48 protein-coding genes (2 of these 48 running past the window's edge) are annotated in these 57,671 nt (G+C 51.1%); 34 read left to right on the top strand and 14 right to left on the bottom strand.

Annotated features, from left to right (window positions below; all coding sequences use genetic code 11):
• The 14 genes from mnmG to ACF8OF_RS02210 all read left to right on the top strand — a co-directional run.
• On the top strand, nt 1–1,335 hold the 3' portion of the coding sequence (mnmG, locus tag ACF8OF_RS02275) for a tRNA uridine-5-carboxymethylaminomethyl(34) synthesis enzyme MnmG (RefSeq protein WP_262861254.1). It extends 555 nt beyond the left edge of the window; the window shows 1,335 of its 1,890 coding nt (coding positions 556–1,890); the start codon falls outside the window, past its left edge; the stop codon is at nt 1,333–1,335.
• A gap of 3 nt (nt 1,336–1,338) precedes the next feature.
• On the top strand, nt 1,339–1,965 hold the full coding sequence (gene rsmG, locus ACF8OF_RS02270) for a 16S rRNA (guanine(527)-N(7))-methyltransferase RsmG (protein WP_392495590.1): 627 nt from the start codon (nt 1,339–1,341) through the stop codon (nt 1,963–1,965).
• Between the two features lie 603 nt (nt 1,966–2,568).
• Nucleotides 2,569–2,946: a F0F1 ATP synthase subunit I gene (gene atpI, locus ACF8OF_RS02265; protein WP_004236739.1), complete on the top strand. Its 378-nt coding sequence runs from the start codon at nt 2,569–2,571 to the stop codon at nt 2,944–2,946.
• A 30-nt stretch (nt 2,947–2,976) separates the two neighbouring features.
• Nucleotides 2,977–3,801 carry a F0F1 ATP synthase subunit A gene (atpB, locus tag ACF8OF_RS02260; protein WP_025153704.1) on the top strand — a complete coding sequence of 275 codons (825 nt, stop codon included), beginning with the start codon at nt 2,977–2,979 and terminating at the stop codon, nt 3,799–3,801.
• Between the two features lie 48 nt (nt 3,802–3,849).
• Nucleotides 3,850–4,089 carry a F0F1 ATP synthase subunit C gene (gene atpE, locus ACF8OF_RS02255; protein WP_000429386.1) on the top strand — a complete coding sequence of 80 codons (240 nt, stop codon included), beginning with the start codon at nt 3,850–3,852 and terminating at the stop codon, nt 4,087–4,089.
• A gap of 58 nt (nt 4,090–4,147) precedes the next feature.
• Entirely contained in the window at nt 4,148–4,618 is a 471-nt protein-coding gene (gene atpF / locus ACF8OF_RS02250; RefSeq protein ID WP_024473723.1) for a F0F1 ATP synthase subunit B, read from the top strand.
• A 12-nt stretch (nt 4,619–4,630) separates the two neighbouring features.
• Entirely contained in the window at nt 4,631–5,164 is a 534-nt protein-coding gene (gene atpH, locus ACF8OF_RS02245) for a F0F1 ATP synthase subunit delta (protein ID WP_004236736.1), read from the top strand.
• A 14-nt stretch (nt 5,165–5,178) separates the two neighbouring features.
• Nucleotides 5,179–6,720, top strand: a complete 1,542-nt coding sequence (gene atpA / locus ACF8OF_RS02240; protein ID WP_025153702.1) for a F0F1 ATP synthase subunit alpha — start codon at nt 5,179–5,181, stop codon at nt 6,718–6,720.
• Between the two features lie 53 nt (nt 6,721–6,773).
• Nucleotides 6,774–7,637, top strand: coding sequence for a F0F1 ATP synthase subunit gamma (gene atpG / locus ACF8OF_RS02235; RefSeq protein WP_025153701.1), 864 nt, complete (start codon nt 6,774–6,776; stop codon nt 7,635–7,637).
• 35 nt (nt 7,638–7,672) lie between these two features.
• Nucleotides 7,673–9,055, top strand: a complete 1,383-nt coding sequence (atpD, locus tag ACF8OF_RS02230; protein WP_024473722.1) for a F0F1 ATP synthase subunit beta — start codon at nt 7,673–7,675, stop codon at nt 9,053–9,055.
• 21 nt (nt 9,056–9,076) lie between these two features.
• Nucleotides 9,077–9,502 carry a F0F1 ATP synthase subunit epsilon gene (locus ACF8OF_RS02225; protein WP_004236731.1) on the top strand — a complete coding sequence of 142 codons (426 nt, stop codon included), beginning with the start codon at nt 9,077–9,079 and terminating at the stop codon, nt 9,500–9,502.
• 129 nt (nt 9,503–9,631) lie between these two features.
• Entirely contained in the window at nt 9,632–11,005 is a 1,374-nt protein-coding gene (glmU, locus tag ACF8OF_RS02220; RefSeq protein ID WP_392495586.1) for a bifunctional UDP-N-acetylglucosamine diphosphorylase/glucosamine-1-phosphate N-acetyltransferase GlmU, read from the top strand.
• 94 nt (nt 11,006–11,099) lie between these two features.
• Complete coding sequence (gene glmS / locus ACF8OF_RS02215; protein WP_392495585.1) at nt 11,100–12,929, top strand: glutamine--fructose-6-phosphate transaminase (isomerizing); 1,830 nt, start codon at nt 11,100–11,102, stop codon at nt 12,927–12,929.
• Between the two features lie 287 nt (nt 12,930–13,216).
• Entirely contained in the window at nt 13,217–14,377 is a 1,161-nt protein-coding gene (locus tag ACF8OF_RS02210; RefSeq protein ID WP_392495584.1) for a methyl-accepting chemotaxis protein, read from the top strand.
• Here ACF8OF_RS02210 and ACF8OF_RS02205 read toward each other — a convergent pair.
• The 3 genes from ACF8OF_RS02205 to nagK all read right to left on the bottom strand — a co-directional run bounded on the left by ACF8OF_RS02205 (nt 14,368) and on the right by nagK (nt 18,459).
• Nucleotides 14,368–15,909: a methyl-accepting chemotaxis protein gene (locus ACF8OF_RS02205; protein ID WP_392495583.1), complete on the bottom strand. Its 1,542-nt coding sequence runs from the start codon at nt 15,907–15,909 to the stop codon at nt 14,368–14,370. The two genes, ACF8OF_RS02210 and ACF8OF_RS02205, sit on opposite strands and share 10 nt — an antisense overlap.
• A 365-nt stretch (nt 15,910–16,274) precedes the next feature.
• Nucleotides 16,275–17,315, bottom strand: coding sequence for a DUF2169 domain-containing protein (locus ACF8OF_RS02200; protein ID WP_392495582.1), 1,041 nt, complete (start codon nt 17,313–17,315; stop codon nt 16,275–16,277).
• A gap of 232 nt (nt 17,316–17,547) precedes the next feature.
• Nucleotides 17,548–18,459 carry an N-acetylglucosamine kinase gene (nagK, locus tag ACF8OF_RS02195; protein ID WP_392495581.1) on the bottom strand — a complete coding sequence of 304 codons (912 nt, stop codon included), beginning with the start codon at nt 18,457–18,459 and terminating at the stop codon, nt 17,548–17,550.
• A 203-nt stretch (nt 18,460–18,662) separates the two neighbouring features.
• Between nagK and asd the strand changes: the two genes are divergently transcribed.
• The 6 genes from asd to ACF8OF_RS02165 all read left to right on the top strand — a co-directional run bounded on the left by asd (nt 18,663) and on the right by ACF8OF_RS02165 (nt 26,539).
• A complete protein-coding gene (gene asd / locus ACF8OF_RS02190; protein WP_392495579.1) occupies nt 18,663–19,772 on the top strand; it encodes an aspartate-semialdehyde dehydrogenase in 1,110 nt (369 codons plus the stop codon).
• Nucleotides 19,773–20,662: 890 nt separating this feature from the next.
• Complete coding sequence (locus ACF8OF_RS02185; RefSeq protein WP_262864183.1) at nt 20,663–22,045, top strand: glutamate decarboxylase; 1,383 nt, start codon at nt 20,663–20,665, stop codon at nt 22,043–22,045.
• A 67-nt stretch (nt 22,046–22,112) separates the two neighbouring features.
• The gene (gadC, locus tag ACF8OF_RS02180; protein WP_025153690.1) at nt 22,113–23,594 is read left to right on the top strand and encodes a putative glutamine/gamma-aminobutyrate antiporter GadC; all 1,482 of its coding nucleotides are present in this window, start codon (nt 22,113–22,115) and stop codon (nt 23,592–23,594) included.
• On the top strand, nt 23,591–24,520 hold the full coding sequence (gene glsA / locus ACF8OF_RS02175) for a glutaminase A (protein WP_025153689.1): 930 nt from the start codon (nt 23,591–23,593) through the stop codon (nt 24,518–24,520). The genes gadC and glsA overlap by 4 nt, the downstream gene beginning before the upstream one ends.
• Before the next feature lie 92 nt (nt 24,521–24,612).
• Nucleotides 24,613–25,893, top strand: coding sequence for an APC family permease (locus ACF8OF_RS02170; RefSeq protein WP_274370014.1), 1,281 nt, complete (start codon nt 24,613–24,615; stop codon nt 25,891–25,893).
• Nucleotides 25,886–26,539: a MarC family protein gene (locus ACF8OF_RS02165; RefSeq protein WP_262859857.1), complete on the top strand. Its 654-nt coding sequence runs from the start codon at nt 25,886–25,888 to the stop codon at nt 26,537–26,539. Before ACF8OF_RS02170 ends, ACF8OF_RS02165 begins: the two co-directional genes overlap by 8 nt.
• 59 nt (nt 26,540–26,598) lie before the next feature.
• On the opposite strand, the gene gyrB is transcribed toward ACF8OF_RS02165, so the two are convergent.
• The 4 genes from gyrB to dnaA are packed head-to-tail and all read right to left on the bottom strand — an operon-like array spanning nt 26,599 to nt 32,630.
• On the bottom strand, nt 26,599–29,013 hold the full coding sequence (gyrB, locus tag ACF8OF_RS02160; protein WP_392495577.1) for a DNA topoisomerase (ATP-hydrolyzing) subunit B: 2,415 nt from the start codon (nt 29,011–29,013) through the stop codon (nt 26,599–26,601).
• 27 nt (nt 29,014–29,040) lie between these two features.
• A complete protein-coding gene (gene recF, locus ACF8OF_RS02155; protein WP_262859855.1) occupies nt 29,041–30,123 on the bottom strand; it encodes a DNA replication/repair protein RecF in 1,083 nt (360 codons plus the stop codon).
• Nucleotides 30,124–30,127: 4 nt separating this feature from the next.
• Nucleotides 30,128–31,228: a DNA polymerase III subunit beta gene (gene dnaN, locus ACF8OF_RS02150; protein ID WP_004236713.1), complete on the bottom strand. Its 1,101-nt coding sequence runs from the start codon at nt 31,226–31,228 to the stop codon at nt 30,128–30,130.
• A 4-nt stretch (nt 31,229–31,232) separates the two neighbouring features.
• Entirely contained in the window at nt 31,233–32,630 is a 1,398-nt protein-coding gene (gene dnaA, locus ACF8OF_RS02145) for a chromosomal replication initiator protein DnaA (RefSeq protein ID WP_025153682.1), read from the bottom strand.
• 752 nt (nt 32,631–33,382) lie between these two features.
• Between dnaA and rpmH the strand changes: the two genes are divergently transcribed.
• The 6 genes from rpmH (at nt 33,383) to ACF8OF_RS02115 (ending at nt 38,409) form a co-directional block, all read left to right on the top strand.
• The gene (gene rpmH / locus ACF8OF_RS02140) at nt 33,383–33,523 is read left to right on the top strand and encodes a 50S ribosomal protein L34 (protein ID WP_000831330.1); all 141 of its coding nucleotides are present in this window, start codon (nt 33,383–33,385) and stop codon (nt 33,521–33,523) included.
• A gap of 15 nt (nt 33,524–33,538) precedes the next feature.
• A complete protein-coding gene (gene rnpA / locus ACF8OF_RS02135) occupies nt 33,539–33,898 on the top strand; it encodes a ribonuclease P protein component (RefSeq protein WP_071592722.1) in 360 nt (119 codons plus the stop codon).
• Nucleotides 33,862–34,119 carry a membrane protein insertion efficiency factor YidD gene (gene yidD, locus ACF8OF_RS02130; protein WP_015422368.1) on the top strand — a complete coding sequence of 86 codons (258 nt, stop codon included), beginning with the start codon at nt 33,862–33,864 and terminating at the stop codon, nt 34,117–34,119. Before rnpA ends, yidD begins: the two co-directional genes overlap by 37 nt.
• A gap of 2 nt (nt 34,120–34,121) precedes the next feature.
• Complete coding sequence (yidC, locus tag ACF8OF_RS02125; RefSeq protein WP_392495576.1) at nt 34,122–35,744, top strand: membrane protein insertase YidC; 1,623 nt, start codon at nt 34,122–34,124, stop codon at nt 35,742–35,744.
• Nucleotides 35,745–35,865: 121 nt separating this feature from the next.
• Nucleotides 35,866–37,230 carry a tRNA uridine-5-carboxymethylaminomethyl(34) synthesis GTPase MnmE gene (gene mnmE / locus ACF8OF_RS02120; protein ID WP_392495602.1) on the top strand — a complete coding sequence of 455 codons (1,365 nt, stop codon included), beginning with the start codon at nt 35,866–35,868 and terminating at the stop codon, nt 37,228–37,230.
• A gap of 39 nt (nt 37,231–37,269) precedes the next feature.
• Nucleotides 37,270–38,409, top strand: coding sequence for a hypothetical protein (locus tag ACF8OF_RS02115; RefSeq protein WP_392495575.1), 1,140 nt, complete (start codon nt 37,270–37,272; stop codon nt 38,407–38,409).
• Nucleotides 38,410–38,425: 16 nt separating this feature from the next.
• Here the strand turns inward: ACF8OF_RS02115 and ACF8OF_RS02110 are convergent, their stop codons facing one another.
• The 6 genes from ACF8OF_RS02110 to ACF8OF_RS02085 all read right to left on the bottom strand — a co-directional run bounded on the left by ACF8OF_RS02110 (nt 38,426) and on the right by ACF8OF_RS02085 (nt 46,039).
• Nucleotides 38,426–39,379, bottom strand: coding sequence for a DMT family transporter (locus ACF8OF_RS02110; protein WP_392495574.1), 954 nt, complete (start codon nt 39,377–39,379; stop codon nt 38,426–38,428).
• Nucleotides 39,376–39,969 carry a TetR/AcrR family transcriptional regulator gene (locus ACF8OF_RS02105; RefSeq protein ID WP_349467247.1) on the bottom strand — a complete coding sequence of 198 codons (594 nt, stop codon included), beginning with the start codon at nt 39,967–39,969 and terminating at the stop codon, nt 39,376–39,378. Before ACF8OF_RS02105 ends, ACF8OF_RS02110 begins: the two co-directional genes overlap by 4 nt.
• Before the next feature lie 96 nt (nt 39,970–40,065).
• The gene (locus tag ACF8OF_RS02100) at nt 40,066–40,863 is read right to left on the bottom strand and encodes a TonB family protein (protein WP_392495573.1); all 798 of its coding nucleotides are present in this window, start codon (nt 40,861–40,863) and stop codon (nt 40,066–40,068) included.
• A 3-nt stretch (nt 40,864–40,866) separates the two neighbouring features.
• Nucleotides 40,867–43,809: a TonB-dependent receptor domain-containing protein gene (locus ACF8OF_RS02095; RefSeq protein ID WP_392495571.1), complete on the bottom strand. Its 2,943-nt coding sequence runs from the start codon at nt 43,807–43,809 to the stop codon at nt 40,867–40,869.
• Nucleotides 43,810–43,849: 40 nt separating this feature from the next.
• Nucleotides 43,850–45,199, bottom strand: a complete 1,350-nt coding sequence (locus ACF8OF_RS02090) for a surface lipoprotein assembly modifier (RefSeq protein WP_392495569.1) — start codon at nt 45,197–45,199, stop codon at nt 43,850–43,852.
• Nucleotides 45,200–45,262: 63 nt separating this feature from the next.
• Nucleotides 45,263–46,039 carry a Slam-dependent surface lipoprotein gene (locus ACF8OF_RS02085; protein ID WP_392495568.1) on the bottom strand — a complete coding sequence of 259 codons (777 nt, stop codon included), beginning with the start codon at nt 46,037–46,039 and terminating at the stop codon, nt 45,263–45,265.
• Between the two features lie 443 nt (nt 46,040–46,482).
• Between ACF8OF_RS02085 and umoA the strand changes: the two genes are divergently transcribed.
• Complete coding sequence (umoA, locus tag ACF8OF_RS02080) at nt 46,483–46,917, top strand: UmoA family flagellar biogenesis regulator (RefSeq protein ID WP_392495567.1); 435 nt, start codon at nt 46,483–46,485, stop codon at nt 46,915–46,917.
• Nucleotides 46,918–47,019: 102 nt separating this feature from the next.
• Entirely contained in the window at nt 47,020–47,784 is a 765-nt protein-coding gene (locus ACF8OF_RS02075; protein WP_354621786.1) for a transferase, read from the top strand.
• On the opposite strand, the gene fdhD is transcribed toward ACF8OF_RS02075, so the two are convergent.
• Nucleotides 47,785–48,615 (bottom strand): formate dehydrogenase accessory sulfurtransferase FdhD, encoded by an 831-nt coding sequence (fdhD, locus tag ACF8OF_RS02070; protein WP_392495566.1) that lies wholly within the window; start codon nt 48,613–48,615, stop codon nt 47,785–47,787.
• A 166-nt stretch (nt 48,616–48,781) separates the two neighbouring features.
• On the opposite strand from fdhD, the gene fdnG reads away from it, so the two are divergent.
• The 6 genes from fdnG to selB all read left to right on the top strand — a co-directional run.
• On the top strand, nt 48,782–51,829 hold the full coding sequence (fdnG, locus tag ACF8OF_RS02065) for a formate dehydrogenase-N subunit alpha (protein ID WP_392495564.1): 3,048 nt from the start codon (nt 48,782–48,784) through the stop codon (nt 51,827–51,829).
• Nucleotides 51,830–51,840: 11 nt separating this feature from the next.
• Nucleotides 51,841–52,782, top strand: a complete 942-nt coding sequence (fdxH, locus tag ACF8OF_RS02060; RefSeq protein WP_025153666.1) for a formate dehydrogenase subunit beta — start codon at nt 51,841–51,843, stop codon at nt 52,780–52,782.
• Nucleotides 52,782–53,432 (top strand): formate dehydrogenase cytochrome b556 subunit, encoded by a 651-nt coding sequence (gene fdoI, locus ACF8OF_RS02055; protein ID WP_004236693.1) that lies wholly within the window; start codon nt 52,782–52,784, stop codon nt 53,430–53,432. Before fdxH ends, fdoI begins: the two co-directional genes overlap by 1 nt.
• Nucleotides 53,433–53,571: 139 nt before the next feature.
• Complete coding sequence (gene fdhE, locus ACF8OF_RS02050; RefSeq protein ID WP_004240168.1) at nt 53,572–54,498, top strand: formate dehydrogenase accessory protein FdhE; 927 nt, start codon at nt 53,572–53,574, stop codon at nt 54,496–54,498.
• Nucleotides 54,499–54,518: 20 nt separating this feature from the next.
• The gene (gene selA, locus ACF8OF_RS02045; RefSeq protein ID WP_392495562.1) at nt 54,519–55,901 is read left to right on the top strand and encodes an L-seryl-tRNA(Sec) selenium transferase; all 1,383 of its coding nucleotides are present in this window, start codon (nt 54,519–54,521) and stop codon (nt 55,899–55,901) included.
• Nucleotides 55,898–57,671 carry the 5' portion of a selenocysteine-specific translation elongation factor gene (gene selB, locus ACF8OF_RS02040; RefSeq protein ID WP_262859843.1) on the top strand. Its footprint extends 89 nt past the window's final position, so the window shows 1,774 of its 1,863 coding nt (coding positions 1–1,774); its start codon is at nt 55,898–55,900; the stop codon falls past the right edge of the window. The genes selA and selB overlap by 4 nt, the downstream gene beginning before the upstream one ends.

Genomic DNA, 57,671 nt, shown 5'->3' with positions numbered 1-57,671 from the left:
CGTCTGCGGGAACTGCCGCTGCGTGTCGGTCGTCTGAAAACAGGGACACCGCCGCGTATTGACGCCCGGACTATCGACTTTGCTCAGCTGACGCCACAATTTGGTGACAACCCTATGCCGGTATTCTCCTTCATGGGCAGTGCGGATGAGCATCCTGAACAGATGCCGTGCCATATCACCTACACCAATGAAAAAACCCATGAAGTGATCCGCAATAACCTCGATCGCAGCCCGATGTACGCCGGTGTGATCGAAGGGATCGGCCCGCGTTACTGCCCGTCCATCGAAGACAAAGTGATGCGCTTTGCGGATCGTAACCAGCATCAGATCTTCCTGGAGCCGGAAGGCCTGACAAGCAATGAAATTTACCCGAACGGTATCTCCACCAGCTTACCGTTTGATGTACAGATGCAGATTGTTCACTCGATGAAAGGTATGGAAAACGCACGGATTATGCGTCCGGGTTATGCCATCGAGTATGATTTCTTTGACCCCCGCGACCTGAAACAGACGCTGGAAAGCAAATACCTGCACGGCCTGTTCTTTGCCGGACAAATCAACGGCACCACCGGTTACGAAGAAGCGGCTGCCCAGGGGCTGCTGGCCGGTCTGAACGCCGCCCGCTATTCTGCCGATCAGGAAGGCTGGTTCCCGCGCCGTGATCAGGCGTATATCGGTGTGCTGGTGGACGACCTCTGTACACTCGGTACCAAAGAGCCGTACCGGATGTTTACCTCACGGGCGGAATACCGTCTGATGCTGCGTGAAGACAACGCAGATGCCCGTCTGACCGAAACCGGTCGTGAACTGGGTCTGGTGGATGACGCACGCTGGGCACACTTCAGTGAAAAAATGGAGCTGATCGAGAAAGAACGTCAGCGCCTGAGAGATATCCGCGTTCACCCGCAGTCCGGAAGCGTGAAAGAGATCAACGCGATCCTGAACACGCCTCTCTCCAAAGAAGCGACCGGGGAAGATCTTCTGCGCCGTCCGGAGATGGACTATAACCGGCTGATGACCCTGAGTGATTTCGCACCGGGGGTTGATTCACCGGCAGCAGCACAGCAGGTGGAAATCCAGGTGAAATACGAAGGGTATATCTCCCGTCAGCAGGATGAAATTCAGCGCCAGCTGCGTAATGAGAACGCCACACTGCCTGTTGATCTCGATTACAAACAGGTGAGCGGGCTGTCTAACGAAGTGGTGGCAAAACTCAACGACCACAAACCGACCTCGATCGGCCAGGCATCGCGGATCTCCGGTATTACACCGGCGGCTATCTCTATCCTGCTGGTCTGGCTGAAAAAGCAGGGTCTTCTGCGGCGGAGTGCGTAACGGATGCGTGATTTACAGCAACAACTTACCGCACTGCTGCGCAGTGCGGATATCCGGCTGACTGATCAGCAGAAACAGCAGCTGACCGGTTATGTGGAGATGCTCCACAAGTGGAACAAAGCTTATAACCTGACCTCTGTCCGCCAGCCGGAACAGATGCTGGTGCGTCATATCATGGACAGTATCGTGGTGGAACCACATCTGACCGGCAGCCGGTTTATTGATGTCGGCACCGGTCCCGGGCTTCCCGGTGTGCCGCTGGCGATTGTCCGTCCTGAGTCTCATTTTGTCCTGCTCGACAGCCTGGGCAAGCGTGTGCGCTTCCTGAAACAGGTTCAGCATGAACTGGGGCTGATCAACATCGAACCGGTTCAGAGCCGCGTGGAAGAGTATCAGGGTGAACCATTTGACGGAGTTATCAGTCGTGCATTTGCATCACTGGACGATATGCTCAGCTGGTGTCATCAACTGCCGGTACCGGAAACCGGGCGCTTTTTTGCACTGAAAGGCAGTGTCCCGGAAGAGGAACTGACCCGGTTACCGGAAGGCATTTCTCTCGTCAGTGTCGAAAAACTGGTTGTGCCAAAACTGGATGAACAGCGTCACTTGGTCATTCTTAAAGCAAACTGAGTTTGCGGTACGTCAAAAAACAGAAATATTTTTAAGGGGACGGAGTCAGCGCATTTTCTGCACCGTCCCTTTGTTTTTCCGGGAATGAAAATAAAATGCGTAACGGGGCCTTTACAAAATGACAACGGCGGATTGATTACTTCCCGGTAAGTTTATCTGCGAAAAATTTCATGCCGGATCATTTTTACTGACAACGTATTATTTCAAAAATATTTATTTTATTTAAAATTAATCTGTAAATATCAGTTAAATATTTATTTTTTCAATTAACTGGTTGATTGATATTGCTATTTTTACAGCGGTTGATCGCTATAAAATGTTAATTCAACTAATGTATTTTATGTTATGTGATTTTTGTCACGTTTCAGAAATGAGTTGTACGTCGTATTCTGAGGTAGGGTAAACTCTATTTTTTGTACGATTTGTGGTGGCGACAAAGAAATTAAATTTTTATTCACTTTTTCGCTACTTATTGATTGAAAACAATCTGGCTGCCCGTATAATTTGCTCGTTTTTGTCTCTTGACACTCTCGCTCAAAGGCAGTTTTATACATCACTCAGTAAGCCTGACCCCGGAAGGTGCACACGGAGAAACTAAATGTCATGTCTGTCTCCCTTTTCAACGGAAAATTGACCAAAAAACTGTTGTTTTTGCAGTTTATGACGTTTGTTGTTCTTAGTGCGCTTTTTTGCATAAAAAGTATCGAATGGGGTGCTTCCGCGCTGGCCGGGGGAGTTGCCGCATGGATACCGAATGCGATTTTTTTGCTGATCAGTAACCGGCAGAAAGCGCATGAGGAACCGCAGTCGTACCGGATTGCATGGTTTTTTGTGGTAGGGGAAGGGTTTAAAGTTATCTTCGCGATAGCGATACTGATGATTGCTTTAGGAGTGTTTAAAGCGGCAGTTGCACCACTGGTCTTGACCTATTTAGCGGTGCTTTTCGTGCAGATTATCGCACCGGCCGTGCTAAGCGGTTAGCGGTTTTAACAACAAAGGGTAAGAGGCATCATGTCTGCATCAGGAGAAAGTTTAACCACAAAAGAGTATATCAGTGGCCACCTGAATAACCTTCAGCTGGACCTGAATACTTTCGAGCTGGTCAATCCCCATGCGAACGCGACTCCATCTTTTTGGACGCTGAACATTGACTCCCTTTTCTTCTCAGTCGTATTAGGTATTTTCTTTTTATGGCTTTTCAGAAGGGTGGCAAAGAAAGCGACGAGTGGCGTTCCCGGGAAATTTCAGACTGCGGTAGAAATGCTTATCGGCTTCGTTGACAGCAACGTCCGTGATATGTATCACGGCAAGAGCAAGGTTATTGCACCTCTCGCATTAACAGTGTTCGTGTGGGTGCTGCTGATGAACGCACTGGACTTATTACCAATCGACTTCATTCCGTATATCGGTGAACACATCCTCGGTTTACCTGCGCTGCGTATCGTTCCGACCGCAGACGTAAGTATCACACTGTCGATGGCGATTGGTGTATTCGTTCTTATCCTCTTTTACAGCTTCAAGATGAAAGGCGTGAAAGGATTTGCAAAAGAGCTGACATTACAGCCTTTTAACCATCCGTTATTCATTCCTGTCAACCTGATTCTGGAAGGGGTAAGCCTGCTGTCAAAACCTGTTTCCCTCGGTCTGCGACTGTTTGGGAACATGTATGCAGGTGAGCTGATCTTCATTCTTATTGCAGGTCTGCTACCGTGGTGGTCACAATGGTTACTGAGCCTTCCGTGGGCGATTTTCCACATACTGATTATTACGTTACAAGCCTTTATTTTCATGGTTCTGACGATCGTCTATCTGTCGATGGCGTCTGAAGAGCATTAATTTTATTACCAATAACTGTGATTTAACTGAAACAAACTGGAGACTGTCATGGAAAACCTGAATATGGATCTGCTGTACATGGCTGCCGCTGTAATGATGGGCCTGGCGGCTATCGGTGCTGCGATCGGTATCGGCATCCTCGGTGGGAAATTTTTAGAAGGCGCTGCACGCCAGCCGGATTTAATCCCTCTGCTGCGTACTCAGTTCTTCATCGTAATGGGTCTGGTTGACGCCATCCCGATGATTGCTGTGGGTCTGGGCTTGTATGTAATGTTTGCGGTTGCGTAGTGATACGGCCACTCCCGGATATTTACATCAACTCAATTAGATAAAGAGGTATTGTGCTGTGAATCTTAACGCAACAATCCTCGGCCAGGCCATCGCGTTTGTCCTGTTTGTTTTGTTCTGTATGAAGTATGTATGGCCACCGATCATGGCGGCCATTGAAAAACGTCAGAAAGAAATTGCTGACGGTTTATCTTCCGCAGAACGTGCTAAAAAGGACCTGGACTTAGCGCAAGCCAATGCGACCGACCAAATGAAAAAAGCGAAAGCGGAAGCATCTGCCCTGATCGATCAAGCGAATAAACAACGCGCTCAGATCATCGATGAGGCAAAAGCAGAAGCGGAAGTTGAACGTAGCAAAATCGTAGCACAGGCGCAGGCGGAAATTGACGCCGAACGCAAACGTGCCCGTGAAGAGTTACGTAAACAGGTCGCCATTTTAGCTGTCGCGGGTGCCGAGAAAATTATTGAACGTTCCGTGGATGAAGCTGCTAACAGCGACATCGTTGATAAACTTGTCGCTGAACTGTAAGGAGGGTGGGGCATGTCAGAAATCGTTACTGTAGCTCGCCCCTACGCCAAAGCAGCTTTTGACTTTGCTGTGGAAAACCGGGCCGTTGAAAAATGGCAGGATATGCTGGCATTTGCCGCGGAAGTGACACGCAATGAGCAGATCGACGATCTGATTTCCGGTTCTTTTGCTCCGGAAACCCTGGCTCAGGCGTTTATCACTGTTTGCGGTGAGCAGATTGACGAGCATGTTCAGAACCTGGTTCGTATCATGGCTGAGAATGGTCGCTTAGTGACCCTGCCGGAAGTTAGCCGTCAGTTCGCAACACTGCGGGCTGCGCTGGAGTCAACCGTTGAGGTTGAAGTCACTTCAGCCGGCGAACTCAATGAACAGCAGCTGGCGAAAATTTCTGCAGCGATGGAAAAACGTCTGTCACGCAAAGTTAAGCTGAATTGCAAAATTGATAAGTCAGTTATCGCGGGGTTTGTATTGCGCGCCGGTGACCTTGTCATCGACAACAGCATTCGCAATCGACTCGAGCGTTTAACCGACGTCTTGCAGTCTTAAGGGGACTGGAGCATATGCAACTGAATTCCACCGAAATCAGCGAACTGATCAAGCAGCGCATTGCTCAGTTCAATGTCGTGAGTGAAGCTCACAACGAAGGTACGATTGTCTCCGTCAACGACGGTATCATTCGTATCCACGGTTTAGCCGAAGTTATGCAGGGTGAGATGATCTCTCTGCCGGGCAACCGTTATGCTATCGCACTGAACCTGGAGCGCGACTCTGTTGGTGCGGTTGTAATGGGTCCTTATGCCGACCTGGCAGAAGGCATGAAAGTCAAATGTACCGGTCGTATTCTGGAAGTGCCGGTTGGCCGTGGCCTGTTAGGCCGTGTGGTCAACACCCTGGGTGAGCCTATCGATGGTAAAGGCCAGGTTGAGCACGATGGTTTCTCACCTGTCGAAGTTATCGCACCGGGTGTTATCGACCGTCAGTCCGTTGATCAGCCTGTACAGACCGGTTATAAGTCTGTCGATGCGATGATTCCAATCGGCCGTGGTCAGCGTGAGCTGGTCATCGGTGACCGTCAGACCGGTAAAACCGCACTGGCAATCGATGCCATCATCAACCAGCGCGATTCCGGCATCAAATGTATTTACGTCGCAATTGGTCAGAAAGCGTCCACTATTGCTAACGTTGTCCGTAAATTAGAAGAGCACAATGCGCTGGCCAACACGATTGTTGTGGTCGCGAGTGCGTCTGAATCTGCGGCACTGCAATACCTGGCGCCGTATTCCGGTTGTGCAATGGGTGAATACTTCCGTGACCGCGGTGAAGACGCGTTAATCATTTATGATGACCTGTCAAAACAAGCGGTTGCTTACCGTCAGATCTCCCTGCTGCTCCGTCGTCCGCCCGGACGTGAAGCCTATCCTGGTGACGTTTTCTATCTGCACTCCCGTCTGCTGGAACGTGCTGCGCGTGTTAACGCGGAATATGTGGAAGCGTTTACCAAGGGTGAAGTGAAAGGCAAAACCGGTTCTCTGACCGCGCTGCCAATCATCGAAACGCAGGCAGGGGACGTATCAGCGTTCGTTCCGACTAACGTTATCTCCATCACTGATGGTCAGATCTTCCTGGAATCCGCGCTGTTCAACGCCGGTATCCGTCCTGCGGTTAACCCGGGGATCTCCGTATCCCGTGTGGGTGGTGCAGCACAGACCAAGATCATGAAAAAACTGTCCGGTGGTATCCGTACCGCTCTGGCACAGTATCGTGAACTGGCGGCGTTCTCACAGTTCGCATCTGACCTTGATGATGCAACCCGTAAACAGCTTGACCACGGTCAGAAAGTTACCGAGTTGCTGAAGCAGAAACAGTATGCACCAATGTCAGTGGCACAACAGTCTCTGTCACTGTATGCAGCTGAGCGTGGTTACCTGGAAGATATCGAAATTTCGAAAGTCGTGCCGTTTGAAGCTGCTCTGATTGGCTACGCCACTCGTGAACATGCTGATCTTCTGAAAGAAATCGACCAGACGGGTAGCTATAACGATGATATCGAAGCGAAGTTGAAAAACGTGCTCGATACCTTCAAGGCGACTCAGTCCTGGTAATACTAAACGGCCTGTGTGAACAGTACAGGCCGTCTGGTTCATGAGGAGAGCAAATGGCCGGCGCAAAAGAGATACGTTCTAAGATCGCCAGCGTACAAAATACGCAGAAGATCACTAAAGCGATGGAAATGGTCGCGGCGTCCAAAATGCGTAAAACGCAGGACCGCATGGCGGCCAGCCGTCCTTATGCAGAGACCATCCGCAGTGTGATTGGTCACATTGCATTGGGTAATCTGGAATATAAACATCCATACCTCGAAGAACGCGAGGTTAAGCGTGTCGGGTACCTGGTTGTTTCTACCGACCGTGGTTTGTGTGGTGGTTTGAACATTAACCTGTTCAAGAAGCTGATTGTCGAAATGAAAGACTGGTCTGACAAAGGTGTTCAGACTGATCTGGCTCTGATCGGGTCCAAAGCAGCGTCATTCTTTGCCTCTGTGGGCGGGAATGTGGTTGCTCAGGTTAACGGCATGGGTGATGAACCTTCGCTGGCTGACCTTATCGGTTCGGTAAAAGTCATGCTTCAGGCCTACGACGAAGGTCGTCTTGACAAGCTGTACATTGTAACTAACCGGTTTGTGAATACCATGTCTCAGGTTCCGACCATTGTTCAGGTTTTGCCGTTACCGCCAAGCGATGACGAAAACCTGAAGAAGAAAACCTGGGATTATTTATACGAACCTGATCCTAAAGCGTTACTGGATTCCCTTTTACGGCGCTACATCGAAGCGCTGGTATACCAGGGCGTTGTGGAAAACCTGGCCAGTGAGCAGGCCGCCCGTATGGTTGCAATGAAAGCTGCAACGGATAACGGCGGTAACATGATCAAAGAGCTGAATTTAGTTTACAACAAAGCGCGTCAGGCAAGCATTACACAAGAACTCACCGAGATTGTGTCCGGTGCTGCCGCGGTTTAACACCCAGGTTTTACGAATTACGTAGAGGATTCAAGATGGCTACTGGAAAAATCATCCAGGTTATCGGCGCCGTTGTGGACGTCGAATTTCCTCAGGATGCAGTACCGAAAGTGTACGATGCGCTTGAGGTAAAAAATGGTAATGAAAAACTGGTGCTGGAAGTTCAGCAGCAGTTAGGCGGCGGGGTTGTCCGTTGTATCGCTATGGGTACATCTGACGGTCTGAGCCGTAATCTGGAAGTAACCGATTTAGGCCACCCGATCGAAGTCCCTGTCGGCGTGAAAACCTTAGGACGTATCATGAACGTTCTGGGTGATCCGATCGATATGAAAGGTGACATCGGCGCAGAAGAAAAATGGTCTATTCACCGTGCTGCACCAACATACGAAGAACTGTCTAACTCCCAGGAACTGCTGGAAACAGGTATCAAAGTAATGGACCTGATCTGCCCGTTCGCGAAGGGGGGTAAAGTCGGTCTGTTCGGTGGTGCGGGTGTGGGTAAAACCGTAAACATGATGGAACTGATCCGTAACATCGCGATCGAGCACTCCGGTTACTCTGTATTCGCAGGGGTGGGTGAGCGTACCCGTGAAGGTAACGACTTCTATCATGAAATGACAGACTCCAACGTTCTGGACAAAGTATCACTCGTGTACGGCCAGATGAACGAGCCACCGGGAAACCGTCTGCGCGTTGCGCTGACCGGTCTGACCATGGCGGAAAAATTCCGTGATGAAGGCCGCGACGTACTGCTGTTCGTTGATAACATCTACCGTTATACCCTGGCCGGTACGGAAGTATCCGCGCTGTTAGGCCGTATGCCTTCAGCGGTAGGTTACCAGCCGACACTGGCGGAAGAAATGGGTGTGCTTCAGGAACGTATCACATCGACCAAAACAGGCTCTATCACGTCTGTACAGGCCGTTTACGTCCCTGCCGATGACTTAACTGACCCATCTCCTGCAACGACGTTCGCCCACCTTGATGCGACCGTCGTTCTGAGCCGTCAGATTGCGTCTCTGGGTATTTACCCTGCGGTTGACCCGCTGGATTCCACCAGCCGTCAGCTTGACCCGCTCGTTGTTGGTCAGGAGCACTACGATGTTGCCCGTGGCGTACAGTCAATCCTCCAGCGTTATCAGGAACTGAAAGATATCATCGCAATCCTCGGGATGGATGAGCTGTCAGAAGAAGATAAACTGGTTGTTGCCCGTGCCCGTAAAATCCAGCGCTTCCTGTCTCAGCCGTTCTTCGTGGCAGAAGTCTTCACCGGTTCACCGGGTAAGTTCGTTTCCCTGAAAGACACAATCCGTGGCTTTAAAGGCATCCTGGAAGGTGATTACGATCATCTGCCGGAGCAGGCGTTCTACATGGTGGGTACCATCGAAGAAGCTGTGGAAAAAGCGAAGAAGATTTAATCCGGTTGACAGGAGGCTGATATGTCTGCAATGACGTTTCACCTGACGGTAGTAAGTGCCGAAAAACAACTGTTTAAGGGCTTAGTCCAGAAGATTCAGGTGACAGGCAGTGAAGGTGAGCTGGGTATTTACCCGATGCATACCCCGCTGCTGACTGCCATAAAACCGGGCATGGTACGGATTGTTAAGCAATTTGGTGAAGAAGAGCTGATCTACCTTTCAGGCGGAATGCTCGAAGTACAGCCAAACGGCGTTATCGTACTTGCGGACACGGCTATCCGTGCAAACGATCTGGATGCTGCACTGGCGATGGAATCAAAACGCCGCGCAGAAGAAAACATCCGGAAAGCACATGGTGACGTGGATTATGCTCAGGCATCAGCCGAATTGGCAAAAGCAATTGCAAAATTACGTGTAATTGACGAATTAGCCAAGAAGATGATGTAACCGAGGCAGTTAAAATATAAAAGCCAGTCAGTATCCGCTGACTGGCTTTTTTGCGTTGCGAAATATGTGGTATTTTCGTGTGTAAACAGGTTTACTTGGCACTCTAAAAGAGGAGCGATCAGATTTCTTATGTCTACGAATGCTAAAAGTGTGGTAATTCTCGCTGCGGGTAAAGGTACCCGGATGTACTCCGCGCTGCCGAAGGTATTGCATCACCTGGCGGGCAAACCGATGGTTCAGCATGTGATTGATACTGCCCTTTCGCTGGGCGCACAGAACGTGCATCTGGTTTACGGACACGGCGGTGATTTATTACAGAATACGCTGTCGGATCAGAATCTGAACTGGGTTTTACAGGCAGAACAACTGGGAACCGGGCATGCGATGCAGCAGGCTGCACCTCACTTTGCCGATGACGAAGATATTCTGATGCTGTACGGCGATGTTCCGCTAATCGCGGCTGAAACCCTGGAACGCCTGATGGCGGTCAAACCGGAAGGTGGTATTGGTCTGCTGACGGTGATTCTGGATAACCCGGCGGGCTACGGCCGTATTATCCGTGAAAATGGTCAGGTGACCGGGATAATCGAACAGAAAGATGCCTCTGAAGAGCAGCAGAAAATCAACGAAATCAACACCGGTATTCTGGTGGCCAACGGCGGCGATCTCAAACGCTGGTTAGCAAAACTGAACAACAATAATGCGCAGGGTGAATTTTATATCACCGATATTATTGCCATTGCGCATCAGGAAGGGCGTCGTATTGAGACTGCTCATCCGGAAAAACTGAGTGAAATGGAAGGGGTGAATAACCGCCTTCAGCTCGCGGCGCTGGAGCGTATTTATCAGCGTGAACAGGCTGACCGCTTGTTACTCGAAGGTGTGATGATTCTGGATCCGGCCCGTTTTGATCTGCGCGGTACCCTGACACACGGTAAAGATGTCATTATCGACGTGAATGTCATTATCGAAGGCAATGTGACTCTCGGTAATAATGTGGTGATTGGTGCCGGTTGTGTGCTGAAAGATTGCGTTATCGGTGATGGCTCTGTGCTCAGCCCGTATACCGTGGTGGAATCATCTGAAATGGCACGCGACTGTACTGTCGGGCCGTTTGCCCGTCTGCGTCCGGGCTCTGTGCTGGCGGATAAAGCCCATGTCGGCAACTTTGTTGAAATGAAGAAAGCGACACTGGGGATCGGTTCCAAAGCCGGGCACCTCAGCTATCTGGGGGATGCGGAAATCGGTAACGACGTGAATATCGGTGCCGGAACCATCACCTGTAACTATGATGGCGCAAACAAATTTAAAACCGTGATCGGTGATGATGTTTTTGTCGGCTCTGATACCCAGCTGGTGGCGCCGGTCACTATCGGGAAAGGTGCGACTGTCGGTGCCGGTACAACCGTAACCAAAGATGTGGGTGATAATGAACTGGTGATAAGCCGGGTCAGACAAACCCAGATTACCGGCTGGAAACGCCCGGTAAAAATGAAAAAGTAAATACAATAATAACCCCATATCTACACAGCCCGGGGACACGGCAACGCCGTAAAAACAATCAGGCAGGACATCGTTAAATCAGGAATGTACAACTATGTGTGGAATTGTTGGTGCAGTAGCACAACGTGATATCGCTGAAATTCTGTTAGAAGGGCTTCGTCGTCTGGAATACCGCGGATATGACTCTGCCGGTATGGCGGTTGTGGACAGCGAAGGGCATCTGACCCGTCTGCGTGAAGTCGGCAAAGTGAAAATGCTGGCGGAAGAAGCAGAAAAAACGCCGGTTTCCGGCGGCACCGGTATCGCGCACACACGCTGGGCAACGCATGGCGAACCGCTGGAACGTAACGCACACCCGCATGTTTCCGGGACTATCGCCGTTGTTCATAACGGTATTATTGAAAACTACAGTGAGTTACGGGAATTACTGAAAGGCCGCGGCTATCAGTTCACTTCCGATACGGACACCGAAGTTATCGCTCATCTGGTAAATCATGAGCTTTCTCAGGGTGGTACACTGCGTGAAGCGGTACAGCGTGCTATTCCGCAGCTGCGCGGTGCTTACGGTACGGTAATTATGGATTCCCGTACCCCGGAACTGCTGGTTGCTGCCCGCTCAGGCAGCCCGCTGGTGGTCGGTCTGGGTGTCGGTGAAAACTTCCTCGCCTCTGATCAGCTGGCGCTGCTGCCGGTTACCCGCCGCTTTATCTACCTGGAAGAAGGGGATATCGTCGAAATCACCCGCCGTCATGTGCATATTTTTGACTGCAATGGTGATGAAACTGAGCGTGATGTGATTGAATCCAACGTTCAGTATGATGCCGGTGATAAAGGTATTTACCGTCATTACATGCAGAAAGAGATCTATGAGCAGCCGCTGGCCATCAAAAACACGATGGAAGGGCGTCTGCGTAATGAAACGGTTGAGTTCAGCGAGCTGGGTGAAAAAGCCCGTGATGTGCTGTCCGGTATCGAACATATCCAGATTGTTGCCTGTGGTACGTCATTCAACGCCGGGATGGTATCCCGTTACTGGTTTGAAGCACTGGCGGGGATTCCGTGTGATGTGGAAATTGCGTCTGAATTCCGTTACCGCAAACCGGCCTGCCGCAAGAACAGCCTGCTGATCACCATTTCACAATCCGGTGAAACTGCAGATACCCTGGCGGCACTGCGTTTGGGTAAAGAGCTGGGCTATCTGACTTCACTGGCTATCTGTAATGTTGCCGGTTCATCACTGGTGCGTGAATCTGATTTTGCCGTGATGACCAAAGCCGGAACCGAAATCGGTGTCGCTTCCACCAAGGCATTTACCACTCAGCTGACTGTTCTGCTGATGCTGGTGGCCTACCTCGGTCGCCTGAAAGGCAAGGGTGAAGCGCTGGAGCACCGTATTGTGATGGCACTGCATGCACTGCCGAGCCGTATCGAAAGTATGCTGTCTCAGGATAAAGTCATCGAGCAGCTGGCGGAAGATTTCTCTGACAAGAGCCACGCTCTGTTCCTGGGACGCGGGGATCAGTTCCCGATCGCCGTGGAAGGCGCGCTGAAACTCAAAGAGATTTCGTATATCCATGCGGAAGCGTATGCCGCCGGTGAATTAAAACACGGCCCGCTGGCACTGATTGATGCGGATATGCCGGTGATTATCGTGGCACCGAATAACGAACTGCTGGAAAAACTGAAATCCAACATTGAAGAGGTTCGCGCCCGTGGTGGTCTGCTGTATGTCTTCGCCGATAAAGACGCCGGTTTCAGCGACAGCGAAAATATGAAAATTATTCCGCTGCCGTATGTGGAAGAGCTTATTGCCCCAATCTTCTACACCATCCCGTTACAACTGCTCTCTTATCACGTCGCTTTAATTAAAGGCACTGATGTGGATCAGCCGCGTAACCTGGCGAAATCAGTGACGGTTGAATAAGCTGAACCTGATTTAGTTTCAGATAATTAATGAGTAAAGCCCGGCGAGTATCATTGTGATGCACGCCGGGCTTTTTCTATCCCGCCATTTTCATCCTTAAGAAAAACAACATCATTATTTGACTAATAATCATATTTATAAATTAAATGTGATTAGGTTCACTTACTTATCAGTAATAGAATTTGAATTTATTTCTTTAATAACCAATTATATAGAAAGCCAAAATAAAAAATAAATTAAGATTCAGGCACTAAAAATATCGCAAAATACTAATACTGGAGTAAGTTATGCTTAAAGATATCAGTATAAGAACCGTCATCATCGTATTTCTCATCTGTAATTTCACTACAATTAATATTATCTTTCTCTTGTCTCTGCCCGCACTGATTAAATTAGTCATGCTTAATATTGTGTGTGTTTTTACGTTCATCTGCTCATGGTTTTACATTACGACGTATCTGGTGAAGCCGATCAATGCCGTGAAAAACAGTATTGATGAGGTCAATGCCGGTAACTTATCGGTGCGGATCCCGGTTTTTGGTAATAACTGTGCCGGACGCCTGATCCCCGGAGTGAATCAGCTGGCGGAAAGCCTTTCTCTGCTGGTCAGTGAGATCCGCAGTTCATCAGATTCCGCATCGGTGTTATCTGAACAGCTGGCAATGCGCAGTTTTGAGTTATCTGCCAAGACGGAGCAGCAATCAGCCATGCTGGTGGAAACGGCATCCAATATGGAGGAGATTGCCGTCGGGACTAAAAATAATGCGGAGAATACGGTGCTGGTCAGTGAGCATGCGCAGGAAGCAACGGAGTTTGCCGTACATGGCGGTAAACTGATGGAGGAAGTGGCTGCGAATATGCATTCTATTAATGAGTGTACTAATAAGATGACTGAAATTATCACCCTGATTGATTCTATTGCCTTCCAGACCAACATTCTGGCACTGAATGCTGCCGTGGAGGCTGCCCGTGCCGGTGAGCACGGCAGAGGGTTTACCGTGGTTGCCGGTGAGGTCAGAAATCTGGCTCACCGCAGTTCAGAATCTGCCAAAAATATTAAATCTCTGATTTCCGTGACAACCGATAATGTTAAACAGGGTGAGGATATTGTTCACCGCGCCGAAGTGAATATGAATAAGATCGTTGAGGGTGCGGAGCGGGTAAACGGCCTGATGGCGCAGATCTCTGTTTCCACGCAGCAGCAGCAACAGGGTATCGAGCAGATAGCAACAGCCCTTTCCGAGCTGGAACAGGCAACGCAGGGCAGTGTGATGATCGCTGATGAGCTTGCCGGTTCTTCTGATGCGCTTAAGGCTCAGGTTGCGGATTTACAGTCACGGACACGGGATTTCCGCCTGACGGATCACGCCGCTGCTCAGCCGCACAGCAAACCGGCATTAAATACCGGTAAACGGGCCGCGCGGTTTGCCGCATCAGCTCAGGCATGATTACCGAAAACCTGAATCGCCTGCTGTAATCGTGAGGAGCGCCGTGTCAGTTCAGAGGTGGCACCGGTGACATTATTGACCATGTCAGTATTGTTGCCGGTCATGGTACCGATACGGGCGACAGATTCATTGATAAGCTCCAGCGCCTGAGTCTGCTCTTTGGTGGCAAGGCCGATTTCATTGATCATGGATGACATTTTCAGCACATCGGTGACCATCTCCCCGAGCTGGGTTTCAGTCTGCTCTGCCATTGTCACGCCGGTGCGGACATTGGCTGCATTTTTTTCAATCAGGATTTTTATCTCTTTGGCGGCAGCGGCGGAATGCAGCGCCAGGTTGCGCACTTCTGCAGCCACAACAGAAAAGCCCCGTCCGGCCTCCCCTGCCCGGGCGGCTTCCACCGACGCATTCAGCGCCAGAATATTAGTCTGAAAGGCAATACGGTCAATCACACCGATGATATCAACGATCTGATTATTATCCGCAGAAATGGTATGCATCATATCGATGGTTTTCTGCATGGTTTCGTTGCTTTGTGTTGCACTGTTACTCGCATTACCGGCGATATTCATCGTCAGATAAACACTTTCGGCGGTCTGCTGTACCGCGCTGCTGATCTCCTCTATGGCGACCGCAGTTTGCTGCAGATGGGAGGATGCTTCTTCAGAGCGGGTATGTAACGCGGTGGTTTCCTGTGAAACCCGCTGGTTGATAGCACGGATCCCGGCAACCTGTGTGCTGACATCATCCACCAGCGAGTTCAGATTAAGCCCGGACTGATTCACCAAACGCATCAGCAGCCCGATTTCATCCACTCTGTCCATGTGTACCGGATCCGGTTTCTGCCCGGAGACGACTTTTTTCATCTGTGACAGCAGTAATTTAACCGGCTGAGAAACCTGTGACTTGAGATACACCGACAGCAGAAGAAATAAAGCCGCCACACCACCCGCCTGAATAAACGGGTTTAACGGTGAAAATACCAGCGCCAGGGTTAATAACATGACAGTTAATAAGGAATAATTAATCCGCTGCCCGACCGGCAGCCATTTCAGTAATGATAAAAATGCCAGTTTCCCTTTGCGGATAATAATGCCCTTAAAAAGACGGTATCCGTTTAATTTATTATTCTTTAACCTGCTGTAAAGTGAGGCGCTTTTTTTTATTTCATCACGGGTTGGTACGGTCCGGACAGAAATATAGCCGGTTAATTTTTTATCGTGCCATACCGGGGTGACATTTGCCCGCACCCAGTAATGATCGCCGTTACGGCAGCGGTTCCTGATAATACCTGTCCAGCTGTCGCCCTGTTGCAGGGTATACCACATATCAGCAAAGGCAGCCGGTGGCATATCCGGATGACGGATAATATTATGAGGCTGCCCGGTTAATTGTCCTTCCTCAAACCCGCTTGCGGTAATAAATGCAGAGTTTGCATAGGTTATATGGCTCTGGGTGTCAGTGGTTGACATTAATATTGCATTATCGTTAAGTAAGTATTCATGCTGTGTGACAGGCATGTTGTTTTTCATGATAACCCCGGGTGATATAAAATAATGACAAAATAGTCTCCCGCACTGTTAAAAGACAGTACGGAATGGTTGTTTTATTTTTTGGCTAATATATTCGCAATTGACCTGGAAATATAGATTTTTTTATTTTTAAAAATTATTTTTTGTCATGGAAATGAAACAATTTAAGCGATCTTTAATTATTAAATTAATATTATGCGTATTCTGGTTTGTTGATATGACAACCTTTTTTATGTTATTCGTTTTTTATCCCGGATAGGGATTTTAAATTTAAATAAATCTGAGTTTCGGAATTTTAAAATCATTACTTAACCGTAATTTTCAGTGAAGACAATAACAGTGTTTTTAAGGTAAATATGTACCGGTTATCTGGCCGGATGATCAGGAATGTGGCGCAGCGTCATTTCGGCGATATTCAGCGATTCCGGAAGGGCGATACGGTAAGTGCAGAACACTTTTCTCAGATTCATGTCCACAACGATGGTGTCGAGCTGTAAATTTTTCGGGATGGAAAACCCGAGACCGGAGCTGATAAACACAAACAGGTTCTCCACCGGAACATAAAACAGCACATGCTGGCGTTCAAGTTCAGTGGCGGAGACCAGACCGAACAGTTTCAGCGGCAGTTTATTACCGGCTTTAAGATGCGGGATTTGCAGTGTCGGGTGGGCACCGCACCAGTAATTGAGGTTATCCGGTGTCTGCGGCGGGCGTGATGATATCGGGTCATAATGACCGGCATACTCTGCCCGTTCCTGCCAGGTCCGGCCGAAAAAGCCGAAACCGTCCGGACGGAGTATCTGACTGATATGCTCTGCCGGGATATCAGGGGATTCTATCTGATGTGCCGGTAGTTGTGTTTTATCACACTGCGCCAGAAATTCCGCCGGATACCAGCCCATACCAATCGGGTTTGCCGGAGAGGTAAAAACGCGGTTACCGGTGCTGTATGTCCCGCCGGAGGCATATTCATAACGGATATCAAGATAACGGATAGGTTCAGATTTTGTCAGAAACCACTCGCTATCCTCTTTTGTCCAGTAACGGGGGCCGAATATGCGCAGGACTTTCTGATATTTTCCGATCTGAATACCGACATCAAAAACCGGTACCGGATTATTCTCCGGTACAAATGCGGTGGCGTTAATAACAATATCGGTTTTCGGTTTATAAGGGGCTAAATCACTTTCATATTCAATACTGGTATCAACCATTTCACTGTAACTGATATCCGTATAATTCAGCATGGATTGTTCCGGGGATATAACCAGCTGACTCTGACCATCACGGTTATTTATCCGGATATCATACGTAATACGTGACGCAACAATATGAAATGTATCATGTTGCTGATTGTCGCTGTCAAAATTCAGTGCCGGAAAAATAGTGTGATTGACAAAATTCATAACATTAGCCTTTATAACAGATAAAAAATCACAACAATAAGTAATTTCCCTCAGGCTGATGTAATACAGGGCAGATAGAATAATCTCCTATGTATAAACACGATATTTTTACGAATTCAGCCGGTTTTTAATACCGCTTAATGTAACCTTTTTCCGGGAAATTAATATAAGAGTTAGCCGATATTCTTTTTATTATTTACCGCCCGCACTGCAGGCGGTAAATAAATGTTTATCAGGCAGAAAAATTGAGACAGGCCGCTCCCCGGGCACCGCCGGAATCGCCGTAACGGGCTTTATGAATGGCCGGCAGCGAGGCAACACCGTAGAGATACTGCGGCAGGTATTCCGGCAGCAGGCGGTAAATTTCCTCAAATTGTGATAATCCGCCGCCGATCACCAGTAAATCAGGATCAAAGACACTAAGCACATTCCCAAGGTAGTGTGCGAGCAGCGACATATACCGCTCAACGTGCAATTTTGCATTATGGTCACCATCGTAGTAACGGGTGATAATATCAACCGCACTGAGTTTTTCACCGTAAAATGCCGTGAAAATCCGCTCAAATCCCGGGCCGGAAAGATAGGTTTCAAAACAGCCGGTTTTTCCGCAGCCACAGAGGGTCTCCGGAACCTGATGGCCGAGAAGTTTATCCCCTTCCAGCGTCATATTGATGTGGCCGATTTCACCGGCGATCCCGTTTTTCCCCGGCAACACGGTGCCGTTAAGCACAAAGCCGCCGCCGACACCGGTGCCGAGGATCAGTCCCAGTACTGTCGGGTAGTGGCGGAATGCCGGATCCCAGGCTTCGGAAAGTGCAAAGCAGTTGGCGTCATTTTCAATTTTTACCGGGCGCTGCAGTATCGTTTCCAGATCACGGCGCAGCGGCTGATACTGCGCGGCGGGCACATTGGTGGTAAATACCGTTCCTTTTTCATGATTCACAATACCGGGAACGCCGATGCCGATTTTTCCTTTGCATCCGAGTTCGCTATCCGCCTGTTCTGTCAGCTGCCGGAATGCCTCAAGCAGCGTGGCGTAGCTTTCTTTCGGTGTTGCGATACGCTTTTGCCAGACCGGTTCCAGTGCTTCATTAAAAACGGCAAGCTCAATTTTTGTCCCGCCCATATCAAAACCGTAATACATGATGATTCCGCCCTGTTCTGATCACTGTTGTGTTATCCCCAGCATAAAGCACCGGCGGCCGGATGAGAACCCGCTGCCTGATATAAGTCCGGCTTCTGAACAGCGGGGGATCATCAATAAATTCACTTGCACCGTTATTCATATTTTGTCAGGTTAAGTATATTGCAAACGCAGTTCAGATGAGAATAAAAGGAAACATCACGATGAAAAATGTGGGATTTGTCGGCTGGCGCGGGATGGTGGGGTCGGTGCTGATGCAGCGCATGACAGAAGAGCGGGATTTTGACGGGATCCGTCCGGTATTTTTCTCAACCTCGCAGAGCGGCGGGGAAGCGCCGTCATTCGGCGGGCACCGCAGTACGTTACAGGATGCATTTGATATTGATGCCCTGCGCTCACTCGACATTATTATCAGCTGTCAGGGCGGCGATTACACCAATGATGTCTATCCGAAGCTGCGTCAGAGCGGCTGGAACGGTTACTGGATTGATGCGGCATCAGCACTGCGGATGAATGATGATGCTATCATTATTCTCGACCCGGTGAACGGTAAGCATATAGAAGAAGGGCTGAATCGCGGCATTAAAACATTTGTCGGCGGTAACTGTACGGTCAGCCTGATGCTGATGTCACTGGGTGGCCTGTTTGAGGCGGATCTGGTGGAATGGGCTTCTGTGGCAACTTACCAGGCGGCATCCGGTGCCGGCGCGCGCCATATGCGTGAGCTGCTGATGCAGATGGGGGCATTGAACGCCCATGTGGTGAAAGAATTGCAGGATCCGGCTTCCGCGATTCTGGATATTGAACGCAAAGTCACTGAATTTACCCGCAGCGGCGCATTACCGGCGGAACAGTTCGGCGTACCGCTGGCCGGGAGCCTGATCCCGTGGATTGATAAGCAGCTGGATAACGGCCAGAGCCGTGAAGAGTGGAAAGGGCAGGCTGAAACCAACAAAATCCTGTCACGCGGTCAGAATATTATTCCGGTGGATGGCCTGTGTGTCCGTATCGGCGCTCTGCGCTGCCACAGCCAGGCATTTACCCTGAAACTGAAGAAAGATCTGCCGGTTGCGGAGATTGAGTCATTGCTGGCTGCCCATAATGAGTGGGTGCGTGTGGTGCCGAATGATCGCGATATTACTGTGCGCGAGCTGACCCCGGCGGCGGTCACCGGCACACTGAAAACACCGGTCGGGCGCATCCGTAAACTGAATATGGGGCCGGATTATATCTCTGCATTTACGGTGGGTGATCAGCTTCTGTGGGGTGCCGCAGAGCCGTTACGCAGAATGCTGAATATTTTATTAAAATAATAACAATAATCTGGTATTTATCACAAAAGCAGACTCATGTGTTGATTTTTTCACATGAGTCATTTTTTTAATTTGCGTTTTGCTTTTTTTGCAGTATCAGCATCTTCTTACTGACTGAACCGGTTAAACGACAGCCTGAATGTGTTTTTTACGACTGAAAAACAGATATCAGACCTATATTGCCGGGATTATGGTTACATTCCGTTTATTGTTTGTTATTTGCACAAAATGTGCTGGTAACACTTTATTCCTCTCCCTTTTTTATTTTCCTGTTAAAACAGTACATATAATGTGTTGTCTATTTCCGGTACTGTTTTATAGCGGTTATTTATTCTTCATAAGAATTAAAATCCGGGTTACCAGCCAAACAACCTGACATCGTGTTTATATTCAGCGGTATGTTTTAAATGTCCGGCTATATCTGTCTCTTTCCTGCTTTTTTATCTGTGATTTCTGCTTCTGTAAAAATGGCTTGATTCGGGTAAGAAAAAAAGACATCAATCTATGTTCATCCTTATTACACGATTTTTCCGGTTATTCATTCTTTTTTCGCTAATTTTATCCTGTGGCGTATTTATATAAAGAGGTATTAATTTCACAAAAATGTAACGTAATAAATAAATGTTTCTTTTGTGTTAATCCTGGATTTTAATCAGTTCAATTTATTTATTACTGTCGTAAAAAGATAAATAACATAAGAAATTGTAAATATTAACTCATCTTACAGATTTGAAAATTGTGTATTTCATAAGCTAATATACATAGGTTACTTCACTGAACACACGGTTTTAAGCGGGTATTTCTCTGTGTTCCCGCCATTACCCGTGAGCAGGATAACAATAGAGTTAATTAATTTTAACTATCAATAAGTGATCTGAGAAGGAGGTTTTATGTCTCTTCATGCAGTGAAAGGTAAAAATAGTTCAGAATTTATTGATATTTACGCATCAACGGACTCGGATGCAAAACTCCCTAAATACAAAATGCCGGAAGACAGCAGTGACCCGCGGATTATTTACAGTGTGGTCCGCGATGAATTACTGCTGGATGGTAACTCCCGTCAGAATCTGGCGACATTTTGTACAACCTGGGTTGAGGATGAAGTCAAACAGCTGATGACAGACAGTGTCGATAAAAACATGATCGACAAAGATGAATATCCGCAAACGGCTGAAATTGAAAGCCGCTGCGTGCATATTATTGCTGATCTGTGGAATTCCCCGCAGGCACAGGAAACCATCGGCTGCTCTACCACCGGCTCCAGCGAGGCAGCAATGCTCGGCGGGCTGGCAATGAAATGGCGCTGGCGTAAAAACCGCGAAAAACAGGGGAAAGATACCAGTAAGCCGAACCTGGTAACCGGCCCGGTACAGGTGTGCTGGGAAAAATTTGCCCGTTATTTTGATGTTGAACTCCGTCAGATCCCGCTGGAAGGCGATGCCCTCGGTATGCAGCCGTCTGATCTGCGCAAATATTGCGATGAAAACACCATCGGCGTGGTGGCAACACTGGGGGTGACGTTTACCGGGATTTATGAGCCGGTGGCGGAACTGGCAAAAGAACTGGATGCAATACAGCGGGATACCGGTCTTGATATTCCGCTGCATGTTGATGGTGCCAGCGGCGGGTTTATCGCACCGTTTATCCAGCCGGAACTGGTGTGGGATTTCCGGATTGAGCGGGTGAAATCCATTAACAGCTCCGGACACAAATACGGCTTGTCACCGCTGGGTGTCGGCTGGGTGGTCTGGCGCAGCAAAGAAGACCTGCCGGAAGAGCTGGTTTTCAATGTCGATTATCTCGGCGGCAATATGCCGACATTTGCACTGAATTTTTCCCGTCCCGGCGGGCAAATCATTGCACAGTATTATAACTTCCTGCGTCTGGGACGCGCCGGTTATACCAAAATTCAGCAGGCGTGTGCAGATACTGCGCAATGGCTTGCGGATGAACTGAATAAGCTGGGGATTTTCGACCTGGTGTATGACGGTCGCGGCGCACTGCCGGCGGTGGCTTACAAGCTGAAACCGGGCGTGACACAGTTCAATCTGTATGACCTTTCCGATCGCATCCGCACACGCGGCTGGCTGATAGCGTCGTATCCGCTTCCTGCGGACAGAGAAAAAACCGTTGTTCAGCGTATTATGGTCCGCCACGGTGTCAGCCGTGACCTGGCCGCACTGCTGCTGGATGATATCAAACGGGCTATCGATCACTTCAGGCAAAATCCGGTGGTGAACTCCACGGCTAAAGCAACCTTCCATCACGGTTAATTAACAACGACCTCCGGCTGGTATCCGCAGCCGGAGGCTCTCACTCATTATCCTCCGGGGTGCTTTTATGACTGATACTTCAACCAAAAAACCGTCTTCCGGTGCAGCCAAACTGACTGTCGGCACACTTATCGTCATGAATATTGTGGCGGTGGTGAGCCTGCGTGGTTTGCCTGCCGAAGCGGAATACGGTCTCAGTGCGATTTTCTATTATCTGTTTGCGGCGGTGTTCTTTCTGATCCCCGTATCACTGGTTGCCGCTGAACTGGCTACCGGCTGGTCGGAAAAAGGCGGGGTATTCCGCTGGGTCGGCGAGGCGTTCGGGCCGCGTCTGGCATTTCTGGCGATGGCAATGCTGTGGATTGAGGTGACGGTCTGGTTCCCGACCGGGCTGACATTCGGGGCGGTATCACTCGCCTTTATCAATCCGCATCAGGCATTTGATGAAGCGCTGGCAGCCAATAAATTCTTTGTGCTCGGTGTTGTGCTGTTTATCTACTGGCTGGCGACGTTTATTGCCTTTAAAGGGGTCGGCGCATTTGCCCGGGTATCAAAATGGGGCGGGATTATCGGGACGATTGTTCCGGCGATCATTCTGATTGTACTCGGTTTCTCCTATCTGTTCAGCGGTCAGACGCCGCAGATTGACCTGGCGTGGGATCAGGTTCTGCCGGATTTCTCAAACTTCGATAACATTGTGCTGGCGGCCAGTATTTTCCTGTTTTACGCAGGGATGGAAATGAACGCCATTCACGTGAAAGACATTGATAACCCGACCAAAAACTACCCGAAAGCCATTATTCTGGCGGCGGCGGGTACGGTAGCTATCTTTGTGCTGGGCACGCTGGCGATCGCCTTTATCATTCCTCAGTCCGATATCAGCCTGACCCAGAGCCTGCTGGTGGCTTACGATGATATGTTCAAATGGGCGCATATTCCGTGGATGGGGCCGATTGTTGCCGTCATGCTGGCTATCGGCGTGCTGGCGAGTGTCGTAACCTGGGTTGCCGGGCCGTCCTCCGGTCTTCTGGAAGTGGCGAAAGCGGGCTATCTGCCGCACTGGTTTCAGCATACCAACAAGAACGGAATGGCCACACATATCCTGCTGGTACAGGCCGTGCTGGTTTCTCTGCTGGCGGTACTGTTTGTGGTGCTGCCGTCCGTGCAGGCGGCCTATCAGATCCTCAGTCAGCTGACGGTTATTCTCTATCTGATTATGTATATGCTGATGTTCAGCGCTGCGATTTACCTGCGCTTCAGTCAGCCGCAGCGTGCCCGTCCGTACCGGATCCCCGGTGGTAATGCGGGGATGATTATCCTCGGCGGTATGGGGCTGCTCGGTTCATTAACCGCGTTTCTGTTCAGCTTTATCCCGCCGGCACAGATTGCCGTCGGCAGCCCGGAAGTGTATGTGGGGGCGCTGATCGGACTGACCGTTCTGTTCGTTCTTCTTCCGTTTGTTGTTTATCAGATCCGTAAACCCGGCTGGCGTGATCCGGACAGTGATTTCGCACCGTTTACATGGGAAAACAAAGGAAAAGCATCATGACAGATTTAACAGCAATCAAGCAGGCGGTGACCAATGCCTGGCAGCAGTTTCATCAGGCTCCCGGCGGTGCGAATGCGGACTATATTCCGTTTCTGGCTAATATCCCGTCCGACCTGGCAGCGGTTGCGGTAGTCACTGTGCAGGGCGATGTGATCAGCAGTGGTGACGCTGATTACCGGTTTGCCATTGAGTCAATTTCCAAAGTCTGCACGCTGGCGCTGGCGCTGGAGGATATCGGCCCGCAGGCGGTGCAGGATCAGATTGGTGCCGATCCGACCGGGTTGCCGTTTAATTCAGTGATGGCGCTGGAACTGCATAACGACAAACCGTTGTCGCCGCTGGTGAATGCCGGTGCGATAGCGACCGTCAGTGCGGTCACTGCAAAAACCGCTGATGAACGCTGGCAGCGCATCCTGACCATGCAACGCCGTCTCGGGTCGGAGAATATTGCACTGTCGGATGAACTGAATCAGTCGGAGCAAACCACCAATTTCCATAACCGGGGCATATCCTGGTTGCTTTATGCGGCTCAAAACCTCTATTGTGACCCGATGGAGGCCTGTGATGTGTATACCCGTCAGTGCTCCACACTGCTGACTACCAAAGAGCTGGCTACAATGGGCGCGACACTGGCCGGACACGGTAAAAACCCGGTAACCGGTGAGCAGGTACTGAACCCGGCGCATACCCCGTTTGTCCTGGCGGAAATGACCATGGAAGGGCTGTACGGTCGCTCCGGTGACTGGGCATACACGGTCGGGTTACCGGGTAAAAGCGGGGTCGGCGGGGGGATCCTCGCAGTGGTACCGGGTGTGATGGGTATCGCGGCATTTTCACCGCCGCTGGATGATGACGGAAACAGCGTCAGAGGCCAGAAAATGGTGGCGTCGGTTGCTGCCGCACTGGGATATAACCTTTACCGGTGATCCCGCTGACAACGATAACGCCCGGATTTCCGGGCGTTATCAGCTGTAAACTAACGCCGGTGGCAGCATCTATTTTGTTTCAGGAGTCGGGTATGAAGTCAGTGTCATCAGAAAAGCCGTTAACACTGTTACAGGTTATTGCGCTGGGGATCGGCGCGATGGTCGGTGCCGGGATTTTTGCCCTGCTGGGGCAGACCGCGCTGATTATGCAGTCTGCAACATGGATTGCCTTTGCCTGCGGCGGTCTGGTCGCATTATTTGCCGGTTATGCCTATGCCCGGCTGTCCGCCTGCTATCCTTCTCCGGGTGGCATTATTGATTTCTTCCGGCTGTCATTTCCCGCTGTTCTGACGATTGCTTTATCCTTTTTGTATCTTGTTACGCTGATCCTGACGGTGGCGATGGTGGCAAGAGCGTTCGGAGCTTACGCCGTTCAGCTTTTTCATCAGGGCAATGAATCGGCCTTATTACCGGAAGTGTATACCGCGTTTATTATTATCGCGGTCGGTCTGATGAATATCACCGGCAGCCATGCGGTTGGTAAAGTTGAAGTTCTTCTGGTGGGCACCAAACTGGTGATTATTATCGCCCTGGTGGCGACGGGTGTATTTACCGTGGATACAACACTGCTGAATATCAGCACGTTTTCCGGTGATACCCTTTTTTCCGCCGTCGGGCTGACGTTTTTCGCCTATGCCGGATTCGGCATGATGGCAAATGCCTCAGATAAAGTGGCAAATCCCGGCCGGGTGATGCCGAAGGCATTTATGATCGCCATTTTATTCACGATTGCGCTGTATATCAGCCTGGCGCTGGTATTACTCGGCAATCTCTCGCCGTCTGATCTGGTACGTTATGCCGATACCGCTGTGGCTCAGGTGGCTTATCCCGTATGGGGAAAAACCGGTTTTGTGATTGTGGCCGCCGCCGCGCTGCTGGCGACAACATCCGCCATTAATGCCACCCTGTTTTCCGCCTTCAATATCACCGACAGAATGTGCAGCACCGGTATTCTGCCGGATTCCTGGGGCAAAACGGTATTCCGGCAGGGTACGCTGGTGAATATTCTGCTTATTCTTCTGACATTGTTGCTGGCGCTGTTCCTGAATCTCAGTGACTTGGCAAATGTCGCCAGTTTTACGTTCCTCCTGTGTTATCTGATGGTGCTGGTGGTGGCGTGGCGTCAGAGCGCGGTAATCCGGGCATCAAAACTCATTACCGGTACCGGGATTGTCCTTGTCACTGCGGTATTGGCCGGGTTTGTGGTGACGTTGCTGAGCGGAGGGTTTATTTCTGTCAGTGTGATTGCTGCGGCGCTTATTCTCTGTCTGGCTGCCGGTTATCTGCGGAAACGGAGCCGGAAAGATGAATGAATGGCTCGATAATATTCTGCTCAATTATGTGACGTTTGTGTCGCTGTTCAGCCCTCCGGCGACCATCACTGCCGCCACGATTATCCTCGGCCGGATTGACCGGAACATATTGTGGCAAATCGCCTGGAAAATTGCGGCGGGATACACACTGGTCATGCTGGTGGTTATCTGGCTGGGGAACTGGCTGCTGACGGCTCTCGGGCTGAGTGCGGATGCCCTGACTGTCACCGGTGGTATTGCGCTGCTGGCACAGGGATGGCCGATGCTTATCCGCGGGGTCAAAGAGGAGCACAGTGATATTCCGGTCAGTGTTATCCCACCGAAAGATATTATGCGGCTGGCAATGGTACCGCTGCTTTTCCCGCTCTCGATGGGCGGCGGCACGATAGCGGTCGGAATTTCACTGGCCGGACACAGTGATTCCCTGTCCGGGCTGATACAGCTTTCTGTGGTGATCCTGCTGATGCTGCCGACCATTGCCCTGACTTTTCTGGCAACCGGGCCGCTGCACGGGCGTTTATCCCCCGGGGTGATGGATACCCTGGCGCGGATCTCCGGCATCATTCTGGTCACGCTGGCGATTCAGTTACTGGTCTCGGGAATGGTCGGTCTTGTTACCACAAATCTGAAGCATCTTACGGGGTGAATTAAAAAAATAAAGCCCGGAAAACCGGGCTTTATGGGGGTCTTAGAGAGAGGAAAAAATTATACGTCGATATTTGCCGCTTTCAGGGCGTTCTCTTCGATAAAGGCACGGCGCGGTTCAACATCATCACCCATCAGAGTGGTGAATAACTGATCCGTTGCAATCGCATCTTTTACCGTGACCTGCAGCATACGGCGGGTTTCCGGGTTCATGGTGGTTTCCCACAGCTGTTCCGGGTTCATTTCACCCAGCCCTTTATAGCGCTGTACAGCCAGACCACGGCGTGATTCTTTCATCAGCCAGTCAAGAGCCTGTTCGAAGTTGCTGACGTTCTGACGGCGCTCACCACGGACAACATAAGCACCTTCTTCAATCAGACCACGGATAAGCTCACCCAGTTTAGAGATGCGGGCATATTCGCTGCCGTGAACAAAATCGAAATCCAGATTGTAGTCAGTATCCACACCGTGGGTACGGATAGTCAGTACCGGCTCAAACAGCTGACGCTCTTTGTTTTCCGCAATGCGGTAGCTGTAGGTGCTGCCATGCTCTTCATGACGGGTCAGGCGCTCAGTCAGGCTCTGTGCCCAGGCTTCCACCTCGGATTTGTTCAGCAGCGCGGATTCTTCCAGTTTCGGCTGGTAGACCAGGCTGTTTAACAGTGCCAGCGGATAGAGACGCTCTAAGCGGCGGATAATTTTGTGTGCGCCGTTGTATTCGTGCAGCAGTTTTTCCAGATGTTCGCCCTGAATCGGTGCGGCAGTTTCGTTTACATACAGTGCTGCGCCATCCAGCGCGATAGAGACCTGATATTGCTCCATCGCTTCGTCATCTTTAATATACTGTTCCTGCTTGCCTTTTTTCACTTTATACAGCGGTGGCTGTGCGATATACACATAACCGCGCTCAATGATTTCCGGCATCTGACGGTAGAAGAAGGTCAGTAACAGGGTACGGATGTGTGAACCATCGACGTCGGCATCGGTCATGATGATGATGCTGTGATAGCGCAGTTTGTCCGGGTTGTATTCGTCGCGGCCGATACCGCAGCCGAGTGCGGTGATCAGGGTGGCAACTTCCTGAGAAGCCAGCATTTTATCAAAACGCGCCTTCTCAACGTTCAGGATTTTACCTTTCAGCGGTAAGATTGCCTGGTTCTTACGGTTACGCCCCTGTTTTGCAGAGCCGCCCGCAGAGTCCCCTTCCACTAAGTACAGTTCGGAGAATGCCGGGTCGCGTTCCTGGCAGTCCGCCAGTTTACCCGGCAGACCGGCTAAATCCAGCGCGCCTTTACGGCGGGTCATTTCACGGGCACGGCGTGCGGCTTCACGGGCACGTGCGGCATCAATAATTTTACCGACAATGATTTTGGTGTCGCTAGGGTTCTCATCCAGATATTCAGACAGCTTTTCGTTCATCAGGGTTTCAACCGCGGTTTTCACTTCGGAAGAGACCAGCTTGTCTTTGGTCTGAGAGGAGAATTTCGGATCCGGCACTTTGACGGAAATAACTGCCACCAGCCCTTCACGGGCATCATCCCCGGTGGTGCTGACTTTGGATTTTTTATTCAGCCCTTCTTTCTCAATATAGCTGTTGAGTGTACGGGTCATGGCGGCGCGGAAACCGGCGAGGTGAGTACCGCCGTCGCGCTGCGGAATATTGTTGGTGAAGCAGTACACGTTTTCCTGGAAAGAGTCATTCCACTGCATGGAGACTTCCACGCCGATATCGTCTTTCTCGGTGGAGAAATAGAAAACGTTGTTATGAATTGAGGTTTTGGCGCGGCTTAAATATTCCACGAATGCTTTGATACCGCCTTCGTAGTGGAAGTGATCTTCTTTGCCGTCACGTTTATCGATCAGACGGATCGATACGCCGGAGTTCAGGAAGGAGAGTTCGCGCAGGCGTTTTGCCAGAATGTCGTACTGGAATTCAGTCTCGCCTTTGAAGGTGTCCATGCTCGGCCAGAAACGCACGCGTGTCCCGGTTTTATCGGTTTCGCCGACAACAGTCAGACGATCCTGCGGTTCACCGTGGCGGTAGATCTGCTCGTGAACTTTGCCGTCACGGCGGATAACCAGTTCCAGTTTTTCAGACAGGGCGTTAACAACAGAGACCCCGACGCCGTGCAGGCCGCCTGAGACTTTATAGGAGTTATCATCGAACTTCCCGCCGGCGTGCAGAACAGTCATGATAACTTCTGCGGCGGAGACGCCTTCTTCTTCATGGATCCCGGTCGGGATCCCGCGGCCGTCATCCTGTACGGAGACTGAATTATCATTGTGAATGGTCACAACGATGTCTTTACAGTAACCGGCGAGGGCTTCGTCGATAGCGTTGTCAACAACCTCGAAGACCATGTGGTGTAAACCGGTTCCGTCATCGGTATCACCAATGTACATTCCCGGGCGTTTACGCACCGCGTCCAGCCCTTTTAATACTTTGATACTTGAGGAGTCATAGGTATTCGACATCAACGTTTCCCGCTCATCTAATCCTGATTATTGAACCTGTATTTTACCTTTTTCCACGACAAAGAGGCGACTGTTTTCATCCGCCATATCACTGACCTGTTCAGGGGTGATGGCACTGACAAAAACCTGTGCCTGTGTGGCTTTCAGCCGGTGAGCCAGTAAAAGACGGCGCCCGGCATCCAGTTCGGAGGCAAAATCATCAAGCAGATACAGGCATTGCTGCCCGCTCTGACGGGTGAAATATTCACCCTGTGCTAACCGCAGCGCGCACATCAGCAGTTTTAACTGACCACGTGAAAGTAAATCTTCCACCGGCACCCCGTCCGCCCTGATCCGTAAATCCGCTTTATGCGGGCCGGAGGCGGTGTAGGTCAGTGCGCGATCCCGTTCAAACTGGCGCTGCAGAAGCTCTGAATAATCGGTCTCTTTATCCCATCCGCGCTGGAAAGAGACACTCAGCGAAAATTCAGGTAAAAACTGCTGACAGGTCTGCTCAATATCCTGAGCAATCGCTGTCACATAACTCTCCCGCCACTGACTGACCTGTTCAGCAACCGGAATCAGCTGCTGATCCCAGTGGCGGATCTGACCGTAATTTGAGACCTGGCGGAGGGCGGCATTGCGCTGTCTCACCAGACGTTTTAAATCACTCCACAGCGCAAAAAATTGCGGCTCATTGTGGAAACAGCCCCAGTCAATATAAGCACGGCGGAATTTCGGCCCGCCGTTGAGCAGGGTAAAACCTTCCGGGGTGATAAGCTGCATCGGCAGTAATTTTGCCAGCTCGGCAATTTTATGGCCGTCGGTACCGTCAATGCGGACCTTGCTGTCACCCTGACGGTTTTTACTCAGGCCGACGCTGGTGGCCCGATCTGTCTGTTCCTGCCCGAGTTTGCCGTGCAGGATAAATTCGTCGTTATCATGGCGGATAACACGCCCCGCCTGTACTGAGCGGAATGCCCGGCCGTGACCGAGTGTGTAAATGGCTTCCAGAACACTGGTTTTACCGCTGCCGTTCGGGCCGACCAGAAAGTTAAACCCGGTAGCCAGCGGTAAATCCGCATTTTCGATATTGCGAAAATCACGGATAAGTAAACGCGAGAGGATCATCGTGTTACAGGCGCATCGGCATCACAACGTAAGCGGCTGCATCACTGGCGTCATCTTCAATCTGTACGCTGGAGGTGGCATCGGTCAGTTTCACCGAGACATCTTCGCATTTCAGTGTGTTAAGAACATCAAGGACATAGCTGACGTTGAACCCGATTTCCATGTCGGTTCCGTCATAGGTGACGTCCACGATTTCTTCGGCTTCTTCCTGCTCCGGGTTATTGGCGGTAATTCTGAGCTGATTGTTGCTCAGATAAATCCGCACGCCGCGGAATTTCTCGTTCGATAAAATCGCCGCACGGGAAAAAGCCTGCTTCAGCATATCACAATTTGCCGTCAGCGTTTTGTCCGGGTTTTTCGGCAGGACACGGCGGTAGTCCGGGAAGCGGCCATCCACCAGTTTGGAGGTGAAAATAAACCCGCCGACATGGGCGCGGATATTGTTACTGCCGATTTCCAGTTTCAGCAGGGCATCGCCGCCGTCCAGCAGGCGCATCAGTTCGATGACCCCTTTACGCGGCACGATCACCGAATGGTCCGGCAGTTCCTGTCCGATATCCAGTGAGCAGACCGCCAGGCGGTGCCCGTCGGTGGCGACAGTGCGCAGCACAGAGCCGCTGGTTTCAAACAGCATGCCGTTTAAGTAATAGCGGACATCCTGATGCGCCATGGAAAACTGGGTGGATTCAATCAGGCGTTTTAATGTTGCCTGCGGCAGAGAGAAAGTGACATCACTCTGCCAGTCATCCAGATTCGGGAAATCCGAGGCCGGTAACGTGGACAGCGAGAAGCGGCTGCGCCCGGAGCGGACCAGAAGACGGTCACCGTCAAGCTCAACACTGATTTGCGCGCCGTCCGGCAGACCCCGCCAGATATCCAGGAACTTCCGTGCCGGTACCGTGGTTTCGCCGTTTTCATGCGGCTGATCCAGCGGAACGGCGGCCATCATTTCCATCTCAAGGTCTGTCCCTGTGAGATGCAGTACGCCATCAGAGACTTTCAGCAGTAAGTTACCCAGAATCGGTAGGGTCGGGCGACCGCCCAACGGACTGCTGACCTGTTGTAAGGGTTTTAACAATTGCTCACGTTCAATGATAAATTTCATAGCGCTATGATGATAATGTCCGGATTAAGTTAGAAAAATCTTCTTTGATGTCGTGGCTTTCCTCACGCAGCTGCTCGATCTTACGGCAGGCGTGCAGAACGGTCGTGTGGTCACGGCCGCCAAAAGCATCCCCGATTTCTGGCAAACTGTGGTTTGTCAGCTCTTTTGCCAGTGCCATCGCCATCTGGCGCGGTCGGGCGACAGAGCGTGAACGGCGTTTGGAGAGCAGATCAGCCACTTTAATTTTATAATACTCAGCAACCGTTTTCTGAATATTATCGATGGTGACCAGTTTCTCCTGCAGCGCCAGCAGATCGCGCAGCGCTTCACGCACAAAATCGATGGTAATCGCCCGCCCGGTAAAGTTGGCGTTGGCAATCACCCGGTTCAGTGCGCCTTCCAGTTCACGGACATTGGAGCGCAGACGTTTCGCAATAAAGAAAGCCACTTCATCCGGCAGGCGGATGTTGTTTTCATCGGCTTTTTTCATCAGGATGGCGACCCGCGTTTCCAGTTCCGGCGGTTCAATGGCAACGGTTAATCCCCAGCCGAACCGCGACTTCAGGCGATCTTCCACCCCGTTAATTTCTTTCGGGTAGCGGTCGGAGGTCAGGATTATCTGCTGATTACCTTCGAGTAACGCATTGAAGGTATGAAAAAATTCTTCCTGAGAACGCTCTTTGTTGGCAAAGAACTGAATATCATCTATCAGTAAGGCATCGACAGAACGGTAGTAACGTTTGAACTCTTCAATTGCGTTGTTCTGTAAGGCTTTGACCATATCCTGCACAAACCGTTCTGAGTGCATATAGACCACTTTGGCGTTGGCTTTGCTTTCCATAATGCTGTTGCCGACGGCATGTAATAAGTGGGTTTTACCCAGACCGGTTCCGCCGTATAAGAACAGCGGGTTGTATGCGCCACCCGGGTTATCGGCCACCTGACGGGCGGCTGCGCGCGCCAGCTGGTTCGATTTACCTTCCACAAAGCTGTCAAAGGTGTGCTTCGGGTTGACGTTGGAACGGTAAGCCACATCCGGCTCCGCACTGTTATCATGCCAGCTCGGGCGCAGTGCGGGGGCTTTTTCCCGCGAAGGCGGCTGTTTCATCGTCCGTGACGGGGGAATACTTCTTTCCGGTGTGCTGACCGCACCGGCCGGTTTATTACCGACCTCAAAGCGCAGCTGCGGAATGTCATTGCCGCAGAAATCGGACAGGAGCGCATTAATGTTATTAATGTACTTCTCCCGTACCCAGTCGAGCACAAACCGGTTTGGGGCATAGAGCGCCAGAGTGTCATCACTCAGCTCAGCCTGAAGGGGGCGTATCCACATACTGAATTCTGTGGCAGGTAATTCATCCTGCAAACGGGCAAGACATTGCTGCCAAAGCGAAAGAGACACGGTGAACTCCCCTAAACAAGACCAGTCAAAGAAACAGAATAAGATTTTTCACGCAGACACAGCACATACAGACGTATTGTCCTCTGCATGTTTCAACGGACACTTCCGTGTACAAAAGTGAGGCTGTGTTATGGACGATCATTCCCTGCACCGGCGATCACCGCACGGGTGAAAATGATCGTGACGACGGATCATATCGCAAAAGCGGGACAAGATCCTCATCCTTTTACACAGTTTTCCGGGTTTTTATCCACAGGGGCTGTCAGCCCGTCCGGAGCGGGATTCAGGCCGGAGTATAACGAATCCCGGCGGGAGAATACAGCGGGAAGATCCCGTTTGGGGATAAGTTTTGGTGAATTATCCTCAGGCAGAAAAACGGCACTCAGGATCCGGTGCGCGATCGAATATTCACGGATCGCGGATCGATCCTTGCGCTTTGCCGGGGAGTCCGTATAATCTTGCACCCTGTGCGCGTTATCTGTGTCTTGATACGGTGATGTGTGCAGGCAGGTTATGGGTAAATGCAATTATGTGCAGAAATCTGTGTTATCGCGCCATCTTTGATTGACGGACAGGCCCGGATTTTATTACAATCTCGCATCTTTCCATATTGATGTTGCGATAAGGCACAGAGGTCAGCCACTTTCCGTGATGGCCCTTTCAGCAGAAAGATGAGAGTCCGCCGCTGAATTTACTGTTTGCCGATGCGTTTACTGAATCAGTAATAATTTAAAGTTTAGGTAGAAACCGCTATGAAACGCACTTTTCAACCGTCCGTACTGAAGCGTAACCGTTCCCATGGTTTCCGCGCTCGTATGGCCACTAAAAATGGTCGTCAGGTTCTGGCTCGCCGTCGTGCTAAAGGCCGCGCTCGTCTGACCGTTTCTAAGTAATAAAGCTAACCATACGTGGTTAAGCTCGCTTTTCCGAGGGAGTTACGTTTGTTAACTCCCGAGCATTTCAACTTTGTCTTCCGGCAACCACAACGGGCAAGTACTCCTGAAATAACACTTCTGGGACGCCGTAATGAGCTGGAACATCCCCGCATTGGTCTTACCGTCGCTAAAAAAAACGTTAAACGGGCTCATGAGCGCAACCGCATCAAACGGTTAGCGCGTGAATACTTTCGTCTGCACCAACATGAGTTGCCCGATATGGATTTCGTGCTTCTGGTAAGAAAAGGGGTATCGGAGTTGAGTAATCGCGAGATTACGGAAGCATTGGGTAAGTTATGGCGTCGTCACAGTCGCTTGGCGCACGCTTCCTGATCCTGTTAATCAGAGGTTACCAGCTGGTGATAAGTCCGCTGCTGGGACCACGTTGCCGCTTCACACCAACATGCTCGCAATACGGAATTGAGGCATTGCGCAGGTTTGGTATGATAAAAGGCGGTTGGTTAACGGTGAAACGCGTATTAAAATGCCACCCTTTACACGAAGGTGGTGATGATCCTGTCCCACCTAAAAATGATGATAACAGAGAACATTAACGATGGATTCGCAACGTAATCTTCTATTCATCGCTTTGCTACTCGTATCCTTCTTTGCATGGCAGACGTGGGAAAGTGATAAGACACAAGCACTTAACGCGGCTACTCAGGCAACGCAGCAGACGACAACGCCAAGTGGTGAAAGCAGCGGGCAGAACAAATATATTACGGTCAAAACAGATGTGCTGTCACTGAACATCAATCTGCGCGGCGGTGATATTGATGAAGCTGACCTTTTGGCTTACCCGGCAACCTTAAAATCCGCAGATCCGTTCCGTTTACTGGAAACAACACCTGAATTTGCCTACCAGGCAATCAGTGGTTTAACCGGTGTGAATGGCCCGGATAACCCGAATAATTACAAAGATCGCCCGCTGTATACCACTGAACGCGATACTTTTGTGCTGCCGGAAGGTCAGGATGAACTGCGTGTTCCTCTGACTTTCGTTCAGGATGGTGTCACTTATGTGAAAACCTATATCCTGAAGCGCAAAGACTATGCCATCAGTGTTGATTACACCATCAAAAACGACACCTCCGCTCCGCTGGAAATGGCGTTTTTCGGTCAGTTAAAACAATCTGTGAATTTACCGGAACGTCTTAACAACGGCAGCAGCAACTTTGCGCTGCATACCTACCGTGGTGCGGCGTACTCGTCTGAAGACACCAACTACAAAAAATACAGCTTCAGTGATATCGAAGATAAACCACTGAACATCAACACCAATGTTGGCTGGGTGGCGATGTTACAGCAGTATTTTGCGACAGCGTGGGTTCCTGAGAAAGGCACCACCAATAATTTCTATACGCTGTACAGTGCCAAAACCGGCGATGCATTTATCGGCTATAAGAGTGATGCAATCCGTATCGGGGCAAACAGCGAAGCGAAATATAACGCAACTCTGTGGGTCGGCCCTGAACTGCAGAACGAAATGGAAGCTGTGGCACCGCATCTGGACTTAACCGTTGATTACGGCTGGTTATGGTTCATTTCTCAGCCGCTGTTCAAGTTACTGAAGTTTATCCACAGCTTCATCGGTAACTGGGGCTTCTCCATCATCGTTATCACCTTTATCGTCCGCGGTATCATGTATCCGCTGACCCGTGCGCAATACACCTCTATGGCGAAAATGCGTATGCTTCAGCCGAAGCTGAAAGCAATGCGTGAGCGCATTGGTGATGACAAACAGCGCATGAGTCAGGAAATGATGGCGCTGTACAAAGAAGAGAAAGTGAACCCGCTGGGTGGCTGCTTACCGCTGATCATCCAGATGCCTATCTTCCTGGCACTGTATTACATGCTGATGGGCTCGGTGGAACTGCGTCACGCGCCATTTATCGGCTGGATCCATGACTTATCCGCACAGGATCCGTACTACATCCTGCCGATTCTGATGGGTGCAACGATGTTTGTGATCCAGAAACTGTCTCCGACAGCGGTCACCGACCCGTTACAGCAGAAGATTTTCACCTTTATGCCGGTGATCTTCACCGTCTTCTTCCTGTGGTTCCCGTCAGGTCTGGTGCTGTACTATATCGTCAGTAACCTGGTGACTATCCTCCAGCAGCAGATTATCTATCGCGGTCTGGAAAAACGCGGTCTTCACAGCCGCGACAAAAAATAAGCCCGTGACCGGCGGGGAATCTCTGCCGGTCTTATAGTATTATTTAAAGGCGGTCATATTGACCGCCTTTATTGTTTATCACACGGTGAGAAAGAGAGACATGGTCATGAATAACGCTGAAATTCAGAGCACCGATACCATTGTGGCACAGGCAACACCGCCGGGACGCGGCGGAGTCGGTATTTTACGTGTGTCCGGCCCGCAGGCGGCACAGGTGGCTCAGATTGTACTGGGGAAACTCCCGAAAGCGCGTTATGCCGATTATCTGCCTTTCCGTGATGAAACCGGCAACGTGCTGGATCAGGGGATTGCGATTTTCTTCCCCGGCCCGAACTCCTTTACCGGTGAGGATGTGCTGGAACTCCAGGGACACGGCGGGCCGGTTATCCTCGATTTATTGTTAAAACGTATTCTGCTTATCGATAATATCCGTATCGCCAATCCCGGTGAGTTTTCCGAGCGCGCATTCCTCAATGACAAACTGGATCTGGCGCAGGCGGAAGCCATTGCGGATCTGATTGATGCCAGTTCGGAACAGGCCGCCCGTTCTGCGATGAACTCATTACAGGGTGCTTTCTCCGGCGAAGTGCATCAGATGGTGGAAGCACTTACTAACCTGCGGATTTATGTGGAAGCGGCAATCGACTTCCCGGATGAAGAAATTGATTTTCTTTCTGACGGTGTGATTGAAGCTAAACTCGATACCGTGATTGCTGATCTGGAACGGGTTCGTTCTCAGGCGCGTCAGGGCAGCCTGCTGCGTGAAGGGATGAAAGTGGTGATTGCCGGTCGTCCGAATGCCGGAAAATCCAGCCTGCTGAATGCGCTGGCCGGACGCGAAGCCGCGATTGTCACCGATATTGCCGGAACCACCCGTGATGTGCTGCGTGAACATATTCATATCGACGGTATGCCGCTGCATATCATTGATACCGCCGGGCTGCGCGAAGCCGGGGATGAAGTGGAGCGGATCGGTATTGAACGCGCCTGGCAGGAAATTGCACAGGCAGACCGCGTCCTGTTTATGGTGGACGGCACCACGGTGGATGAACAGACCCCGGAACAAATCTGGCCGGAATTTATGTCCCGCTTACCGGCCGGTATTCCGGTCACCATTATCCGCAATAAAACCGATATCACCGGGGAAACCACCGGTATCACAGAGCGGAACGGCGATACGCTGATTAAACTCTCTGCCCGCGAAGGCCACGGTATTGATTTGCTGCGCGATCATCTGAAAACCACCATGGGATTTGAAGGCAACACCGAAGGCGGATTCCTCGCCCGCCGCCGTCACTTACAGGCACTGAACACCGCTGCAGAGCATCTGATTTCCGGCCACGAACAGTTAGTGGTTGCCCGCTCCGGCGAGTTATTGGCAGAAGAACTGCGCCTCGCCCAGCAGGCACTGAGCGAAATTACCGGGGAATTCACATCGGATGATTTGCTGGGACGTATTTTCTCGAGTTTTTGTATCGGGAAGTGATGGCTTCTGGTTTTTGTCCGGATTAATGGATTATTTTAGATGGATCTTTTCTCTCGTTTATATAAATACCAATCCACAGATAAACGCAGCCAACTGGAAAATTTTTGTACGGAAGGTTTCTGTGACATTCTTAACCGGATGACAAAAGAACAGCAGCACAATTTTTTAATAAAAATGGGTGTTTGCGCTGATTCAGATACAAAAATTAAATGGCAAACACAATATACGATTACGGATTCAGAAGGGAAATCCCGTTATCCGGATTTAGTGGGATTGGTTGATAATTTTGTCAGGTATTTGATTGAAGTAAAAATTAATGCGTGTTTTACACAAGGCGTAGATATTAACGGAAATTCATTATCCCAGCTTCAAATTTATGATCGCTGGTTATCTGCACATTCGCCGGATGCCTCTGCCGGTACGTTAATTTTACTGACTGATAAAACGATGCCGGAGCAAAGTTTTAAAGATATTTCATCTTCTGACTTCGGTATAAAAAACAGAAAATTATGGTATTGGCAGTCTGTTTTTGAGCAACTTACAATGGTTTCAGATATTCCTCATGTTGAAGACTATAAACAATTTTTATCAAATCAGGGATTAGCAATGGATTTACCTACAAGGCAGGATTTTGCTGTTATGGAACTCCTGTACAGCGGAGCCGGAAGACGGCTGGACGGTTTAACAAAGAGTGTATTTGACAGAATAAAACAAAAGTATTCAGCGGAAACGCTGTTTAACTGGGGCGCTGAAGATAAATACAGACATGGTGGCAGCAGTGCAAACTGGCAGGGTGCCATATGCTGGAGTTGGGTTATGTTACGGCGGGAACCCTATCACTATTTCTATTGGGGGATTCAGTTCCCTGAATATAATGAATGGGATAACGGAGAATGCCATTCTCAGAGTAAAAAAAGTACATCTCCTTGCCTGGTTTTTGGTTATATGGCGATGAATATAGAGTATTGTAAACGGGCTATTGTTCAGTTTTCTGAAAATTTTGGCAGCGATTATTGCCCCGGAAAGCTTCCTCCCAATAATAATACAGAAGCTATTATTTTTGATCAGACGTTACCCCTGAGTCACTTACTGGACAATAATTATAATCTGGACATGGTTGTTGATTGGCTTTGCGATAGAATTGATAATGCACTGAATATCATTAAGAAATTAAAATAATATTCAGCGCAATGTGTCATTCCGGTTGTGGGCTGTGACCATTATTTACTGCACTTAATATCGCCGCCTTACGCCGCGACGGCAGTGTAATACAGACCAGACAGGTGAAAATCAGAGCGACTCCGGCCCAGCCGGCGGCGGTGAGTTGTTCGCCGACAATAATGGCGGCGAGTGCGGCGGCGACAACCGGTTCCAGCAGCGTGATAGTGGTGGCGGTGCTGGCGGGAATACGCGCCAGTGCGTAACCGAAACAGACATAGCCGAGAAACATCGGCACACAAGCCATGTAAATGCCGACCGCTGCGTTTTGCCACGAATCCAGGAATGGCGCGCCGTAAAGTGCCAGCACCGGCATCAGCAGTAATCCCCCGATCCCGAAAATACCGCCCATGGCTGCCCGTGACGGAATGTTGCGCTGCATCAGGCGGCGCGCGGCCCAGGAATAAAGTGCATAAGTAAAGGCGGCGAGTAATCCCAGTATGACACCGGTCAGAGTGGCGGATGTGTCCGCTGCGGCAATCTGTTCCGTGCCACCGGAAAGGGAAAGCAGCGCAATACCTGTCAGGCCGAGTACGGCACCGCTCAGCCAGCGCAGTGTCATGCGGGCACCGTCCATGATGATTTCAATAATTGCCGATAAAACCGGTGCCGTACCGATAGATACCACGGTGCCGATAGTTACCCCGGCCAGCCGCATTGAGCCGTAAAAGGCGAGCGGATATACGGCAACAGCAACGGCACCCAATAACAGCAAATGCCATTGCTGCCGGAAAGCGCCGAGGTTGCGGCGGATCGGTGTGATGGCAATCGCAGCCTGGAGCAACCCGCCGAAACCCATGGCGGCAGCACCGATCGCAACAGGACTGACATCCGGTGCGAAGGTGGCAGAAACCCCGGTGGTTCCCCATAAGAAGGAGGCCAGGATAATGACGGCAATGCCGGTAAAGTGGCCTTTGGGGGTCTGGATCACAGCGCCTCCAGCATGGTTTTTGCCATGGCGGCAGCCTGTAATACCCGTGCCCCGTGTTCTTCCAGCCCGGCGAGTACAATAGCGCCCTCCAGTAAAAAAGCCAGGTGTGCAGTCAGCTGCTCTGCTTTCGCAGTGTCTTCCGGCAGCAGCTGATAAAGATTTTTGCGGATAATATCAGCCACTTCAGATTTGTGAGCACACACTTCGCGGCGTTCCTCACTGCCGGCCGGAAACTCAGCGGCGGCGTTCAGCAGGCCGCATCCCCGGAATCCCCGTTCATAAGCAAATTCAGCATGGTCGTGATAAGCATCAAATACCGCGAGGATCCGCTGTGCCGGGGTTATTGCCTGTTGCAGACGGACATCATATAACGCCAGCCATTCTTCATGCCGCAGCCGGATGTAAGTGGTCACTAACTCAGCTTTGGAGCTGAAATTGTTATACAGACTTTTTTTGGCGACACCGGCCTTTTTGGTGATCGTATCAATACCGGTTGCCGCAATGCCCTCGTTGTAAAACAAGATGCCTGCGGCTTCCAGTAAACGGTCTCTGGCACTAAGCCGGGTCTGTGTTGTGTCGGTGTCCTTCATCCGGAAAATCTCTTGTGACTAATAAGTAGGTAGACCAGTATACCTATTAATCCGGTATGCACAAGAAACAATCACTGTTGCTAATACACACCGCCGCTAAAACCCCTTATTCAGCTGAAAACGTAATGAGAATGTCACCCTCCGCTTTGCGCCCGGCGGCGGCGTACCGACAGCAGCAACCCTGATGACGGCATCCATTGCGGCGTTATCCAGTAATTCATAACCGGAAGAGCGGGTAACGACCGGAGCAAACGGTTTGCCGTTATCGTCGAGTGAAAATGAGATAGTGCTGATCCCCCGTTGTCCGGCGCTGCGGGCCCGGCGGGGGTAATGTTTTTGCTCCTCAATTTTTTGCCGCAGCAGGTTAAAGTAATCCTCCTGTGCTTTCCGGTTATCAGCTCCTGCGGTGGCAGAATTTGTCGGGGATACCGCCTGTCCGCCGGACTGCTGCTGTGTGGTTTTATCCTCTCCGGTATCTGCGGTGGTTACTGTGGCAACCGGTTCTGATTTCTCCGCTTTTTTGTTCACGGTTTTTACTGCCGGTTTTGCTGATGGTGGTTTGGTTGTTTTCTCCGGTGTTGTCCGGCGGGCGGTTGTCAGTTCTGCCTGAGACGGTGATTCCTGTGGTGGTGGTAATTGTTCCGCTTCCGGCTCTGTTTCCTGATATGCCGGTGCTGCATTCATCCGGATGGTGACAGCCGCCGCCGGGGTTTGTCCCCGGTTATCCATCTGATGCTGTTGCGGGGCGATCACCGGGGGGCTGCCCGTGATGAACAGCCCGGCGACGGAGAAACACACACCGATCGCAGCAACAGAAACCATCTGCTGCCACGTTCCGGTTCTTTCCCGGGAAAACAGGAAAGACGGATGCGGTAATGCTATTGCGCCGTACATAAATCAGAACCTCGCAGAGACATTGAATTTTACGGCCCGTCCCGGTGCAGGCATCATCGAACGGGTGAGCGGGTCGAGGTAATATTCATTGGTCAGGTTGGTAGCGGTCACCTCCAGGGCAACATCCGGGGTGATTTTATATTTGGCGTAAGCATCCACGGTCAGTACCGAATTCCAGCGCATCGGGTAATTATTAAAATCGCTGTATTTTCCCGGAACAATACCCATCAGACGTTTCTCCTGGCTGTTTTCCACCGCACTGTGGTAGAGCCAGCGGCTGCCGATTTCTAATGACTCCTGCAATAAACGTCCGCCGAGGTTAAAGGTCACAGAATAGTGCGGCTGGATTTGGGTACGCAGGAACCCGCCCGGATAACCGCCGTCAATGCATGACGGGATATCTTTCAGCCCGGTCGGATCCATAAAGGCATGGGATGTTTCATCACAGACTTTATTGGTGAGATTATAGGTCACACCCAGATCACTGAAGATCCAGCCATGATCATAACGGGCCTGGATTTCAATCCCTTTCAGGAGTTGCTTATCCATCTGTGTAAAACGGAAATAATTATCACGATCAAAGACATTGTGGATATCCGTATGGAAATAATTCAGCCGGATATCTGCGTGACGATCGGCGCGGAGCAGTGATTTCCCGTTAAAAACCACACCGTATTCCCGGGTTACCGCACGCTCCGGTTTATAACGGTAACCGATATGCGGGGCAGAGAAACCGGAGAACCCGACAGTATCCTCAAACAAACTCGGCATACGCACGGTTTCCGCATAGCGGCCATACAGACGCAGATCATCGGTCAGATGAACCGAGGCAGACAGCATCGGTGTCCAGGCGCTGGCCTGGCGGCGGGGTTTTTCTTTCCAGGTGTGGGTGACGGGTTGCACTTCTCTGTCACCGTGCGAAATAGGGAGGCTGCCATACTCATAGAGATACGTTTCCTGCCCGGTATAGGGATCAATACCCCGCAATGCGGTATCGATATCCGGCCGGTCTTTCTGTTTCAGGCGTCCGTCACTGGTATCCACCGGCCAGAATGCTTGCTCATGTACCATTGGCCGGTCTTTCCGGTTGTTAAGGTAATCACGACGCCATTTTGGGTATATAGACTGAAAAATTTTTCCCCATGTTGCTTGTTTTTCTTCCGGGGTCAGTTCGTGCCACATACCCTGCTGCCGTTTTTTATAAACCTGTGATTCTATTTCGGTCATATTCCGGAAATAATTCAGGTAATAACCGGTAACTTCATAGTTTTGTTTGCAGTAGGGGTCTTTACGGGCGGCGCACTCGTTGGAAAGATCATCGACACTCCAGTATACGGTTTGTCTGCCGCCGGCACTGAGTGACAGCCAGGAGACCGGCTGCCAGTCCAGACTGACGGATTGCTGATATTCAAAGCGGCGGCCTTTACGGGCGGGAACAGCGAACATAAAGCGTTTATAGTTTTCCAGGCTGGTATTACTGTCCAGATGCTCAAACTGCATATTGGCGGCCAGAGTCACCGACAGTTCCGGGGTAAAAGCAAACTTATTGCTGAAATCCAGCCCGTAGCGCTGATTCTGTACATTCAGGGCAGCACTGTTAATCAGGGTGCCGTCGATTGCCGGGTTGATAGTGCTGATATCCCCTTGTTTATAGCCATCGTCCATGTTCTTCGGGTAGCGCGGCCAGCCGCCGCCGGAGTTGGTATTGCTGGTCGTCAGCGTCGTCCACAGGCGGATATCTGCATCAATATAGGCAAGATGCGCCGGTTGGGATTTCAGGTGAAGATAACCGGCCTGTGCATGCAGGTCAGCCAGCGGCCACTGCGGAATAATATTATCCTCAGCGCGGATCCAGCCCAGCCGGGAAGGCATAATATCGCCGAAATCCGAGCGGGTATCGCGCCAGCTAAGTTGCAGCGCGTGGTCATCATTCAGATACCAGGTATTTTTTATCAGCCAGGATTCCGTTTTTGCCGATGTATTGGGAACTTCATTACCCTTGCGGTAAATACGGGACACAAACGGCATATACGGGTCATAGGTTTTGTTGGATGTTTGCAGAATACCGATATCATTGTCAGACATTTCATCATTATAGTGTTCGCTGTGGCGTTTACCGGCAAAATAGTTTCCCCGGTCGCGGTAAGCATAAGCCAGTAACAGATCCATATTTTCCTGACGGGTACCCACTGCCAGACGCCAGGCGTAATCGCTTTTATTCAGTGCGGGGGCATTATCCCGGTTTTCCGGGGTTAAGTGGGTGCCGGGGTCGTCAATAATAAGCCAATCGAACTGCATATTATCCACAAGGCGGTAATCTTCCCCGAGCCCCAGATTGGGTATCCGGGCTTTGGTGGTATTACTGCTGTTTTCCAGCATCAGTGCAGCACCAAATTGGTCACCGTTTTTCACCACGTCATTGATAGTGAGTGTTTTCATAGCAACACCACCGCCTACCGATGTTTTCAGGAGCGGGTTAAGGGACGGGCCTTTTTCAATCTCAATTTCACTGATCAGCATCGGGTCGAGGTAGTTACGGTTATTGGCACCGTTATAACCCCGGTACACCGTCACGGCCTGTTCGGTGCCGTCGATGGTGACCGGTACACGGCCCGGCCCCTGTATTCCGCGGATATTGACATCCAGTGCATTACCGTTGCGGGCATCGCCGCTGAATACCCCGTTGGCGCCTTTGAGAATATCGGCGGCAGAGGCACCTTTATAGCGCTCTATTTCTTCTTTGGTGAGGATCAGGGTGGAGACATTTTTGTCATAGATTTTATCTTTGGCGCTGTCAGCGGCGGTCTGTTCATTACGAAGTGTAATGTCGCCCAGGTGCTGATTTTTTTCCTCTGTCGCCAGTCCCGGCAGCGGGATAAATAACACGGGCAGAAGCAGTGTGATGGTTTTATATGGATGACCAGATAATGGTAAATGCGAAGACATAACGATTCCCGGATGATAAAAAAGAAATAATCAGAAAGGGTTAAAACAGCCGTTCAAAACGCAGCATGATTTCAGTCTGCCGGTAGCTATAAAGCCACGGTACAGAACTGCGGTTGCGGGTGTGGATCAGCGAAAGCTGAGGTGAAATCTGCGCGAATGACGGCGGATAGAGTGCGAGTGTTGTGCTGTACTGTCGGGTGAGATTCTCCCTGGCCTGGCGGTGTAACGGATGTGTATGGTGATAACGTTTACGGGTGTAAACGGCATGAACAGACTGGGACACCGACGGGTGCCACAGGTAGGTCAGTCCGGTATGCAAGGCAGCTGTCCGGTAATGTTTATAGGGATCATTTTTTTTGTGAACGGTGGTTTCTGCCTGTAAATACAATGTGGCTGCCGGATGCGGACGCCAGGTTATCTGCGGCATCAACTGGTATTCAGTGCCGTTATGTGAATGCAGATAAGGCTGATAACGGTGCTGTCGCAGTGCCGCCAGTCCGCCCAGAGACCACTCCGGGCTGAATTGCTGATTCAGATATGTTTGTAAGCCGTAAGCGGAGGAAAAACGGCGTCCGGCGGAAAAATGCTGCTCCAGCAGCGGGGTCAGTTGCCATAAAGTATGGCGATCCTGATAGTGATAACCCGTTTTAGCGGTCAGTGTTACGGTATTAGCTACCTGATTCGCGGCATCATACCGGGTGGATACCCGGTAGTGCTGCGTCAGAAAATGGGAGCCGGACAGCGGTGTCAGCCTGCGTAAATCCCAGTCGCTGCGCCATTGTAAGACGGCATGGGGGATCTGCGGGATAAGGCTGGCATAACAGGAACCATCGGGGCTGTAGTGCAGGCAGTGTGCTTTCGGCTGCGGGGTCTGATAATAATTATCCGTGTAATGGCTGCCGGCGCTGAGCAGTAATGACCAACTGAGTGCCCGGGTGAGTTCGGTAATGGCGCGGGTAATTTCCGGATAGTGGGGAGAGGTCACCGGCAGGTGCTGACTCAGTTCCCGGAACAAAAACAATGCGTTCCCGATCTGACGATCGGCCCGGTAGCTGCGGGCCAGTTCTAGTTGTGCGGCAAAGAAATCGGGTTTCTGTTGCAGAATGGTATTATATAACCCGATAGCAACCCCGGGGCGCTGGTTTAAATAGGCCAGTTTTGCCTGGCTGAAGATAATCAGTAACGGGTCAGCCTGATGTTCCTGCTGATAAACAGATAAGTAATGATAAATCGCTTTGAGGTTATTTTTCTTTAGTGAGAAATATAAATTTTGTGCGGTATTATTTTCTGAATGATTATTTTTTTGTATAGTTGCAGATACCGGTAATGAAAAAACAAGTAATAATAAAAAAAGAATAAATCCGTTAATTAACTTTATCTGCGACGACATAATTATACCCGGTAAACATCAGGAACAGATAATCTGTTCCTGATGAAATGTATCAATAATGAATCAGGACTTGGTTCCGCCGAACGCGATATTCTTCGCTTTATCGCTGCTGAATTCAGCATAACCGGCAACCTGCTGTGCATTGTCACCAAAGAAATGCCCGTTGGTCGTACCGCTGACGGTTGTGGTATCAGTACCGGTGGTGCTGACAGATGCAGATCCGTTAAAGGCTGAACCACTGACAGCGCCGCTCAGGCTGTAGCTGAGATCGGTTGAGCTGAGAGAGCCGGTAAAGGTATTAGCATCAAAATTGGTGCTGAATGTGCCGCTGATCTGTTCACCGCTGCTGTAGCCGCTGAGTCCTTTAATGCTGTACTGTGCCGTCCCTTCGGATGGCATAGCCGCAGTGATATCTTTCCCGGCGTAATACACGGTATGGGAATCGTCACTGAAATCCGTACCGGAAACCCACTCACCGTAATAAATATCGGCATCGGCTATTTTGGCAAAGTTAAAAGAGCCCATATTGCGGTGTGACTGCGGAGTGGCGGTGATAACAGAAACACCGTTATCGTTTGGTGCTGCACGGTTGGGTCCCTGCAGTCCGGCAAAGCTGACTTTGGTTCCGTTGTGCATGCCGGAATAACCGATTCCCGGTTCTCCGCCCGGTGACGGATGTCCCTGACGCTCTGATGCAGCGGTTACGCCGACAATGATATAAGTGCCATCTGGTGTTTCTGAACTGCCATAGCCCGCATTAGCCTGAGCCTGTGTGGCGGAGAATGCGGCACACAGGGTAACCAGTGTTGCCAGCGGGGTTTTCATATTAAATGTCTTCATAAACTAAACTCCTTGTAATTTAATGAATGACCGGGTGAGTGAAATACCTTTTTCCGGTGTGATTGCCGGAAGACAAATAAACGATAAAGGAGAGTGAGTTTTTTGTAAATGAGAATTATTATCGTTTGTTTGCAATGAGAATAATTTGATTAGAATGCTAATTAAATAACGAATTAAAAAATCACCATTTTTTATTTTTTGTGACAGATTTATTTCAAATATAAGAGTGAAAATATGTGATGCACATTCAGAGTTTTTCTGTGCGGTAAATAACGTTACTAATTCATAAGTATTATTAAAAGTGATGAGTTATTTTTTTCTTTTATTGATAAGGTGATTTTAAACGCAATAATAATGCGTTCAATTAACGGCTGTTATCGCATTTGATTTGGCATTTCTGTTTCATACTGTCCGGTGTTTTGAGCTGAACGGATAATCTGATAATGAAACAAATGCTGATATTTTTGTTGTTAACGGTGCTGACCTGCGGATCCGCATCGGCCACATGGCCGCAAATCGGGAGAAGTGATTTTTCTGAGCGTTATGAGGTGATAACCCTGACACCGGATATGCCGGTGCCCGGTGCGGCGGATAATGACCCGGCAACAAAAGGTCTGCGGCTGATCGGCCTGCGGCGTGATGGCAACGGGGAGTATTCTGAGGTCACCCGGCAGTTTTCTCCGGGAGCGACAAAACATATCCGCTATAAAGGGCGGCAGTACCGGGTGGTCGGGGATGTTTACCGCACGGATAATCTGTCAGATACCGGACGTTGGGATAAAGGGCAGTCCGTGGTGACGGAAGAGTATTATGAAATTCTGGATAAAGACGGAAAACGGACAGGAAAGGGATTTTATTTTTCGTCGCACCGCCGCTGATATGTAAGTATAAATAAGGCATCAGCAATAAAGGTTGTATTAAGTTTTTTGCCCGGAAAACCGGTAACATAGCGGCAATCACCCTGATTATCGGAGAAGTACATGTCATCAGTCCGGATCCTCAGTGTCGCACAGTGTCATGAATCGTTGCTGAACAGCGCGGAAGCACTGGTTGCGGAGCAATGGCCGTTGTTTATGTTAGCCAGTCCGGTTTCTGACCAGTACTGGGATACACTTTATCTTGAGGAAAATTTGCCTTTTCAGCAGGTTGCAGTTGCAACCATTGCCGGAGAGGAGCAGGTCGCCGGGCTTCTGAGTGCGATTCCGTTTTATTTTCCGGAAGATGCACCGCTGTCTGATCTGCCGGATGAGGGCTGGGATGCGGTGCTGACGCAGGGGGCAACCGATACCCGGAAACCGACATTTGTATCCGCTCTGTCGGTGACCGTTGACCCGGATTTTCGCGGGCGCGGTATCCCTGCTCAGCTTATCACCGCACTGAAAGCAGCCACTGCACAAGCCGGGCTGAAGGGCGTGGTGGTACCGGTACGGCCTACGCTCAAGGCACAGTATCCGTTACAGGATTTTGCGGAATATTGTCAGTGGCAGACCCCGCAGGGTGAGCCGTTCGACCCGTGGATCCGCACACATGTCCGGCTGGGCGGGCAGATTATCAAACCGGCGATGCGTTCGATGGATATTACGTCATCCGTTGATAACTGGTCTGAATGGACCGGGATGGCCTTTCCGCACGCCGGTCAGTACATTGTGCCCGGGGCACTGGTACCGGTTCAGGCTGATCCTGAAACGGATCGGGTCATTTACCATGAGCCGAATCTGTGGATATATCATCCGCTGGCTGAATAGTCAGGGGATCAGCCGTTCCGGGTGGGTATAGATGGTGGCCCGTCCTTTTTTACAGAACCCAACCAGCGTCAGGCGGCAGCGTTTGGCGGTTTCAATCGCCAGTGTGGTCGGGGCGGAAACCGCAAACAAAATTTCCGCGCCGCACTGTGCGCTTTTCTGCACCATCTCATAGCTGGCGCGGCTGGACACCAGCACCGCGCCGTCTGCCCACTGTGCTTTTGCCCGCATACCGAGCAGTTTATCCAGCGCCACATGGCGGCCCACATCTTCACAGCCCCCCAGCAATTCGCCCTGCGGAGAAATCCAGCCTGCGGCATGGGTACAGCCGGTCAGTTTTCCGATTTCCTGTACCTGCGGCAGCTGGCTGAGTGCTTCATCGAGGTGACTGAGAGAAAAGGTCTGTGTGAAATCCAGCGGTGTGATCGGCCGGAAAATCTCGCTGATCTGCTCGGTGCCGCAGATGCCGCAGCCGGTGCGCCCGGCCATATTGCGGCGGCGCTCTTTCAGTCCGGCAAAACGGCGGGCGGATAATTCAACGTGGACTTCAAAGCCGCCGTGGCAGGCATCCGTAATATCAATCCCGCGAATTTCATCAGCGGATTCAATAATACCTTCGGAAAGCGAAAAACCGATCGCAAAATCATCCAGGTTTTTCGGACTGGCCATCATCACCACATGGGAGATGCCGTTGTACACCAGAGCTACCGGGGTCTCTTCCGCGACCCAGTCATTTTCATTATGCCCGGGTTTACTTTTTTGTTGCACATTTGTGAGATGCGCACCGCGAATTAGGCAATTATGTAACGACTCTATGGAATAAATGTCATCCATCAGATGAATTCCTGCGCTTAATAATACATAATAATAGTATGGGTAAAAGTTTACACCATTCCACCAGGCAATGAACCTGATCGCACGTACCACTGTGCGGATAAAAAGAAAGTTCGCTGTGGTTTATCCTGCAGCGGCATAAGAGCAATGTAATAAGGAGATCTCCATGCAAGTCAGCAGAAGGCAGTTCTTTAAGATCTGCGCTGGCGGTATGGCGGGTACAACGGCAGCGGCTCTGGGGTTTGCCCCGGCGGTCGCCATTGCCGGTTCACGTCAGTATAAGCTGTTGCGTGCGCGTGAAACCCGTAATACCTGCACATACTGTTCCGTTGGCTGCGGGCTGTTAATGTACAGTCTGGGTGACGGGGCAAAAAACGCCAAAGAATCTGTTTTCCACATTGAAGGGGATCCGGATCATCCGGTAAACCGTGGCGCATTGTGTCCGAAAGGCGCAGGTCTGATTGATTTTATCCACAGCGAAAGCCGCCTTAAATACCCTGAAGTCCGCGAGCCGGGTACCAACGAGTGGAAACGTATCTCGTGGAATGAGGCGTTTGATCGTATCGCCCGCCTGGTCAAAGATGACCGCGACAGTAACTTTATTGAAAAAAACAGCGATGGCGTGACCGTCAACCGCTGGTTAACCACCGGGATGTTATGCGCGTCTGCCGCCAGTAACGAAACCGGCTTTGTCACCCAGAAATTTTCCCGCGCCCTCGGCATGCTTGCCGTGGATAACCAGGCGCGTGTCTGACACGGACCTACGGTAGCAAGTCTTGCTCCGACATTTGGTCGCGGTGCCATGACCAACCACTGGGTTGATATTAAAAATGCCAACCTTATTGTTGTGATGGGCGGAAACGCTGCGGAAGCTCACCCTGTCGGGTTCCGCTGGGCGATGGAAGCCAAAATCCATAACAATGCCAAACTGATCGTGATTGACCCGCGCTTTACCCGTACTGCGGCTGTGGCGGATTTCTACACGCCTATCCGTTCCGGTACCGATATTGCGTTCCTGTCAGGTGTCATTAAATACCTGATGGAAAATGAAAAAATCAACCGTGAATATGTTGAGGCGTACACCAACGCCAGCCTGATCGTGCGTGAAGATTACGCGTTCGATAATGGCTTGTTCAGCGGCTATGATGCGGAAAAACGTCAGTACGATAAAACCACCTGGAACTACGAGCTGGATGAAAATGGTTTCGCTAAACGCGACACCACATTGCAGCATCCGCGTTGTGTCTGGAATTTACTGAGAGAGCACGTCAGCCGCTATACCCCGGATGTGGTGACCAATATCTGCGGGACGCCGAAAGACGACTTCCTGAAAGTCTGTGAATATATCGGCGAAACCTGCGCGAAAGATAAAACCGCCTCATTCCTGTATGCACTGGGCTGGACACAGCATACTGTCGGCGCACAGAACATCCGTACCATGGCCATGATCCAGCTGCTGCTGGGTAACATGGGGATGCTGGGCGGCGGCGTGAACGCACTGCGCGGTCACTCTAATATTCAGGGCTTAACTGACCTGGGTCTGCTGTCACAGAGCCTGCCGGGCTACCTGACGCTGCCGTCTGACAAACAGACAACACTGGACAGTTATCTGGCTGCCAATACACCAAAACCAACGGTGCCGGGCCAGGTCAACTACTGGGGCAACTATCCGAAGTTCTTTGTCAGTCTGATGAAAACCTTCTACGGTGACAAAGCGCAGAAAGAGAATAACTGGGGCTTTGACTGGCTGCCGAAGTGGGACAAAGGTTACGACGTCCTGCGTTATTTCGACATGATGGATAAAGGGGAAGTGAATGGCTATATCTGCCAGGGCTTTAACCCGTTAGCCTCATTCCCGAATAAAAACAAAGTGGTGAAGGCGCTTTCAAAACTGAAGTTCCTGATCACCGTTGACCCGCTGAATACCGAAACATCGAACTTCTGGCAGAACCACGGCGAGATGAACGATGTGGATCCGTCTCAGATTCAGACCACGGTGTTCCGTCTGCCGTCCTGCTGTTTCGCGGAAGAGAACGGTTCTATCGTTAACTCCGCCCGCTGGTTACAGTGGCACTGGAAAGGCGCGGATGCCCCGGGCGAAGCTATCAGTGACGGCGAAATCCTCTCCGGTATTTTCCACCGTGTCCGTAAGCTGTATGAAGCGGAAGGCGGTAAGGTGCCGGAGCAGGTGCTGAACATGACCTGGAACTACTTCGACCGCGATAATCCGACCCCGGAAGAAGTCGCGCAGGAGAGTAACGGTCTGGCGCTGGTGGATCTGAAAGATGCTGACGGCAATGTGATTGTGAAGAAAGGCGAGCAGCTCACCTCCTTCGCACAGTTGCGTGATGATGGTACCACGGCAAGCGGATGCTGGATTTTCGCCGGCAGCTGGACACCACAGGGTAACCAGATGGCGCGCCGCGATAACGCTGACCCGACCGGGCTGGGTAACACTCTCGGCTGGGCGTGGGCATGGCCGCTGAACCGCCGTGTCATTTATAACCGTGCGTCTGCGGACCCGGCGGGTAAACCGTGGGATCCGAAACGCCAGATTCTGGAGTGGAACGGCAGCAAGTGGATCGGTATGGATGTGCCGGACTACAGCAACGCCGCGCCGGATTCGGATGTCGGGCCGTTTATCATGCAGCCGGAAGGGATGGGCCGCCTGTTTGCTATCGACAAGATGGCAGAAGGGCCGTTCCCTGAGCACTACGAGCCGATTGAAACCCCGCTCGGCACTAACCCGCTGCACCCGGATGTGGTCTCCAACCCGGCAGCCCGTATCTTTAAGGACGACTGGGCGCAGATGGGTAAAGCAGCAGAATTCCCGTATGTCGGTACAACGTACCGCCTGACGGAGCATTTCCACTACTGGACCAAACATGCACTGTTAAATGCCATTATTCAGCCGCAGCAGTTTATCGAAATTGGTGAGCGTCTTGCGAATGAGAAGGGGATTTCCCAGGGTGATACGGTAAAAGTCAGTTCCAAACGCGGCTATATCAAAGCCAAAGCAGTGGTGACCAAACGCATCCGGACGCTGGATGTGAATGGTCAGAAAGTGGATACCATCGGTATTCCGATTCACTGGGGCTTTGAGGGTGTGGCGGTGAAAGGCTTTATCACCAACACACTGACACCGTTTGTCGGGGATGCGAACACCCAGACGCCTGAATTTAAAGCCTTCCTGGTTAATGTGGAAAAGGTGTAAGGAGATAAATTATGTCAATGCAATCACAGGACATTATTCGTCGCTCTGCCACCAATTCCCTGACCCCCGCACCTCAGGTGCGGGATTTTAAGGAAGAAGTGGCGAAGCTGATTGACGTGACCACCTGTATCGGCTGTAAAGCCTGTCAGGTGGCCTGTTCGGAGTGGAATGACATCCGTGACAAAATCGGTACCAACGTGGGGGTGTATGACAACCCGCAGGATTTGACCGCCAAGTCATGGACTGTCATGCGTTTCTCTGAAGTGGAAGAGAACGGCAAATTTGAGTGGCTGATCCGTAAAGACGGCTGTATGCACTGCGCGGACCCGGGCTGTCTGAAAGCCTGCCCGGCGGAAGGTGCGATTATTCAGTATGCCAACGGGATTGTTGACTTCCAGTCAGAGCACTGCATCGGCTGCGGTTACTGTATCGCGGGCTGTCCGTTTAATGTGCCGCGTATCAACGAAGAAGATAACCGCGCTTATAAATGCACACTGTGTGTTGACCGCGTGGATGTGGGTCAGGAACCGGCGTGTGTGAAAACCTGTCCGACAGGCGCGATTCATTTCGGCTCGAAAGAGGATATGAAAGCGCTGGCCGGTGATCGTGTGACTGAGCTGCAAAGCCGTGGTTATGCCAAAGCCGGTCTGTATGATCCGCAGGGTGTCGGCGGTACGCACGTGATGTATGTGCTGCACCACGCTGATAAGCCGCAGTTATATCACGGCCTGCCGGAGAACCCGGAAATCAGTGCTGCGGTGAAATTCTGGAAAGGTGCATGGAAACCACTGGCCGCAGTCGGCTTTGCGGCGACCTTTGCGGCGGCAATCTTCCATTACGTGGGTATCGGTCCGAACCGGGTATCAAAACGTGAGGAAGAAGAGGCCCTGAAAGATATTCAGGATGTTCCGGCAAAGACTGAGCAATCAGCAGGTCAGGAGGAGCAGAAATAATGCAACAGGATGATCGCGAAAAAATTATCCGCCACAAACCCATTGCGCGTATCAATCACTGGGCTGTGGTCATTTGTTTTCTGTTCACGGCCATCAGCGGGCTCGGGTTTTTCTTCCCGTCGCTTAACTGGTTTATGAACATTCTGGGTACCCCGCAGTTATCACGTCTGCTGCATCCGTTTACCGGTGTGGTGATGTTCTTACTGTTTGTGTTTATGTTTTTCCGTTACTTTAAACACAACTTTATCAACCGTGATGATATCGAGTGGGCGAAGCAGATCGGCAAAATCATGAAAAATGAGGAAGCCGGTGATGTCGGTCAGTATAACCTCGGTCAGAAAGGGGTGTACTGGGCAGCCAGTATCTGCCTGTTCCTGCTGTTGCTGAGCGGTATTGTTATCTGGCGTCCTTACTTTGCGGAGTATTTCTCCATTCCGGTGATCCGCATTGCGCTGCTGGTACACTCAATTTCTGCTATCGGGCTGATTATCACCATTATTGTTCACGCGTATGCGGCAATCTGGGTGAAAGGATCAGTGCGTGCGATGACGGAAGGCTGGGTAACGCGCGGCTGGGCGAAGAAACATCACCCGCGCTGGTACCGTCAGATTGTGGCAAAAGAGCGCGAAGAGGATAAAAAAGGTCAGTGACCGTTTTTAATCTTCTTGTGTGACTATTCAGAAGGCAGGGATCTCCCTGCCTTTTCGACATTTTAAGGCAGCCGGTTCATAATAGGGTTTTACTTGCCGGACCGGCTTATCCTCTCCATATCAGAAGAAGAGCAATATCATGAGTATCCGAATTGTATCCAAAGAAGAGCTGGGACAGGCTCAGAAAAATGAAAAAGGGATTGGCTTTATCCCGGCCGTGCTGTTTCCTAATCTGAAGAATCTGTATCAGCGCCGCGCCGAACGTTTTGATGAGCTGGCCAAAGATAACCCGTTTGCGGATTACCTGGAATTTGCGGCGGAAATCACCCGCGCCCAGCAGAAAGCCCTGTATGACAATCCGCTTGAAATGGATATGGATGCCCTGATGGCCGCCAATATGCCGGGCAAAGCCCTGCTCGACTGCCGCACCTTTCAGCGCACGGAACACTGGCGCAAACTGCTGAAAAGCATTATCGCCGAGCTGCTGCCGGTCGCGCCGGATCATGCCCGTCCGACCCTGGAAAACCTGGACAAAGCCTCTGAAAATGAGCTGGAAGATATGGCAACAGCGTTGTTTAATCAGGAATTTTCTGCTGTATCCCCGGATAAGTCCGTGTTTATCTGGGCAGCGTTATCCCTGTACTGGGCGCAGATGGCGTCGATGATCCCGGGCAAAGGCCGTGAAGAGCACGGCGAACACCGCCAGTTCTGCCCGGTCTGTGCAGCGATGCCGGTCTCCGGCGTGATCCAGATCGGCACCACGCAGGGATTGCGTTATCTGCACTGCGGATTATGTGAAACCGAATGGCATGTGGTTCGTATTAAGTGTACTAACTGCGAGCAGACCCGTGATCTGAATTACTGGTCACTGGAAAGTGAACAGGCGGCGGTGAAAGCAGAAAGCTGTGGTGATTGCGGCAGTTACCTGAAAATCCTGTCACAGGAAAAAGACGCGAAAGTGGATACCGTGGCGGATGACCTGGCAACCCTGATCCTGGATGCCCGGATGGAAGAAGAAGGTTTTGCCCGCAGCAGTATCAACCCGTTCCTGTTCCCGAACGAATAAGTCAGTGAAGTGAGTCCGCTATGAACGAACGTGCATTATACAGTCAGATACCTGCCATTGACGGGTTATTACATGAAACACCGGTTGCCGCACTGACAGAACAGTACGGACAGACCTGTATCGTCAGTATGCTGCGGGAGATGCAGGATGATGCACGTGACGCGATCCGTGAGCGGCAGCAGCTGCCGGACTGGCACGATTGCTGGGCGGATGAACTGTCCCGCCGTCTGGACAGCGAGCGGGAAGCACTGCGGCCGGTCATTAACCTGACCGGTACCGTGCTGCACACCAATCTCGGCCGGGCATTACAGGCGGAAGCCGCCATTGAGGCGGTGACCAATGCCATGCGCTGGCCGGTCACGCTCGAATATTCCCTTGATGATGCCGGGCGCGGTCACCGCGACAGCATTGTTGCGGAGCGCCTGTGTCAGCTGACCGGTGCGGAAGCGGCCTGTATCGTCAATAATAATGCGGCGGCAGTATTGCTGGTGCTGGCGACGATGGCGGCCGGGCGGGAAGTGATTGTTTCCCGTGGTGAACTGGTGGAAATCGGCGGTGCCTTCCGTGTACCGGAAGTGATGAGTCAGGCGGGCTGCCGTCTGGTTGAGGTCGGTACCACGAACCGGACCCATCTGCATGATTATAAAAATGCCGTCAGTGAGCAGACCGCGCTGCTGATGAAAGTCCACACCAGCAATTATCATATTGAAGGTTTTACGGCGGAGGTCTCCGGACAGGAACTGGCGGCACTCGGCCGGGAACTGGCTATCCCGTCGGTGATTGATCTCGGCAGCGGTGCGCTGATTGATATGACGCAGTGGGGACTGCCGGAAGAGCCGATGCCGCAGCGCTATCTGGCGCAGGGCATTGATATTGTGACTTTCTCCGGCGATAAACTGCTCGGCGGGCCGCAGGCAGGGATTATTCTCGGCAAAAAAGCGTGGATTGAGGCGATACAGCGTCATCCGCTCAAACGTGCTCTGCGGGCAGATAAAATGACCCTGGCGGCGCTGGATGCCACGCTGCGTCTGTACCGCCGTCCGGAAAAACTGGCACAGACACTGCCGTCACTGCGCCTGCTGACCCGGTCTGCTGACGATATTTATGATATGGCACAACGGCTTGTGCCGAAAATTCAGGCATATTACGGTGATGAATGGGTGATCCGCACAGAGCCCTGCTCCTCGCAGATTGGCAGCGGATCCCTGCCGGTGGAACGCCTGCCCGGCTGGGCAGTGACGTTTACCCCGCAAAACGGAAAAGGCAGCGCCTTAGCCACTCTGACGCACTCTCACCGTCAGCTGACCATTCCGGTGATCGGGCGGGTGAGTGACGGGCGTCTGTGGTGGGATCTGCGTTGCCTTGAAGATGAAAACCGACTTTTACAGGCACTGTTACCATGATTTTTGCTACAGCCGGCCATGTTGACCACGGAAAAACGGCACTTATTCAGGCTGTTACCGGTGTGGATACCACCCATCTGCCGGAAGAGAAAAAACGCGGAATGACCATCGACCTTGGCTACGCTTACTGGCCGCAGGAAGATGATACCGTGATCGGCTTTGTCGATGTGCCGGGCCATGAAAAGTTTCTCGGCAATATGCTGGCGGGTATCGGCGGGATCCGCCATATCCTGCTGATTATTGCCTGTGACGATGGGGTGATGGCACAAACCCGCGAGCATTTGGCGATTCTGCGTCTGGCAGGACGCCCGCAGATCTCGGTGGTGCTGACCAAAGCCGATCGCGTTCCGGCGGAGCGGGTTGAGGAAGTCCGGCAGCAAATCACAGAGCTGCTGTTATCTGACGGCTGGCCGGAAAGCCCGGTGTTTGTCACCTCATCCCATACCGGCGAAGGGCTGGATGCACTGCGGGCGCACCTGCGTCTGCATCATCAGCAGCAATCCTCAGACAGCCGGACAGAAAAACGTTTCCGGATGGCGATTGACCGTGTTTTCAGTGTCAAAGGGGCGGGGCTGGTGGTAACCGGTACTGCGCTTGCCGGGCGTGTCAGCACCGGCGACACATTATGGGTGACCGGCAGCGATAAATCTGTCCGTGTGCGCGGCATTCATGCCCAGAACCGTCAGCAGGAACAGGCGCAGGCCGGTGATCGCGTGGCGATCAATCTGAGCGGGGATGTCAGCAAAGAGACGGTTTCCCGCGGCGACTGGCTGCTGAGCGAAAAACCGGTGCAGTCCGCACACCGCATTCTGGCGGAAATTGAAACAGATGAAGGTCTGAAAAGCTGGCAGCCGGTGCATATTCACCACGGTGCCAGTCATATCACCGGGCGGGTCTCCCTCCTGAGTGAGGATAACATCCGTCCGCTGCTGGCGGAAATCACCCTTGATACCCCGCTCTGGCTGGCGGAAGAAGACCGGCTGATCCTGCGCGATATCAGTGCGCAGCGCACACTGGCGGGTGCCCGGGTACTGAATTTATCCTCTCCGCGACGCGGAAAACGTCGTCCGGAATTTCTGGCATGGTTATCAGAACGGGCAGCGGCACAGAATGATCGTGATGTTCTGCTGTGCGAACTGCCGCGCGGGGAGGTTTTTCTGCCGGTGTTTGCCTGGGCGCGGCAGCTGACAGCAGAAAAACTGACGGAATGTACCGCCGGGCTGAATCTGTTGATCAATGACGGTTATGCCCTTTCGGCACAACGGGTTGAAACGGCAAAAGCCATTCTGCTGGCCACCCTGGCGGATTATCATCAGTCACACAGCGATCAGATGGGCGTCGGCCGTGACCGGCTGAAACGGATGGCATTACCGGTGCTTTCTGATTCCATCGTATTTCCGGTTATTGCACAATTACTGAATGAAAAGCAGATTGTCAGAACCCGGGGCTGGCTCCATCTGCCGGGATTCGGTCTGGCCTTCGACCCGGCTCAGGGCACGCTCTGGCACAGTGCGGAACCACTGTTTCAGCAGGAACCGTGGTGGGTTCGTGATCTGGCCGTCAAACTCGGTATTGATGAAACAACTGCCCGTCAGTTTCTGAAAAAAGCCGCACAGCTGGGTCATATTATGGCGATTGTGCCTGACCGCTATTATCACCGGTCACAAATCACGGAATTTGCGCAGGTTATCCGTGAATATAATCAGTCACATGAAGCAGGTATCGGTGCGGCACAATTCAGGGATAAATACGGCATGGGGCGTAAGCTGG

The organism is Morganella sp. TYF_1 (assembly GCF_043105645.1).
GTDB lineage: Bacteria > Pseudomonadota > Gammaproteobacteria > Enterobacterales > Enterobacteriaceae > Morganella > Morganella morganii_B.
The sequence above is the reverse complement of the archived record's forward strand: the minus strand, read 5'-3'. Positions and strand labels throughout refer to the sequence as shown.

Coding starts and splice junctions, on each gene's coding strand:
- ACF8OF_RS02100 (WP_392495573.1), bottom strand. CDS start 40,863: ATGTACGGCGCAATAGCATTACCGCATCCGTCTTTCCTGTTTTCCCGG.
- rsmG (WP_392495590.1), top strand. CDS start 1,339: ATGCGTGATTTACAGCAACAACTTACCGCACTGCTGCGCAGTGCGGAT.
- yidD (WP_015422368.1), top strand. CDS start 33,862: ATGGCGTCGTCACAGTCGCTTGGCGCACGCTTCCTGATCCTGTTAATC.
- glmU (WP_392495586.1), top strand. CDS start 9,632: ATGTCTACGAATGCTAAAAGTGTGGTAATTCTCGCTGCGGGTAAAGGT.
- ACF8OF_RS02115 (WP_392495575.1), top strand. CDS start 37,270: ATGGATCTTTTCTCTCGTTTATATAAATACCAATCCACAGATAAACGC.
- atpI (WP_004236739.1), top strand. CDS start 2,569: ATGTCTGTCTCCCTTTTCAACGGAAAATTGACCAAAAAACTGTTGTTT.
- ACF8OF_RS02170 (WP_274370014.1), top strand. CDS start 24,613: ATGAAGTCAGTGTCATCAGAAAAGCCGTTAACACTGTTACAGGTTATT.
- rpmH (WP_000831330.1), top strand. CDS start 33,383: ATGAAACGCACTTTTCAACCGTCCGTACTGAAGCGTAACCGTTCCCAT.
- fdxH (WP_025153666.1), top strand. CDS start 51,841: ATGTCAATGCAATCACAGGACATTATTCGTCGCTCTGCCACCAATTCC.
- gadC (WP_025153690.1), top strand. CDS start 22,113: ATGACTGATACTTCAACCAAAAAACCGTCTTCCGGTGCAGCCAAACTG.
- glmS (WP_392495585.1), top strand. CDS start 11,100: ATGTGTGGAATTGTTGGTGCAGTAGCACAACGTGATATCGCTGAAATT.
- yidC (WP_392495576.1), top strand. CDS start 34,122: ATGGATTCGCAACGTAATCTTCTATTCATCGCTTTGCTACTCGTATCC.
- fdoI (WP_004236693.1), top strand. CDS start 52,782: ATGCAACAGGATGATCGCGAAAAAATTATCCGCCACAAACCCATTGCG.
- ACF8OF_RS02225 (WP_004236731.1), top strand. CDS start 9,077: ATGTCTGCAATGACGTTTCACCTGACGGTAGTAAGTGCCGAAAAACAA.
- atpE (WP_000429386.1), top strand. CDS start 3,850: ATGGAAAACCTGAATATGGATCTGCTGTACATGGCTGCCGCTGTAATG.
- recF (WP_262859855.1), bottom strand. CDS start 30,123: ATGATCCTCTCGCGTTTACTTATCCGTGATTTTCGCAATATCGAAAAT.
- selA (WP_392495562.1), top strand. CDS start 54,519: ATGAACGAACGTGCATTATACAGTCAGATACCTGCCATTGACGGGTTA.
- asd (WP_392495579.1), top strand. CDS start 18,663: ATGAAAAATGTGGGATTTGTCGGCTGGCGCGGGATGGTGGGGTCGGTG.
- umoA (WP_392495567.1), top strand. CDS start 46,483: ATGAAACAAATGCTGATATTTTTGTTGTTAACGGTGCTGACCTGCGGA.
- fdhE (WP_004240168.1), top strand. CDS start 53,572: ATGAGTATCCGAATTGTATCCAAAGAAGAGCTGGGACAGGCTCAGAAA.
- ACF8OF_RS02165 (WP_262859857.1), top strand. CDS start 25,886: ATGAATGAATGGCTCGATAATATTCTGCTCAATTATGTGACGTTTGTG.
- atpB (WP_025153704.1), top strand. CDS start 2,977: ATGTCTGCATCAGGAGAAAGTTTAACCACAAAAGAGTATATCAGTGGC.
- glsA (WP_025153689.1), top strand. CDS start 23,591: ATGACAGATTTAACAGCAATCAAGCAGGCGGTGACCAATGCCTGGCAG.
- nagK (WP_392495581.1), bottom strand. CDS start 18,459: ATGTATTACGGTTTTGATATGGGCGGGACAAAAATTGAGCTTGCCGTT.
- ACF8OF_RS02185 (WP_262864183.1), top strand. CDS start 20,663: ATGTCTCTTCATGCAGTGAAAGGTAAAAATAGTTCAGAATTTATTGAT.
- atpD (WP_024473722.1), top strand. CDS start 7,673: ATGGCTACTGGAAAAATCATCCAGGTTATCGGCGCCGTTGTGGACGTC.
- atpG (WP_025153701.1), top strand. CDS start 6,774: ATGGCCGGCGCAAAAGAGATACGTTCTAAGATCGCCAGCGTACAAAAT.
- ACF8OF_RS02105 (WP_349467247.1), bottom strand. CDS start 39,969: ATGAAGGACACCGACACAACACAGACCCGGCTTAGTGCCAGAGACCGT.
- gyrB (WP_392495577.1), bottom strand. CDS start 29,013: ATGTCGAATACCTATGACTCCTCAAGTATCAAAGTATTAAAAGGGCTG.
- fdhD (WP_392495566.1), bottom strand. CDS start 48,615: ATGGATGACATTTATTCCATAGAGTCGTTACATAATTGCCTAATTCGC.
- ACF8OF_RS02205 (WP_392495583.1), bottom strand. CDS start 15,909: ATGAAAAACAACATGCCTGTCACACAGCATGAATACTTACTTAACGAT.
- ACF8OF_RS02210 (WP_392495584.1), top strand. CDS start 13,217: ATGCTTAAAGATATCAGTATAAGAACCGTCATCATCGTATTTCTCATC.
- atpH (WP_004236736.1), top strand. CDS start 4,631: ATGTCAGAAATCGTTACTGTAGCTCGCCCCTACGCCAAAGCAGCTTTT.
- ACF8OF_RS02075 (WP_354621786.1), top strand. CDS start 47,020: ATGTCATCAGTCCGGATCCTCAGTGTCGCACAGTGTCATGAATCGTTG.
- ACF8OF_RS02085 (WP_392495568.1), bottom strand. CDS start 46,039: ATGAAGACATTTAATATGAAAACCCCGCTGGCAACACTGGTTACCCTG.
- ACF8OF_RS02090 (WP_392495569.1), bottom strand. CDS start 45,199: ATGTCGTCGCAGATAAAGTTAATTAACGGATTTATTCTTTTTTTATTA.
- atpA (WP_025153702.1), top strand. CDS start 5,179: ATGCAACTGAATTCCACCGAAATCAGCGAACTGATCAAGCAGCGCATT.
- ACF8OF_RS02200 (WP_392495582.1), bottom strand. CDS start 17,315: ATGAATTTTGTCAATCACACTATTTTTCCGGCACTGAATTTTGACAGC.
- dnaN (WP_004236713.1), bottom strand. CDS start 31,228: ATGAAATTTATCATTGAACGTGAGCAATTGTTAAAACCCTTACAACAG.
- ACF8OF_RS02095 (WP_392495571.1), bottom strand. CDS start 43,809: ATGTCTTCGCATTTACCATTATCTGGTCATCCATATAAAACCATCACA.